This is a genomic window from Burkholderia sp. MSMB2157WGS (genome assembly GCF_001532755.1).
Classification (GTDB): domain Bacteria; phylum Pseudomonadota; class Gammaproteobacteria; order Burkholderiales; family Burkholderiaceae; genus Burkholderia.
In genome coordinates this window covers 687,486-745,156 of the sequence record NZ_LPJG01000030.1, presented here as the reverse complement: position 1 = coordinate 745,156, position 57,671 = coordinate 687,486, and the positions used below count along the sequence as shown (strand labels likewise).

General features: G+C 68.7%; 48 protein-coding genes (2 of these 48 cut by a window edge). 21 read left to right on the top strand and 27 right to left on the bottom strand.

The features are described 5' to 3' along the window. The 4 genes from WT53_RS21850 to WT53_RS21835 form a co-directional block, all read left to right on the top strand. Positions 1-106 carry the 3' end of a DUF2126 domain-containing protein gene (locus tag WT53_RS21850; RefSeq protein ID WP_034205052.1) on the top strand. 3,323 nt of this gene lie to the left of the window's left edge, so the window shows 106 of its 3,429 coding nt (coding positions 3,324-3,429); its start codon lies off the left edge, out of view; the stop codon is at positions 104-106. A 202-nt stretch (positions 107-308) separates the two neighbouring features. Further along, positions 309-2,915: a circularly permuted type 2 ATP-grasp protein gene (locus tag WT53_RS21845; protein ID WP_060261417.1), complete on the top strand. Its 2,607-nt coding sequence runs from the start codon at positions 309-311 to the stop codon at positions 2,913-2,915. Further along, entirely contained in the window at positions 2,909-3,997 is a 1,089-nt protein-coding gene (locus WT53_RS21840) for a transglutaminase family protein (RefSeq protein ID WP_034205050.1), read from the top strand. The genes WT53_RS21845 and WT53_RS21840 overlap by 7 nt, the downstream gene beginning before the upstream one ends. Before the next feature lie 177 nt (positions 3,998-4,174). Continuing rightward, entirely contained in the window at positions 4,175-4,447 is a 273-nt protein-coding gene (locus WT53_RS21835; protein ID WP_034206215.1) for a hypothetical protein, read from the top strand. Between the two features lie 60 nt (positions 4,448-4,507). Here WT53_RS21835 and pip read toward each other — a convergent pair whose 3' ends face one another. Then, complete coding sequence (gene pip / locus WT53_RS21830; protein WP_034205049.1) at positions 4,508-5,440, bottom strand: prolyl aminopeptidase; 933 nt, start codon at positions 5,438-5,440, stop codon at positions 4,508-4,510. Positions 5,441-5,760: 320 nt separating this feature from the next. On the opposite strand from pip, the gene WT53_RS21825 reads away from it, so the two are divergent. Then, on the top strand, positions 5,761-6,912 hold the full coding sequence (locus WT53_RS21825; protein ID WP_034205048.1) for an acyltransferase: 1,152 nt from the start codon (positions 5,761-5,763) through the stop codon (positions 6,910-6,912). Here WT53_RS21825 and WT53_RS21820 read toward each other — a convergent pair. The 10 genes from WT53_RS21820 to WT53_RS21775 form a co-directional block, all read right to left on the bottom strand. Continuing rightward, on the bottom strand, positions 6,822-7,760 hold the full coding sequence (locus WT53_RS21820) for a multidrug ABC transporter ATPase (protein ID WP_230624799.1): 939 nt from the start codon (positions 7,758-7,760) through the stop codon (positions 6,822-6,824). The two genes, WT53_RS21825 and WT53_RS21820, sit on opposite strands and share 91 nt — an antisense overlap. Before the next feature lie 192 nt (positions 7,761-7,952). Then, positions 7,953-8,888, bottom strand: coding sequence for an SDR family oxidoreductase (locus tag WT53_RS21815; RefSeq protein ID WP_034205047.1), 936 nt, complete (start codon positions 8,886-8,888; stop codon positions 7,953-7,955). Between the two features lie 149 nt (positions 8,889-9,037). Further along, a complete protein-coding gene (locus WT53_RS21810; protein WP_257127857.1) occupies positions 9,038-9,622 on the bottom strand; it encodes a Crp/Fnr family transcriptional regulator in 585 nt (194 codons plus the stop codon). A 252-nt stretch (positions 9,623-9,874) separates the two neighbouring features. After that, on the bottom strand, positions 9,875-10,939 hold the full coding sequence (locus WT53_RS21805) for a 2-aminoethylphosphonate aminotransferase (RefSeq protein ID WP_034205046.1): 1,065 nt from the start codon (positions 10,937-10,939) through the stop codon (positions 9,875-9,877). Beyond that, complete coding sequence (gene aepY, locus WT53_RS21800; RefSeq protein WP_034205045.1) at positions 10,939-12,120, bottom strand: phosphonopyruvate decarboxylase; 1,182 nt, start codon at positions 12,118-12,120, stop codon at positions 10,939-10,941. Before aepY ends, WT53_RS21805 begins: the two co-directional genes overlap by 1 nt. Then, positions 12,117-13,805 (bottom strand): phosphoenolpyruvate mutase, encoded by a 1,689-nt coding sequence (gene aepX, locus WT53_RS21795; RefSeq protein ID WP_034205044.1) that lies wholly within the window; start codon positions 13,803-13,805, stop codon positions 12,117-12,119. The genes aepY and aepX overlap by 4 nt, the downstream gene beginning before the upstream one ends. After that, a complete protein-coding gene (locus tag WT53_RS21790; RefSeq protein WP_034205043.1) occupies positions 13,802-14,569 on the bottom strand; it encodes an NTP transferase domain-containing protein in 768 nt (255 codons plus the stop codon). Before WT53_RS21790 ends, aepX begins: the two co-directional genes overlap by 4 nt. A gap of 35 nt (positions 14,570-14,604) precedes the next feature. Further along, a complete protein-coding gene (locus tag WT53_RS21785; protein WP_034205042.1) occupies positions 14,605-15,606 on the bottom strand; it encodes an HpnL family protein in 1,002 nt (333 codons plus the stop codon). Next, positions 15,603-16,418 carry a 2OG-Fe(II) oxygenase gene (locus tag WT53_RS21780; RefSeq protein WP_060261414.1) on the bottom strand — a complete coding sequence of 272 codons (816 nt, stop codon included), beginning with the start codon at positions 16,416-16,418 and terminating at the stop codon, positions 15,603-15,605. Before WT53_RS21780 ends, WT53_RS21785 begins: the two co-directional genes overlap by 4 nt. Further along, positions 16,415-17,110, bottom strand: a complete 696-nt coding sequence (locus WT53_RS21775) for a CDP-alcohol phosphatidyltransferase family protein (protein ID WP_060261411.1) — start codon at positions 17,108-17,110, stop codon at positions 16,415-16,417. The genes WT53_RS21780 and WT53_RS21775 overlap by 4 nt, the downstream gene beginning before the upstream one ends. Before the next feature lie 654 nt (positions 17,111-17,764). Between WT53_RS21775 and WT53_RS21770 the strand changes: the two genes are divergently transcribed. Continuing rightward, positions 17,765-19,279, top strand: a complete 1,515-nt coding sequence (locus WT53_RS21770; RefSeq protein ID WP_059822621.1) for an acetyl-CoA hydrolase/transferase family protein — start codon at positions 17,765-17,767, stop codon at positions 19,277-19,279. Between the two features lie 30 nt (positions 19,280-19,309). Here the strand turns inward: WT53_RS21770 and WT53_RS21765 are convergent, their stop codons facing one another. Then, positions 19,310-20,791 carry a DHA2 family efflux MFS transporter permease subunit gene (locus WT53_RS21765; protein ID WP_373557145.1) on the bottom strand — a complete coding sequence of 494 codons (1,482 nt, stop codon included), beginning with the start codon at positions 20,789-20,791 and terminating at the stop codon, positions 19,310-19,312. 183 nt (positions 20,792-20,974) lie between these two features. Between WT53_RS21765 and WT53_RS21760 the strand changes: the two genes are divergently transcribed. The 3 genes from WT53_RS21760 to WT53_RS21750 all read left to right on the top strand — a co-directional run bounded on the left by WT53_RS21760 (position 20,975) and on the right by WT53_RS21750 (position 23,036). After that, on the top strand, positions 20,975-21,415 hold the full coding sequence (locus WT53_RS21760; RefSeq protein WP_034205037.1) for a MarR family winged helix-turn-helix transcriptional regulator: 441 nt from the start codon (positions 20,975-20,977) through the stop codon (positions 21,413-21,415). Between the two features lie 74 nt (positions 21,416-21,489). Then, entirely contained in the window at positions 21,490-22,542 is a 1,053-nt protein-coding gene (locus WT53_RS34375; RefSeq protein ID WP_306453936.1) for a tetratricopeptide repeat protein, read from the top strand. Between the two features lie 68 nt (positions 22,543-22,610). Continuing rightward, positions 22,611-23,036: a helix-turn-helix domain-containing protein gene (locus WT53_RS21750; protein ID WP_060261406.1), complete on the top strand. Its 426-nt coding sequence runs from the start codon at positions 22,611-22,613 to the stop codon at positions 23,034-23,036. 149 nt (positions 23,037-23,185) lie between these two features. Here WT53_RS21750 and WT53_RS21745 read toward each other — a convergent pair whose 3' ends face one another. Together WT53_RS21745 and WT53_RS21740 are read right to left on the bottom strand one after the other, a co-directional pair. Continuing rightward, complete coding sequence (locus WT53_RS21745) at positions 23,186-24,067, bottom strand: helix-hairpin-helix domain-containing protein (protein ID WP_059783810.1); 882 nt, start codon at positions 24,065-24,067, stop codon at positions 23,186-23,188. A 181-nt stretch (positions 24,068-24,248) separates the two neighbouring features. Beyond that, a complete protein-coding gene (locus WT53_RS21740) occupies positions 24,249-25,784 on the bottom strand; it encodes a sigma-70 family RNA polymerase sigma factor (protein WP_060261404.1) in 1,536 nt (511 codons plus the stop codon). 297 nt (positions 25,785-26,081) lie between these two features. Here WT53_RS21740 and WT53_RS21735 point away from each other — a divergent pair, with 297 nt between their 5' ends. Both WT53_RS21735 and WT53_RS21730 read left to right on the top strand, forming a co-directional pair. Then, entirely contained in the window at positions 26,082-26,504 is a 423-nt protein-coding gene (locus tag WT53_RS21735) for a hypothetical protein (protein WP_034205033.1), read from the top strand. A 33-nt stretch (positions 26,505-26,537) separates the two neighbouring features. Next, positions 26,538-27,446: an SH3 domain-containing protein gene (locus tag WT53_RS21730; protein ID WP_060261401.1), complete on the top strand. Its 909-nt coding sequence runs from the start codon at positions 26,538-26,540 to the stop codon at positions 27,444-27,446. 126 nt (positions 27,447-27,572) lie between these two features. Here the strand turns inward: WT53_RS21730 and ilvD are convergent, their stop codons facing one another. The 5 genes from ilvD to WT53_RS21705 form a co-directional block, all read right to left on the bottom strand. Next, positions 27,573-29,432, bottom strand: a complete 1,860-nt coding sequence (gene ilvD / locus WT53_RS21725) for a dihydroxy-acid dehydratase (RefSeq protein ID WP_060261398.1) — start codon at positions 29,430-29,432, stop codon at positions 27,573-27,575. A 357-nt stretch (positions 29,433-29,789) separates the two neighbouring features. Further along, on the bottom strand, positions 29,790-30,836 hold the full coding sequence (locus WT53_RS21720) for an Ldh family oxidoreductase (protein WP_060261395.1): 1,047 nt from the start codon (positions 30,834-30,836) through the stop codon (positions 29,790-29,792). Further along, positions 30,829-32,421 (bottom strand): aldehyde dehydrogenase (NADP(+)), encoded by a 1,593-nt coding sequence (locus tag WT53_RS21715; protein ID WP_060261391.1) that lies wholly within the window; start codon positions 32,419-32,421, stop codon positions 30,829-30,831. Before WT53_RS21715 ends, WT53_RS21720 begins: the two co-directional genes overlap by 8 nt. 72 nt (positions 32,422-32,493) lie before the next feature. Further along, entirely contained in the window at positions 32,494-34,119 is a 1,626-nt protein-coding gene (locus WT53_RS21710; protein WP_060261387.1) for an APC family permease, read from the bottom strand. A gap of 225 nt (positions 34,120-34,344) precedes the next feature. After that, complete coding sequence (locus WT53_RS21705) at positions 34,345-35,265, bottom strand: dihydrodipicolinate synthase family protein (protein ID WP_034205027.1); 921 nt, start codon at positions 35,263-35,265, stop codon at positions 34,345-34,347. Positions 35,266-35,515: 250 nt separating this feature from the next. Here WT53_RS21705 and WT53_RS21700 point away from each other — a divergent pair, with 250 nt between their 5' ends. From WT53_RS21700 to WT53_RS21685, 4 genes are all read left to right on the top strand, one after another. Further along, positions 35,516-36,448, top strand: a complete 933-nt coding sequence (locus WT53_RS21700; RefSeq protein ID WP_059822814.1) for a 4-hydroxyproline epimerase — start codon at positions 35,516-35,518, stop codon at positions 36,446-36,448. Next, a complete protein-coding gene (locus WT53_RS21695) occupies positions 36,445-37,572 on the top strand; it encodes an FAD-binding oxidoreductase (protein ID WP_059822605.1) in 1,128 nt (375 codons plus the stop codon). Before WT53_RS21700 ends, WT53_RS21695 begins: the two co-directional genes overlap by 4 nt. A gap of 210 nt (positions 37,573-37,782) precedes the next feature. Next, positions 37,783-38,016, top strand: coding sequence for a 2Fe-2S iron-sulfur cluster-binding protein (locus tag WT53_RS21690; protein ID WP_012338331.1), 234 nt, complete (start codon positions 37,783-37,785; stop codon positions 38,014-38,016). Then, positions 38,013-39,281 carry an FAD/NAD(P)-binding oxidoreductase gene (locus WT53_RS21685; RefSeq protein ID WP_060261384.1) on the top strand — a complete coding sequence of 423 codons (1,269 nt, stop codon included), beginning with the start codon at positions 38,013-38,015 and terminating at the stop codon, positions 39,279-39,281. Before WT53_RS21690 ends, WT53_RS21685 begins: the two co-directional genes overlap by 4 nt. 70 nt (positions 39,282-39,351) lie before the next feature. Here WT53_RS21685 and WT53_RS21680 read toward each other — a convergent pair whose 3' ends face one another. The 3 genes from WT53_RS21680 to WT53_RS21670 form a co-directional block, all read right to left on the bottom strand. Beyond that, a complete protein-coding gene (locus WT53_RS21680; RefSeq protein ID WP_034205024.1) occupies positions 39,352-39,630 on the bottom strand; it encodes a hypothetical protein in 279 nt (92 codons plus the stop codon). Between the two features lie 96 nt (positions 39,631-39,726). After that, on the bottom strand, positions 39,727-41,055 hold the full coding sequence (locus WT53_RS21675) for a cytochrome-c peroxidase (RefSeq protein WP_080747713.1): 1,329 nt from the start codon (positions 41,053-41,055) through the stop codon (positions 39,727-39,729). A 53-nt stretch (positions 41,056-41,108) separates the two neighbouring features. Then, complete coding sequence (locus WT53_RS21670) at positions 41,109-42,572, bottom strand: metallophosphoesterase (protein ID WP_060261381.1); 1,464 nt, start codon at positions 42,570-42,572, stop codon at positions 41,109-41,111. Positions 42,573-42,734: 162 nt separating this feature from the next. Here WT53_RS21670 and WT53_RS21665 point away from each other — a divergent pair, with 162 nt between their 5' ends. Continuing rightward, positions 42,735-43,586 carry a class I SAM-dependent methyltransferase gene (locus tag WT53_RS21665; protein WP_034205021.1) on the top strand — a complete coding sequence of 284 codons (852 nt, stop codon included), beginning with the start codon at positions 42,735-42,737 and terminating at the stop codon, positions 43,584-43,586. Positions 43,587-43,685: 99 nt separating this feature from the next. On the opposite strand, the gene WT53_RS21660 is transcribed toward WT53_RS21665, so the two are convergent. The 5 genes from WT53_RS21660 to WT53_RS21640 form a co-directional block, all read right to left on the bottom strand. Continuing rightward, entirely contained in the window at positions 43,686-43,997 is a 312-nt protein-coding gene (locus WT53_RS21660; RefSeq protein ID WP_034205020.1) for a hypothetical protein, read from the bottom strand. Next, positions 43,994-46,015 (bottom strand): BCCT family transporter, encoded by a 2,022-nt coding sequence (locus tag WT53_RS21655; protein WP_034205019.1) that lies wholly within the window; start codon positions 46,013-46,015, stop codon positions 43,994-43,996. Before WT53_RS21655 ends, WT53_RS21660 begins: the two co-directional genes overlap by 4 nt. 307 nt (positions 46,016-46,322) lie before the next feature. Beyond that, a complete protein-coding gene (locus WT53_RS21650; protein WP_034205018.1) occupies positions 46,323-47,510 on the bottom strand; it encodes a porin in 1,188 nt (395 codons plus the stop codon). 125 nt (positions 47,511-47,635) lie between these two features. Continuing rightward, the gene (locus tag WT53_RS21645; RefSeq protein WP_034205017.1) at positions 47,636-50,056 is read right to left on the bottom strand and encodes a glycoside hydrolase family 31 protein; all 2,421 of its coding nucleotides are present in this window, start codon (positions 50,054-50,056) and stop codon (positions 47,636-47,638) included. Between the two features lie 28 nt (positions 50,057-50,084). Continuing rightward, on the bottom strand, positions 50,085-51,356 hold the full coding sequence (locus WT53_RS21640; RefSeq protein ID WP_034205016.1) for an MFS transporter: 1,272 nt from the start codon (positions 51,354-51,356) through the stop codon (positions 50,085-50,087). 469 nt (positions 51,357-51,825) lie between these two features. Between WT53_RS21640 and WT53_RS21635 the strand changes: the two genes are divergently transcribed. The 5 genes from WT53_RS21635 to gsiC form a co-directional block, all read left to right on the top strand. Next, on the top strand, positions 51,826-52,770 hold the full coding sequence (locus WT53_RS21635) for a MurR/RpiR family transcriptional regulator (protein WP_034205015.1): 945 nt from the start codon (positions 51,826-51,828) through the stop codon (positions 52,768-52,770). After that, the gene (locus tag WT53_RS21630) at positions 52,767-53,765 is read left to right on the top strand and encodes an isoaspartyl peptidase/L-asparaginase family protein (protein WP_034205014.1); all 999 of its coding nucleotides are present in this window, start codon (positions 52,767-52,769) and stop codon (positions 53,763-53,765) included. Before WT53_RS21635 ends, WT53_RS21630 begins: the two co-directional genes overlap by 4 nt. Positions 53,766-53,790: 25 nt before the next feature. Then, a complete protein-coding gene (locus WT53_RS21625) occupies positions 53,791-55,689 on the top strand; it encodes a dipeptide ABC transporter ATP-binding protein (RefSeq protein ID WP_034205013.1) in 1,899 nt (632 codons plus the stop codon). Between the two features lie 101 nt (positions 55,690-55,790). Next, complete coding sequence (gene gsiB / locus WT53_RS21620; protein ID WP_034205012.1) at positions 55,791-57,353, top strand: glutathione ABC transporter substrate-binding protein GsiB; 1,563 nt, start codon at positions 55,791-55,793, stop codon at positions 57,351-57,353. A gap of 67 nt (positions 57,354-57,420) precedes the next feature. Continuing rightward, positions 57,421-57,671: the 5' portion of a glutathione ABC transporter permease GsiC gene (gene gsiC, locus WT53_RS21615; RefSeq protein ID WP_034205011.1), read on the top strand. 670 nt of this gene lie beyond the right edge of the window; the window shows 251 of its 921 coding nt (coding positions 1-251); it begins with the start codon at positions 57,421-57,423; its stop codon lies off the right edge, out of view.

Here is a 57,671-nt window from a genome sequence, read left to right as displayed (position 1 = left end):
GCTCGCGCGCTTCGTCGAGATCGGGCACACGCCGGGGCGGATGGATGTCGCGGCGGCCGCGCCGAGCCGTGAATTCCCGTTCACGCTCGACTTGCGGCGGCCGTGATCGATCGATGACAGGGCGGACGACGATGCGGGGTTCGCGACCTCCCGGCGGCCGCGCCGGAATGCTAGGATGCGGGCAGATTGCGGCCGTGCGCCGCGGTAGCTTGCCGCCGGTGCGGCGGCGCGCATGTGCGGTCGCACCCTGACGACGGAACGACATCGTGCCGCCCATTGACCTTGATCATCTCGCCGCTCTCGACGCGATGCCCACGCTTTTCGATTCCGGCGCCCAGCCGGACGCCGCCGAACTGGCCGCCGCGCTCGCGGCGCCGGCGGCCGCCGGCCGTTACGACGAACTGCGCGGCAGCGCGGCCGGCCTGAACGCGCCCGCGCTGGCACCCGCGTGGCGCAATTTCTTCACGTCGATCGGCAGCGACGGCGTGGCCGACCTCGACCGCCGCGCCGACGCGCTGCACCGGCGCATGCGCGAGAACGGCCTGTTCTACCAGTTGCACGAGCAGCGCGCCGGCGACGGCGCGGTCGGCCCGTGGTCGCTCGACCTGCTGCCGCTGATCGTCACGCCCGAGGACTGGGTCGCGATCGAGCGCGGCGTGCTGCAGCGCGTGCGGCTGCTCAACGCGACGCTGGCCGACCTGTACGGGCCGCAGACGATCCTGCAGCGCGGGCTGTTGCCGCCCGCGCTCGTCACCGGCCACCCCGGCTACCTGCGTGCGATGCGCGGTGCGCACGTGCCGGGCGATACGTGGCTGCACGTCGTCGCGTTCGATCTCGCGCGCGGCCCCGACGGCCAGTGGCGGATCGTCGCGCAACACACGCAGGGGGCGGCCGGGCTCGGCTACCTGCTGGAGAATCGGCTGATCGTGTCGCGGCTCTTTCCGCGCGGGTTTCGCGGGCTGCGCGTGCAGCGGCTTGCATCCGCGTACCGTGCGCTGCTGCAGAGCATGCAGTCGCTCAGCCCCGCCGCGAAGAATTCGCGGATCGTGCTGCTGACGCCGGGGCCGCACAGCGCGACCTATTTCGAGCACGCGTATCTCGCGCGCTATCTCGGCCTCACGCTCGTCGAAGGCGGCGACCTGACCGCGCGCGACAACCGCGTGTTCCTGAAGACGCTGAGCGGCCTCGAGCCCGTGCACGGCATCCTGCGGCGCGTCGACGACGCGTGGCTCGATCCGCTCGAACTGCGGCCCGATTCGATGCTCGGCGTGCCGGGGCTGTTGCAGGCCGTGCGCGCGGGCAACGTGCTGCTCGCGAACGCACCGGGCTCGGGCTTCCTCGAATCGCCGGCGATGCTCGGCTTCATGCCGCGTCTCGCGGAAGGCTTGCTCGGCGAAACGCTGACGTTGCCGGCCGTGCATTCGTGGTGGTGCGGCGAGGCGGCCGCGTGCGACGACGCGCTGCCGCAGCTCGCGCGCGGTATCGTCAAGGCATCCTATCCACCCGACGTGCAGGAAGGCGGTGCGTTCGACCCGGTGATCGGCGCGCGGCTCACGCAGGCGCAACTGACGGAATGGCGCGCGCGGATTCTCGCGCGGCCCGAACATTACACGGTGCAGGCGGATCTGCCGCTGTCGCAGGCGCCGACCTGGCCGCGACCCGATGCGCCCGACGGCAACGGCAGCGCGCGCATCGTGCCGAAGCCGCTGCTGCTGCGCGTCTTCGCGCTCGCCGACGGCGCGCAGCGCTGGCGGCTGCTGCCGGGCGGGCTGTCGCGGGTCGGCACGCGCGACACGCTGTTCAACGCGCCGATGCCGCGCGGCGGCAGCACCGTCGATACGTGGGTGATGACCGAGGGCATCGTCGATTCGACGACGCTGCTGCAGACGCACCTCGGCCCCGACGATCTCGTCGAGCGGCCGCGCGCGATTGCAAGCCGTGCGGCCGAGAACCTGTTCTGGCTCGGCCGCTACACCGAGCGCGCGACCAACCTGATGCGCCTGGCGCGTGCCGCGCTCGAGCGGCTGCGCGGCGAAGACGCCGTCGACAGTCCCGCGCATCTGGAACTGCTCGACGCGCTGTGCCGCGATACCGGGCTGATCGCGGCCGACGCGCCGCAGGCCGTCGATGCGCCGCGCGCGTTCCAGCACGAGCTGGCGACGTCGCTGACGCGCGGCGCCGATCGCACGTCGGGGATCGCGTCGTGCCTGTTCGGCATGCGCGGTGCGGCTGCCGCGATCCGCGAACGGCTGTCGAGCGATCAGTGGCGGCTGATCGACGACGCGACGCAACTGTTCGCGGACAGCGCAGGGCAACCGGAGGCGGAGGAGCAGATCGGCAACGAGGCGCTGCAGTTGCTGGAACGTCTCGGCCTGCTGCTTGGCGCGATCACCGGCGCGCAGACCGACAACATGACGCGCGACGACGGCTGGCGATTGCTGTCGATCGGCCGGCAGATCGACCGGCTCGATTTCCTGTGCAGCGTGCTGAAGTTCGCGTTCGACGAAGGCGCCGTGCATCGGCAGGACGGCTTCGAACTCGTGCTGGAACTGTTCGACAGCACGATCACGTTCCGTTCGCGGTTCCAGCGCGGCTTCGACGTCGCGCCGCTGCTGTCGCTCGTCGTGCTCGATACCGACAACCCGCGCTCGCTCGGCTGGGTCGTGCAGGCACTGCGCGGCCGGCTGACGAAGGTCGAGCGCAGCGAAGGCTATGCGCTGTCCGAGTTGGCCGAGACGGTTCCGAACATACCCGCGTGGTCGTTGCACGAGCTGTGCGAGACCGCCGAAGGCGGTCGGCACGACAAGCTGCTCGCCGCGCTCGACACGACGGCGAAAGCGGTGTGGGAGTTGTCGAACCGGATCGGCGAGCGCTATTTCAGTCACGTGCGCGAGGCGGGCAGGACGCTATGGTGACGACGAAACACGCGGCGAAGACGCCGCCCATGCCCGGTTCCGAAGCCGCGAAGCAGGCAGCGGTCACGCCGCCGGCGCCGGCCAGATCGACCAAGCCGGGTTCGTCGAGCGCGCCGATCACGCCGGCTGCCGCTGCACCAGGCCGCCTGCTGCGCGTCACGCACGACACCGAATACCGCTACGCGGCACGCGTCGAATCCGCGCAGCACCAGGCGCGCCTGCAGCCGCTCGCGACGCCGCGCCAGCAGGTGCTGTCGTTCTCGCTCGACATCGAACCTTCACCGGAAACGGTCTGCACCGAGATCGATGCGTTCGGCAACGCGCGGGCGTCGTTCGCGCTGAATCAGCCGCACGACGCGCTGCTCGTGCGCAGCCGCAGCACCGTGCGCGTGACGCCGCCCGCATGGTCGCTCGGCGCGCGCGGCGAGCCGCCGCCTGCGATCGCGAACCCGGACGCCGCGCATGCCACCGCCTGGGAGGCCGTGCGCGACCGCTTGCGGTTCCGCGCGGGGCAACCGTACGATCCGGCGAGCGAGTTCGTGTTCGCGTCGCCGCACGTCGCGTGCGACCCCGAACTCGCCGCGTACGCGGCCGCGAGCTTCACGCCGCAACGGCCGCTCGTGCAGGCTGCGTGGGACCTGATGCGCCGCGTGCATGCCGATTTCGCGTACACGCCGAACAGCACCGACATCACGACGTCGGCGCTCGATGCGCTGCGGTTGCGCAAGGGCGTCTGCCAGGATTTCGCGCACGTGATGATCGGCGCACTGCGCTCGCTCGGGCTGGCCGCGCGGTACATCAGCGGCTACCTGCTGACGCAGCCGCCGCCCGGCCAGCCGCGGCTGATCGGCGCCGACGCGTCGCATGCATGGGTCGACGTGTACGATCCGGCGTGGCCCGAGGACGGAGGCTGGCTGCAACTCGATCCGACCAACGATCGTGCGCCGGGCGACGACTACGTGATGCTGTCGGTCGGCCGCGACTATGCGGACGTGACGCCGCTGCGCGGCGTGATCCGCGGCGGCGGCGCGGATCAGGAGCTGAGGGTCGGCGTGACGGTCGAGCCGCTCGATGCGGCTTGAAGGGCCGCCGGGCATGGCCCGCGCGCTTTAAGTCTTCGTTAATACTGCACGCCTAGCATGGTGATGCCGGCGAACGGCTCGGGCCCCGGTCCGGCGCGCCGGCGGCACGCGCGGGTGCGTCGACGTCATGGCGCCGCGCCGTCGCGCGGCGCCATTTTCATGCAACGGCGGCAGACCATGATCAAGCACTTCGACTACACGCTCGGCGGCGAGACGATCGAGCTTTGTGCGAGCTTCGGCGCGGGCCCGGCATTCCGCCGCGTGCTCGTGAGCCGCGCGGATTCGATGGAGACGCTGGTGGTGCTCGACGCGCGCGGGCTGTCGGGCCTGTTGAAAGTGGCGACCGAGGAACCGGAAGGGTTGCTCGACGACGCGATCCGCAAGGTCGGCGACGAACAGCTCGTCGAGCGGGCGATCAGCGGCAGGACGATCGTCGAAGCGGCGTTGTGATCGGGCAGCGCGGGTGCGTGCGGCACGCGCGGAAACACGCGCCGCGTTGCGTGACGTTACTCAGGCCGCGAACCGGTCCGTCGCCGCGACCAGCGCTTCCAGAATCCCCGGTTCGTTGTATGCATGCCCGGCGCCGGGCACGATCTCGAACGTCGCATCCGGCCACGCCTTCGACAACTCCCATGCGGTACGTGCCGGCGTCGCGACGTCGTAGCGGCCCTGCACGATCACGCCAGGAATGCCGGCGAGCCGATGCGCGTCGCGCAGCAACTGGCCTTCCTCGACGAAGCCCTTGTTCACGAAGTAGTGGTTTTCGATCCGCGCGAACGCGAGTGCGTAGTGGCCATCCGCGAAATGCGCGGCGAGCGCGGGATCGGGCAGCAGCGTGATCGTGCGGCCTTCCCAGACGCTCCACGCGCGTGCGGCTTCGAGCTTCGCGGCTTCGTCGTCGCCCGTGAGGCGGCGATGGTAGGCGGCCATCAGGTCGCCGCGCTCGGCCTCCGGAATCGGAGCGAGGAAGTCTTCCCAGTGATCGGGAAACAGCCACGATGCGCCTTCCTGGTAGTACCACAGCAACTCCGCGCGACGCATCGTGAAGATGCCGCGCACGATCAGCGCGCTCACGCGTTCGGGGTGGGTTTCCGCGTACGCGATCGCCAGCGCACTGCCCCACGAGCCGCCGAATACGAGCCATTGCTCGGCGCCGACCATCTCCCGCAGGCGTTCGATATCGGCGACCAGATCCCACGTCGTGTTGTTCTCGAGGCTCGCATGCGGCGTCGAGCGTCCGCAGCCGCGCTGGTCGAACAGCAGGATGTCGTAGCGCTCGGGATCGAACAGACGGCGATGGTCGGGGCCGCAGCCGGCGCCGGGGCCGCCGTGCAGGAACACGGCAGGCTTGCCGGCCGGGTTGCCGCAGCGTTCCCAGTAGATGCGGTGGCCGTCGCCGGTGTCGAGGTGGCCGTGGGCGTAAGGTTCGATCGGTGGATACACAGGCAGACTCCGGGTGAGGGTCGAGAGAACGCGGACGAGGCGCGGACCGGTGTGCGGACGCGTACGGCTGCGGAGATTGCTGCGCCGCAAAATTCGTTGCGTGGGCATCGGACCGGCCGCCGCCGGACAAGGCTTGTCATTATGCCCATTCGTCATGCCGGACGTTGGCGCGCCGTCGCCTCGCCGGCGGCATGTGTCACGCGGATTTTTGAAGCAATTTCATTCCGATATTTTTCATACAAAATCCCGGCGGCGGGTCGGCGGGCCAATCGGGCGCCGGCCGATTCCCGTTCCTTCACCGTGCCAACGGACTCCAGCCGATGAACCATCGCGTCACGCAGTTGACCGGGTTGCGCGCCGTCGCGGTCGCGATGGTCGTCGTCGGTCATGCCGAGCATGTGCTGCCCGGCGGCTATACGGGCTGGTACGCGCCGTTGCGGCTGATCGCCGACGGCCGGCTCGGCGTGCTGATCTTCTTCGTGCTGAGCGGTTTCCTGATCACCAACGTGTTGCGCGCCGAGTTCGCGCGCACGGGCGGCGTCGCGCTCACGTCGTTCTACGTGCGCCGCGCGTTGCGGATCTGGCCGGCCTGCTACGTGTATCTCGCGGCCGTTGCGATCGTGGCCTTCACCGGCTCGTTCGACGTCGATCGCCGGCAATGGCTCTATGCGGCGCTGCACCTGTGGAATTACTCGGCGTGGTTCGGGCTGACCGGAGACAACGCGTTGCATCCGGACGGTGCGTGGTACCTCGGCCACTTCTGGTCGCTCGCGCTCGAGGAGCAGTTCTACTGGTTCTGGCCGCTGCTGTTCGTGTTCGGCATCCGCCGCGCCGGCACGCGCTGGCTGGCCGCGCTGATCCTGATCGTGCCGCTGGTGCGCGCCGCCACGTATTTCCTGGCGCCCGCGCTGCGCGGACAACTCGGGATGATGCTGCATACGGGTATCGATCCGATCCTGATCGGCTGCTATGCGTCGCTCAACCGCGAACGGCTCGAAGCGTGGATCGGTTCGTGGCGCGGGGAGGCGCACATTGTGACGGCGCTCGTGTTCGTCGTGCTGCTCGGCATGCCGCTCGCCGAACACCGGCTCGGCGGTTTCTGGAATGCGACGTACGGCGTGACGCTCGAAGCCGCGCTGATCGCGATCGTGATCGTCGTGCTGAATTTCCGCAGCGAGTTCTGGTGCGCGCGCTGGTTGCGCGCCGGGCCGGTGGTGTTCGTCGGCACGATTTCGTTCAGTCTTTATCTGTGGCAGCAGCCGTTTGCGAATCCGCGATTGCCTGTGCCGCACGGGTTTCCGCTCGGCATCGTGTGGGCGCTGATTGCCGCGACCGCCAGCTACTTTCTCGTCGAGAAACCGTTCCTGCGGCTCAAGGATCGCTATTCGGCGCGCGAGGCGCGACGCGTGCGGGGCGATGCGTTGCGGATGCCGGCGGCGACCGATGCGATCGGGCCGAAGGTGGTGGAGTAGGCGGGCGGGGCAGTGTCGTGCCCACGGCGTAACTTGAAGCGTTTCATCGCGGCCGGCGAATACCAGAAGTTCCGGAACATGTCGATTCCATAGGACTTGCCGTCGTAGTGGACGATCGTGCGTGCCGTGCGCTTGCCCGTATCCGAGTAATCGCCGTTCTTGCGTTGCGTCTGCGCGATGTGCGCCGTGATCGACAGGTCGGCGAAGCCGTGGCTCGACGTTTTCTCGACGGCGATCGTCATCCGGGCCTCTTCGCTGCGCGCATCGCCTGCACCCGGGCCGCAGGCGTCGCCTTCGACGCTGACCCAGCCGTAGAGGTTGGTGCCGAACACCGGGCGGATACGGCTGCCTTCGCGCACCCACAGCGTCAATTCCTCACTGGTGTTGGCATCCGGGCAACTTGGCCCGCGCGCACTGCTGGTAAACACGACGCCGAACGCGCGTACGTCGGGCGTCAACCGGTAGGGCGCCGTGTCGATCCGATAGCTATTCTCACCGATCTCCGTCGCCGCATCCTCTTCGACTACCGACCGCTCGGCCGCCACGACCTTGTCGCCCTCGACGAGCGCGATCACCTGCAGCTTTCTGCTTTCGTCGGGATTCTTGCTCTTCGGCAGCGAATCGAATGCGACGGCCGCGATCGTCGTGCCCGGCGCGTTCGGCATCGCCTTGCACGACGACGCGACGACGAGCCGGTCCGCGTCGCGCGTGGCGATGCGTGCGCTCGCGATGCCGGCCCAGCGGGCGATGGTTGTCACGGTTTCGTCGCTGCAAGCCTGGCTGTCGGCGGCGTGAACGATGGGGGCGGCGGCGAGCACCAGCAGCGGGGCGAAGCGCAGGATTTTCATTGTCGTGATCGGAGATGTTGTTTTCATTGATATGCGTGGGAGGCGCTTACCGACCCATTGCAGCCACTCACCCGACTCCGGCGAATGCTTGCTTTACTGCCAACTTCGGTCGTTCTGCCTACAAGCGAACCATTGAGATGGAACTTACTGCCCCTTCTTTGGGCGTCAGAGCAGTCTTTCCGATTCCGTCGCTTACTCACTTCTCGCCAACTCGACCTCCCCCATTGCCAGTGCCTGTTTTAAAAGAAGTGCATTGCGGATCTCGCGTGGCAAGACCGCCAGGAACGCAGCCATCAGGCCATGGCGCCAGTGGCCATGGGACGTCAGCACGTGCCCCAGTTGGGACAGCGCAGCATGCGCGGCCTGTTGTGGAGGGATGGTGATGGCCGCTGGTTCGATGCCTGCAGCCATGGCCGTGGCCATTACGGTGGGCTGGAAGGACAGCACATCCAACTGATCGCGATACTCATAGGCCAATGGAATGCTCAGGTGGTCGATAAATGCCTTGCATGCCCCATAGAGCTGAGTGCCAGGCCAGTAAAATCGGCCGACGATGGAGCCCACGTTCAACAGCGCCGCACGCCGTCCCGTGGACGTGGCATGGCGCAACAGGAGCGGAAGCAGCGTGTATGTCACGATGGCCGTGGTGCTGACATTAACGGCCACCAGATGGCGCAGGGTCTTGAGCGGTACATCGCCATAGCGCCGATGTACCGTGGTGCCCACGCAATTGATGAGCACCGACAAATCAACATCCTGGGCGGCGGCGACCAGGGATTCGTAGGTTTGCGGGGCGGTGTTCGACAGGTCTGCTGCCACAGTGCGAACTTGAACGCCCAGCGCCTGCATTTCATCTTTTAATCGGTCGAGTTTGGACTGCGTGCGCGATACCAGAATCAGGTTGAAGCCGTAGCGCGCCAGATCCTGTGCGAAGGCTTTGCCCAGTCCATCGCTGGCCGCGGTGATGAGCGCCCAGCTTCCGGGGCCAAAACGCTCGGCCAGGTGCTCTCCATTCAACCGCTGTGGTAGCCAAAGATAGAGCCAAAGCCAGCGGGCCAGCCCGGCCAGTGCCCAGATCAAAAGTGCCGCGCCGCCCAATTGCAGTACAACAGACGCATCAATCGCCATCGAAGGTTCTCCGGAATATGTGGGAGTCGTTATGCCGTCGCTCTACTTCCGTCAGGGAGATATGCTCGATGAGGCCCAACGAAAGTCATGATGGGCCGATGGTGCGCGGTCGATGCAATGCTGTCATTTACAAATGTTCAGAACGCCTGTTATTCCGGGCCGGATTTCAGCCTTCGCCGAATGCGGCTCAAATGCACCGGGGTCACGCCCAGATAACCCGCCAGAATGTGCAGCGGAATCCGTGCGAGCTTGTCGGGCTGGGATACCAGCATGGCCTGGTAGCGCTGTGTCGGCGTTTGGGCGATGGCGGTCGTGTAAAGATTGATGTACTCGACGAGTCGCTGTTGCGTGAGCGCCAGCAGTTCGGATGGCATTGTTGCATGGGACTGAAACTTGGTCAGCACCGTATCCCGATCCAGCACGCGCAACTGGCATGCTTCCATAGTGATCAGTTCGAGTCCGCTAGGGCAACCGCTCAGCATGCTTTCCAGCGAGCAAACCATGTCATCTTCGAAGAAGAACTGAATTGTAGTTTCCGCACCTTCGGCATTGCGCACACAGAGACGCACTGCACCGAACTGAATGAGGTACAGGTATTTGGCTACCTCGCTCGCACGCAGCAGTGGCTTATTGGCATCGACATGGAGGTCTTCGCCGAATTCCAAAAAATAGTCGCGTAGAACAGTGTTTACGTGCATGAACCGCAATATGGCACGGGCCAGATCGAGACGCAAATGCCGTACTCATGACGGCGAGGGAGACATGTTAAGACGGATGGATCAGCCCTTTTGAATCCATTGCTGAGACCTGGAGTAGCGCTCGCGGGCCGAATACTTACGAACGTGATCAAATTGGACATTCAAACTGCCAGAGTAAAGGATCGCTCTTGGCCGAATGCCGACGACGTGTTCCACGCCTCAGGAATTTGCAAATGACAACAAAAAAGGCCCTCGCGGGCCTTTCCTGGACGAAGTCGCGGACGACGCTTACCGCGTCAACGCCGTAAACCCGTCCAGCAACCGCTCGACATCGGCCGCCTGAATCGCGCCCATCGTGGAGATGCGGAACAACTCCTTCGACAGCCCGCCTTGCCCCGCATAAATCACGAAACCACGCGCCTTCAGCCCATCATGCAGCGTCTCGTACGTGACGCCCTGCGGCAACCGATACGCACGCAGCACGACCGACGACGCACCTTCCGGCAGCACCAGCGGCATCCCGCGCGCAGCAAGCCCCGCCTGTGCCTGATCCGCAAGCGCCTTGTAATGCGCATGTCGCGCACGCCAGCCGCCGGCCTCATCGAACTCGCGCAGCGCCTCGACGAGCGCGTAATACGCATGCACGGACGGCGTAAACGGCGTATTGCGCTGATCCTGCAGCTTTGCAAGCCGACCGAGATCGAGATAGTAAGTCCGGCTCGCCGCCTTCGCGAGTGCACTACGGCGCACGATCACGAACGCCGCGCCGGGCACGCCGTGCAGGCACTTGTTCGCGGTGGCGGCAACCGCATCGATGTCGCCACCGGCGAAGTCGATCGCTTCCGCGCCGAAGCTGCTGACGCCATCCACGAGCATCTTCACACCGCGCGCACGGCACACGTCCGCAATCGCGCCGAGATCGTTCAGCCGGCCCGTCGTCGTTTCATGATGAATCACGGCGACATGCGAGTACCCGCCCGCGTCGAGCTTCGCACCGATCTGCGCGAGATCGGGCGCCTGCATCCACTCATGCTTCAACACGTCGTGCGCGATGCCGTACTGCGTGGCGATCTGCGTGATCCGCTCGCCGTACACGCCGTTCTCGATCACGAGCAGCTTGCCGTCCTGCGGCACGAGCGCGGCGATCATGCTCTCGACGGCGGCGGTGCCCGAACCCGTCATCAGCACGGCGGCCCATTCGGCCGGATCGAGTTCGTACGCGGCGACGAGGCGCGCGCGCGCTTCATCCTGCAGGTCGAAGAACTCGCTTTCGCGATGGCACAGATCGGGTTGCAGCAGGCTGCGGCGCACGCGTTCGGTGAGCGTGACCGGGCCGGGGTTCAGCAGCAGCATCAATGAGCTCCTTCAACGTGGGCGGCGGTCTGCGCGGCGCCGATGTGCCGCATCAGACGGGTCTTGACCTCGACCGGCGTGACGGTCGGGCGGGGCAGGCCGTCGGGCACGCCCGTGCGGATCGCCACGCGAACGAATTGCGCACCGTTCCCCGTTGCGGCCAGCGTCGCATCGAGCACGTCGAGCGTATCGCCTTCGACCGCCGACGCATACCCGCACGCGGCGGCAACGCCCGCGAACGACACATGTTGCGACACGGTCGCCTGGCCGCCGGTCGATTCGTGCGCGCCATTGTCGAGCAGCACGTGCGTGAGGTTGGCCGGGCCGTAGGCGCCGAGCGTCGCGAACACGCCCATGCGCATCAGCGCTGCGCCGTCGCCGTCGACGGCCACCACGCGCAGGTCGGGGCGCGCGAGCGCGAGGCCGAGCGCGAGCGGCGTCACGCAGCCCATCGAGCCGACCATGTACAACTGGTTCGGGCGATCGTCGAGCGCGTAGAGCTCGCGGCCGCAGAAGCCGGTCGACGCAAGCACGACGGTCGAATCGACCGGCGTATGCGCGATCACGCGCTGCAGCGCATCGTGGCGGGTCGGCCATGCATCGGCCGACCCGGCGCGCGACCACGATTGCGCGGCGACGTGCGCGCGCGGCTTCGCGGCCGGGTTCGCCTTCAGCTCATACGGCGCGACGCTGCCTTTCTGCATCACGAGCGCGTACGGGCGGCCCGTCGCGTCCATGTGCGCGATCGCGCGGTCGAGCGCCGGGCCGACCTGTTCGGGGTCGGTCGGGAACGTCTCCCACGGGATCTCCATCGTGTCGAGCATCGCGGGCGTGATCGGCCCCATCAGCGCGTGCTGCGGCTCGTCGGCCACACCCGGCTGGCCGCGCCACGTGACGATCAGCAACTGCGGCAGCCGGAACGTCCAGGTCAGCGACGTGAGCGGGCTCACCGCGTTGCCGAGCCCCGAGTTCTGCATCATCGCGATCCCGCGCTTGCCGCCGAGCGTCGCGCCTGCGATCAGCGCGACCGCGTCGCCTTCGTTCGCGGCCGACACGTAGTGCAGCGTCGGGTCCTGCAGCACGTAATTGATGAACGGCGTCAGGTACGAGCAGGGCACGCCCGCGTACCAGTCGAAGCCGCGCTCGCGCGCGGCCTCGACGAACTGTGCCGCTTCGATCATTGCGCGCCCCCGTTGCCGGCGCCCGGTTCGGACAGCGGCGTCTGGCCGTGCGCGAAGTCGCCCGCGCGGCGGAAGTCTTCCAGGTCGTTGACGCCGCGCCAGTGGCCGTGCACGTACTGCACCTCGATCTTCTCGCCGGCGGCGATCAGTTCGTTCAGCAGCGACGGAATGTCGAGCGTGTCGAAATCGGGACGCGCCTGCAGCGTCGCGAGCATCGCCTTCAGGCGGTCGACACCGGCGCCGCGCACGTTCAGCAGGCCGATCCAGCGGCCGTGCGGGGTGCCCGCGGCGACGTCGCTCGACACGCGTTGCAGGTAGGTCTTCTGGCCGAACAGGCCGCGATCGTCGGCTGCCGAGCAGAGGGCGAAGTCGCGCACGCTCTGGTTCGACGGCTCGGTCAGCGACGAATCGACCACCACGCTGAACTCGGCCTCGCTCTCGGCGAGGTCGCGCAGGATGTAGCTGCGGAACAGCAGGTCGCCGTACGAGATCACGGTGTCGCCGGTCAGGCGTTCGGCCGCGCAGGCGAGCGACGCGAGCTCGCCCGTCTGCGCATGGCGTTCGTTGACGACGAGCTTGATGCCCGACGTGTCGATCGCATCGGCGCGGTAGCCGCCGACCACGGTGATGTCGTTTACGCCTTGCTTCTTGAAGCCGTCGACGAGCCAGCGCAACAGCGGCTTGCCGGCGACCGGCAGCATGACCTTGGGCTTGTCTTCGGTGACGGCTTCGAGGCCCTTGCCGCGGCTCGCCGCGAGCACGACCGCCGCATTCGACGCGCGCGACGACGACGACAGGTAGATGCGCTCGGCCGCCGAATACTCGTCGGCGTCCTGCAGGCGGAAGATCTCGTTGACCGACGCGACGCGGTCTTCGACGTTGATCAGCGTTTCGTTCTCGTGGATCTCGCGCGCGACGGCCTGCATCGCCGACGCGGACGCGCGGATCAGGTGGTTCGCCCAGATCACGGTGCTGATGCCGGCCTGGCGGAACACGTCGGTCGGCGTGCTGTAGTACTTGGTCGGCACGATCACGAGCGGCGCCTTGCCGCTCCATTCGCGCGCGAACTGCAGGATCTCGTCCGGACGCGACAGCTTGCTGTGGATCAGGATCGCATCGGCGCCGGCTTCCGCATACGCGTTCGCGCGGCGCAGCGCCTCGTCCATCCCCCAGCCCGCGATCAGCGCCTCGACGCGCGCGACGATCGAGAAATCGGGATCGGTCTGCGAATCCTTGCCGGCCTTGATCTTGCCGCAGAACTCGTCGATCTCGGCGAGCGGCTGGCGCTCGCCGTCGATGAAGCTGTTCGTCTTCGGGAACTGCTTGTCCTCGATGCAGACGCCCGCGATGCCGCGCTGCTCGAGCTTCTTCACGAGGCGGCGCACGTTGTTGAAGTTGCCGTAGCCGGTGTCGCCGTCGAGCAGGATCGGCAGGTCGCTCGCGTCGGCCATGAACTCGAGCACGTCGACCACCTGGGTCCAGCTCGCCTCGTTGTTGTCGCGCACGCCGAATTGCGCGGAGATCGCGAGGCCCGACGCCCAGATCCCCTTGAAGCCGGCCTCGCGGACGATCCGCGCCGACAGGCCGTTGTGCGCTTCCATCAGGAATTCGAGGTCGCTGCTCACGAGCATGCGACGCAGGCGCGCGCTGCGCGATTCGGTGAAGTTGGGTTCGCGTGCGTTCATCGTGCGGCTCCGGCGGTGGTGCGTTGAATCAGGGGAAGAATGTCTTGCGTCGCGCGTGCGACGTCGTTCGGGAAGTCGATCTCGATCCACGGCGAGCCGGTGACGTCGGCGACGTCGAACGAATGGCCGCCTTCGAGCAGCAGGTCGCGCACGGCTTCCTCGTGCGGCATGTTCGCGCGGCCGCTGTCGACGTAGCCCGCGACGATCGTCGCGAGGCGGCGCGCGGTGCCTTCGGTGAAGCGGAAGAAGCCGACGGATTCGCCGATCGTGTCGTAGTCGAGGTCGACCGCGAGCTGCTTGCGCAGCTCGACCGGCACGCCGTTCTTCAGGCACAGCTTGACGGGTTCGTCGCCGGCCTCGAAGTCGCGATCGATCAGCAGGCGATCGACCGGCTTGTCGGCGTCGGCCACCAGCGCGTGCAGGATGTTCTCGTCGTACAGCACGTCCGCGTCCATCAGCAGCACGTCGCCGCCGCGCGTCATCGCATCGGCGACGGTATGCACGGTCAGCACGCTGCCGAGGTCGTAGCGGTCGTTGATCACGATCTCGGCCTGGCGGCCGAGGCGCTTCAGTTCCTGCTCGACTTTCTCGTGCTGAAAGCCGAGCCCGAGCACGATCTCGTCGACGCCCGCGGCATCGAGCACGCGCAGATGGCGCTCGAGCAGCGACACGTCGTCGAAGCGCAGCAGGCACTTCGGGAACTGCGCTTCGGGCGGTTGTTGCAGGCGCAAGCCGAGGCCTGCCGCAAGAATGATGGCTCGCATGGGTTCTCCAACCAAAAAGCCGGCGATCTGAACGATCAGTCGGCGAGCGGCTGCGGCGCATGGCGCCGCTGCCAGTTTCTTTCACTGAAATGCAGATAGAGCAGGCCGGGCAGGCCGAGCGCGAGTTCGCGCGCGCGCTTCGCGAGCGACAGCGCGAGCGCCGCGTCGGGCGGCAACCCGACCAGCGGCGCGAGCAGCAGGTAGCCGCCTTCCTGCGCGCCGAGCGAGCCCGGGATCGCGAAGGCTGCCCCGCGAATCGCCTGGCCGACGCTTTCGAGCAGCAGCGCGTCGAGCCAGCTCACCGGATGCCCGAGGAAGTGCAGCGCGAGCCACACTTCCGCGGTGCCGACGATCCAGCCGGCGAGACTCAATGCGAAGGTCTTCGCGACTTTCGCGCGATCGCGGTACAGCGCGCCGACCGCGTCGTCGATCGCGTCGGCGCGCGTGGCGAGCGACGACCAGTCGCGCGGGCCGAGCAGCTTCGACGCGAGGCGCAGCCCGCGGCCGAACAGCCCGCGCCGCTGCGCCAGATAGAACATCACCGCGAGCGCGCCGAGCACGCCGGTGGCGATCAGCGCGGGCGTGCGCAGGTGCGCGACCGACTCGTGCGTCGCATACAGGCTGAACGCGGCGATGCCGATCAGCGCGAAGGCCATTTGCGCGAGCGCCTGCATCGTCGTGCTGACGGTCACGGCGGCGGCCGCATCGGCCATCCGCGTGCCGCGCTGCGCGAGGTGGCGCACCATCAGCACCGGGCCGCCGATCTGCCCGGCGGGCAGCAGGCTGTTCACCGATTCGCCGACCCAGCGCGCGCGCAGCGCATTGCCGAGTTCGGCGGCGGGCTGCCCGCGGCGGAACATCACGGAGATCGCGACCGCGTCGATCGCGAGCGGCACGACGTGGAACGCCGCGACGAGCGCGAGGCCCCAGCCGGCCGCGAGGAACGTGGACGCTACCGCGCCGATGCCCTGCCAGGCCAGGAGTGCGATGAAGAGTGCGGTCCCGAGGGACAGCAGGATGAGGCCCGCGCGTGTCATGACCCGCTCGTGCGTCGCGTCGCCAGTTGCTTGAACACCTGGCGGAAACCGAAATACGCGATCGCGTCCTTCATGTTCGAGATGAAGCGCTTCCACGGCCGCATGCCGGGGTTCGTCACGTATTCGAACGTGAGCGACACGCGTATTTCGTTCTGGCCGAGCGGCGTGATGCGGTGGCGCAGCTTGTCGCCGTCGAACAGCACGATGCCGCCGTCGGCGATCTGCACGGAGCCCGGTTCGTCGGCGACGTCCGGGTTGCGCGTGTGCAGTTCGTAGTCGAGCCGGCACGACGATTCGTCGATCACGCCGATCAGCAGTGTATAGCGGCGGCCGTCGTAGTACGACGTGTCGTAGTGCCAGCCGATGTGGTCGCCGGGCTTCGTGTAGTAATACAGCGCGTACGCGTGCGGATCGTCGTCCGGCGACAGCATCAGCTTGTCGCCCGTGATTTTCTCGAGGAATCCGATCAGCGCCTTCGAGCGATACAGCTCGGCGATGTACGGCGCTTGCTCGTCGATCGTATGGCGGCTCACGCTGCCGCCCTGCTTGTGGCCGGGCAGGTAATTGCGGTTCAGGCCGGCCTGCATCGCGCGGGCGGCATGCGCCAGCTTCGCGTGCGCGTCGGCCGGCAGGAACGCGTCGAGGTAGAGGAACGAACCCTGGCGCGTGTAGTCGTCGCGCAGGCGGTCGAGGTCGAGCCGGCCGACGCAGTCGGCCACGGTGCGATCGGGATCGGCCGCGGCCGCGGCCGCGCGCACGGGCGCGGGGCGTGCCGGGCTCAGCACGGAATCGTCGCGCGTGCTAGGAGTCATTTGGAAGCCTGGATTTCAGTTGGGTTCTGCGCGGCCGGGTTCTGCGGGAGGGTGCCGCGCCGCACGATGCGCCACCAGTCGATCACGACCCAGGCGGCGAACAGCGGAGCGCCGATCGACGCCGCGAGCAGGAACGGCTCGACGCCGTCGACGAGCGTCACGATCGGCAGCAGGTACAGCACGTCTTCCGTCTCGAAGCCGCCGGCGAACGCCTGCTTGGTGCCGGCCTTGCCGGCGATCGATTCGATCCGCATGCGCAGGAAGAAGATCAGCGCGACGGCCGCGCCGGCCACCGCGCCGAGCAGCACCGGCGACGCGGCCATCTGGCCGCCCTGGGCGACGATGCCGACGCCCATGCTGACGAACAGCGCGACCGTGACGAGCGCATCGGCCGCCAGGTCGTAAAAATGACCGATCTTGCTGGACTTGCCGCTGATGCGCGCGAGCTCGCCGTCGGTGTGGTCGACGAAGTTCGACAGCACGATCAGGAACGCGCCTGCGTTGCTCCAGCCGAAGCCGCCGTGCGCGAGGCACCAGGCGCCGGCGAGGCCGATCAGCAGACGAACGGTGGTGAGGTGATTCGGGGTGACCGGCGTATCGACGAGCGGTCGGACGAGCGAGCGCGCGAGCCGCGCATCCCAGGTGCGTGGCGGGGGTGGCTCGGGGCGTGTGGCGGTTTTTCTTTGGTCCATCGGCGAAATATATACGGAATTGTAATTTGTTGCTTTTTATTCGATCAATGTCCTGACATACGGGAGTGTTACCGCGTCTTGACGGCATCGGCCGGGCCAAAAACGCATGGGTGAACGGGGCGGCCATCCGGTCGGCGAACCCGTCTTCCAGTGTGGTTCGCCTCACGCGGCTGTCAAGGCCGGACGGGCCTCGCAGGCGGATCTGGCCGGTTTTTCGCGCCGTGTGGCCGGCGTCGCGCAGCGCATGCGACCTTGATCTCCGTCAGGTCCGGAAAAGCCGCATCGGGCGACAATCGGCCGCGCCGGACGGGTATCGGCGATTACCGAGCCGGAGGCCGTCAATGTCGGCGAAATCGCATCGATTGATGCGCGACGGTCGATGGATCGCGAATCCATGATTCGCCCGATGCTTTCGCGCGCCTTTCGCATGCATTCGGCGGGAGGCGGGTCGCCTGTCACAGAACGCTCGTTCGATACCCGGCAAATCCGGCAAGGATCTTTTGCATCCAGCGGACATTTCGCGGCGATGGCCTCTGCGATACTCCGACCGTGCCCGTGGTGCCGGGCCGCCCCTCGCGGCCCCAAGGGCTTCGCGTCGCTCAGGAGACACCCCCCGCGACGTCAACGACAGACCAAAGCGTCAGATAACCAGCCATGTCTTCATCACGCATCCTCGCTCCCGCCCTGCGTTCGCTCGTCCGCACCGCCGACGAAGCCGCCGCGCTGATCCGCCCCGGCATGACCGTCGCCATGAGCGGCTTCACCGGGTCGGGCTATCCGAAGGCCGTGCCGGCCGCGCTTGCCGCCCACATCGACGCGGCGCACGCGCGCGGCGAGGACTTCCGGATCAACGTGCTGACGGGCGCGTCGACCGCACCGGAACTCGACGGGGCGCTCGCCCGCACGAACGGCATTTCGATGCGACTGCCGTATCAGTCCGACCCGACGTTGCGCGACAAGATCAACGGCGGCGAAGTCGATTACCAGGACGTCCACCTGAGCCACGTCGCGCAATACGCATGGTTCGGGCTGTACGGCGATCTCGACGTCGCGATCGTCGAAGTCGCGGGCATTCGCGAGGACGGCCTGCTGATTCCGTCCGCGTCGATCGGCAACAACAAGACGTGGCTCGAGCGCGCGAAGCACGTGATCCTCGAGGTCAATTCGCGCCAGCCGCTCGGCCTCGACGGGATGCACGACATCTACTACGGCACCGCGCTGCCGCCGCACCGCAAGCCGATTCCGCTCACGAAGAGCGACGACCGGATCGGCGAGCCGTACCTGCGCTGCCCGGCCGACAAGATCGTCGCGATCGTCGAGACCGACGCGCCCGATCGCAGCAATGCGTTCACCGCGCCCGATGCGACGTCCAAGCAGATCGCGCTGCAGCTGATCGACTTCCTGCGCCACGAAGTGAAGCGCGGCCGTCTACCGGAAAACCTGCTGCCGCTGCAGTCGGGCGTCGGCAACATCACGAACGCGGTGCTCGCGGAACTGAGCTCGGCCGGCTTCTCGAACCTGACCGCGTACACGGAAGTGATCCAGGACGGCATGCTCGACCTGCTCGACGACGGCACGCTGAGCTTCGCATCGGCCACCGCGCTGTCGCTGAGCCCGGCCGCCGTGCAGCGCTTCGCCGACGAAATCGCGACGTTCCGCGAGAAGATCGTGCTGCGCCCGCAGGAGATCAGCAACCATCCGGAACTCGTGCGCCGGCTCGGCTGCATCGCGATGAACGGGATGATCGAGGCCGACATCTACGGCAACGTGAACTCGACGCACGTGATGGGCACGAAGATCCAGAACGGCATCGGCGGCTCGGGCGACTTCGCGCGCAACGGCTACCTGTCGTGCTTCATGTCGGCCAGCACCGCGAAGGGCGGGGCGATCTCGCGGATCGTGCCGATGGCGAGCCACGTCGACCATACCGAGCACGACGTCGCGGTCGTCGTCACCGAGCAGGGGCTGGCCGACCTGCGCGGCCTGTCGCCGAAGCAGCGCGCGCGCAAGATCATCGCGAGCTGCGCGCACCCGGACTACCGGCCGATGCTCGAGGACTACTTCGAGCGCGCGTCGCGCGACAGCTTCGGCAAGCACACGCCGCATCTGCTCGCCGAGGCGCTGTCGTGGCACGAGCGCTACGTGCGAACCGGGACGATGAAGGCCTGACGCGGCCCCGGACGGGCGCATGCGCGCTCGTCAATCCATCGCCGCATGCGCGACGTCGACGCTCGCCGCCTTCTGCGGCGGGCGGATCAGCAGCAATAGCGGGATCATCAGCAGCGTCGCGACGAACATCAGTTTGAAATCGTTCAGGTACGCGATCATCGTCGCCTGCTGGTTGATCGTGCGGTCGAGCAGTGCGATGTCGACGCGGCTGCCGGCGATCGCCTGCACGGCCGGGTCGAACGGCGTGACGTGGGCCGCGAGATCGGCATGCGCGACCTGCGTATTGCGCGTCATCAGCGTCTGCACGATCGAGATGCCGATACTGCTGCCGATGTTGCGCATCAGGCTGTAGGTGGCCGTGCCGTCGGCGCGCAGGTCGGGCGGCAACGTCGAGAACGACAGCGCGCTCAGCGGCACGAACACGAGCCCGAGACCGAAGCCCTGGATCACGCCGGGCCACACGATGTCCGCTTCGGACAGCACGACCGTGTACTGCATCATCTGCCACAGCGCGAGCGCGGAAATCGACAGCCCCGCGAGCAGCAGCATCCGCGCATCCACGTATTTCAGCAGCCGCCCGACGAACAGCATCGCGATCATCGTGCCGGCGCCGCTCGGCGCGGTGACGAGGCCCGTCGTCGCGACCGGGTAGCCCATCAGGTTCTGCAGCATCGGCGGCAGCAGCGCGCGCGTCGCATACAGCACCGCGCCGACCACGAAGATGAACAGCGTGCCCGTTGCGAAATTCGGGTCGCGCAGCAGTTCCGACTTGAAGAACGACGCCTTGCCGACGCTCGCCGTATGCGCGAGGAAGAACGCGAAGCCGAGCGCCGCGACGAGCGCCTCGATGCGGATCTCGTACGAACCGAACCAGTCGAGCTGTTCGCCGCGGTCGAGCATCGCCTGGAACGCGCCGATCGCGAGCGCGAGCGTCGCGAAGCCGAACGCGTCGAATTTCACGTGCGGGCGCGGCGCGCGCGCCGGCAGGAAGGTCATTACGCCGGCGAGCGCGAATGCGCCGATCGGCACGTTGATGAAGAACACCCAGCGCCAGTTGTAGCTGTCGGTGAGCCAGCCGCCGAGCGTCGGGCCGAGGATCGGGCCGACCATCACGCCCATCCCCCAGATCGCCATCGCCTGGCCCTGCTTCTCGCGCGGGTTGATGTCGAGCAGGATCGATTGCGACAGCGGCACCAGCGCGGCGCCGAACACGCCTTGCAGCAGCCGCGCGCCGACGATCTGCACGAGCGTCTCCGACAGCCCGCACAGCGCCGACGCAACCGTGAAGCCGGCGATCGACACGATCAGCAGCCGCTTTACGCTCAGCCGGTCGGACAGCCAGCCGGTGAGCGGCGTCGCGATCGCTGCGGCGACGATGTAGGAGGTCAGCACCCACGTGATTTCGTCCTGCGACGCGGACAGCGTGCCCTGCATGTGGGGCAGCGCGACGTTCGCGATCGTGCTGTCGAGGGTCTGGATCAGCGTGGCGAGCATGATCGACAAGGTCAGCATCGGCCGGTTCAGGGCGGGCGAAGCGGGGACGTCGGCGGCGGGGTTCAAGCGGGTGTCTCCGTGGGGCGGTCGCCGTGGGCGGCGATCCGGTATGGCGCAAATTATAAGCATACTCATTATATAGCTGCTTATTGCCGAGTCGCCAGCCTCGGGTCGGTTTCGGCTTGACCCTATAATCGCCGCATGGACAAGACCTACGAGAACCGGATCGGTTACCTGATCGCCGACGTGGCTCGCCTGAACGGGCGCCTGTTCGATCGGCGCGCGAAGCGCATCGGGCTGACGCGGGCGCAAAGCCGCGTGCTCGCGTACCTGACGTGGAAGGGCGAGATGAACCAGGCGCGGCTCGCCGAATGGCTCGAGATCACGCCGATCTCGCTCACGCGGCTGCTCGACCGGATGGAAAGCTATGGGTGGATCGAGCGCGTCGCGAACGACGACGACCGCCGCGCGTTCGTGATCCGGCTGACCGACAAGTCGCGCGAGATCTTTCCGCAGATGCTGGAGGTGGGCGACACCGTCGCCGACGACGGGCTGCGCGGCTTCACGCCCGACGAGCGCGAGACGCTGGTGCGGCTGCTCGGGCGCGTGCGCCGCAACCTGATCGACTGCGGCGGCGAGTGACGCGGGTGCGCGGTCGGGCGTACCGGTTGCAACTACAAAAAAGAGAACACTGAGAGATGACCGAGGCACGACGAATGGGCCGGAAAGCCCGCATTGCGATCCTCATCGCGCTCGCGCTGGTATTGATCGTCGGGGGCGGCACCGCCTGGCTCGGGCACGACGATGCGCCCGGGGCGTTCGACGCGGCGATGGCGAAGGCGAAGCGCGGCGATCTGGACGGCGAATTCAGCGTCGCGCTGATGTACGAGCACGGCGACGGCGTCGAACGGAATCCCGCCGAAGCCGCGAAATGGTACCGGCGGGCCGCCGATCAGGGCGACGCGGCGTCGCAGAACAATCTCGGCACGCTGTACGAAACCGGCATCGGCGTCGAGCAAAGCCGTGCGGAGGCCGTGAGCTGGTATCGACGCGCGGCCGCGCAGGGCAATGGGGATGCGTTGTGCAATCTCGGCCGCGCATACGAGGACGGCGAAGGCGCGCCGCAGGATAGCGCGGAAGCGGTGCGGCTCTACCGGCGCGCGGCCGAACAGGGCCTGCCGAGAGGGCAGCTGTATCTGGGGCTGATGTACGACGCCGGGACCGGCGTGCCGCAGGATGCCGCGGAAGCCGCCAAATGGTATCGGCGCGCGGCCGATCAGGGCGAGCCGCAAGCACAGAACGCCCTCGGTTACCTGTACGACAGCGGGCGCGGCGTGACGCAGAGCGACACCGAGGCATTCAAGTGGTACCGACTCGCCGCGGAACAGGGTGACGCGAACGCGCAGAACAATCTCGGCCTGATGTACGAAAACGGGCAGGGCGTGCGCAAGGACGACGCCGAAGCGGCGAGATGGTATCGGCTCGCTGCGGCCCAAGGGGCCGCGACCTCGCTGTTCCGGCTGGGCGTGCAGTACTACGCTGGCAGCGGTGTCGCATCCGATCCGATCGCCGCGAATGCGTTGTTGAGGCTGGCGGCCGCCGCAGGCGAGACGCGCGCGCAACAGTACCTCGATCAGGGCGCGAAGCTCACCGCGCCGGCCGATATCGAGAAAGCCGCCAGGCTGAGGGCCGCGATGAGCCGGCCGGGCAACCTGCTCGACGCGCTCGATCGCCACGAGGAAACGGCGCAGCGCGGCGACGGCGGCTGATTCCACCGGGCTTGTCTTCGTGAAGTCGAGCGACTATCTTGCAACTTCAAGTTCACTTGAGGTCAAGCATGAGCCGACTGGACATCGCGGACGTGGCGCGGCGCTCGGGATTGCCCGCGTCGACGCTGCGTTACTACGAGGAAAAGGGGCTGATCGTGCCGATCGGCCGGCACGGGCTGCGGCGGCAATACGACGCGTCGGTGCTGGAGCGCCTGGCGTTGATCGCGCTCAGCCGGGAGGCCGGTTTCTCGCTCGACGACATGCTCGCGATGGTCGGCGGCGACGGTCGGCCCGCGATCGATCGCGCGAAGCTCGATGGCAAGGCCGACGAGCTCGACCGCACGATCCGCCGTCTCGGCGCGGTGCGCGATGCGCTGCGGCATGCGGCCGTGTGCCCGGCGGCGAACCATCTCGAGTGCCCGTCGTTCCAGAAGCTGTTGCGCATTGCCGCGCATCGTCGTCCGGCACGCCGCGCGAAGGCGGAAAGCGCGTAGGCGGCGAGCCTGCGCGAGGGCGAGCGTAGCGGTAGCGATTCGACGGGAGGGTGGTGACGTGGCGACGTAACGGGTTCGACATGCCCGAATCGTCAAGAGGGACGCCGCTCGAGCCGCCCTCGACGTCGGCAAAACCGTCGACGCATGACTCATCCCGCGTAATACACGCGGCATTCCATCTCGCGCCCGCGCACGATCCGCTTGCCGACGAGCGCGCCGTACGTTTCGGTGAAGACGGTGCGCTGGTGCTCGCACTGCACGGCGTCGTAGAAGTAGAGCGAGACCCAGTCGGTCGGGCGCCCGGCTTCCGGCGTGCGCATCGCGGCATGCTGGCTCAGCACCGTGAAGTGCCAGCCGCCCTTGGTCATGTGCATCACGGGCGGCGGCACGTAACCGTCCGCGTTCAGGCGCCGGTGCGTGAGCCTCGGCAGCACGCCGGCGGCCGCCTTGTTGCGGTATTGGCGGTCGATGTAAAGCAGCAGTTCGACGGGCGGTTCCGTGCCGGGATCGGCGTTCTGCATGTGACCTTGCCAGCGCCGGCGGCGACTCAGCACGTCGTCGAGTGCGGCGCGGATGCCGGCCGCTCGGCGCGGGCCGACGCCCGCGATCGTTTCGAGCTGGCCGTTGCGGGCCGCGCGTTCGAGCTCTTCCAGCGTGTCGATGTGCAGTGCGTCATGAATGCGCAGCGCGAGCGCGTGGCCGATGCCCGGCACCGCGTCGAAGGCCGATGCGCGTTCCGCATCGCCGCGCAAGCGATCGAGCTGGCGCCAGCGTCCCGTCACCAGCAGCTCGGCGATCGCCTGCGCGACGCCCGCGCCGATGTCGGGCAGCGCGCCGAGCGCCTCGACGCCGCCGGTTTCGAACACGCCGCGGATGTCGCGCTCGAGCGCGTCGACGGTATCGGCCGCCGCGCGGTACGCGGCGACCCGGTACGGGTTCGCGCCCTGGTCGACGAGCCACTGCGCGGCCTCGCGCAGGCAGGCCGCGATGGACCGGTTTTCCTCGTACGTCTGGCTAACGGTCGACTGCATGGCGAGGGGCCCGGAAAGCACAAACGGAATGGACGCGGCGAGCGACGCGCCGGTCGGCTGTCAACCATTGTGGCGACGCGCAACGAAGAAAGTTTGATGCGCGTCAATGACAAACGTAGCACAGGCGCGCAGCGCACGGTCGTGCCGGAACGCGGCACGATCGGCGCTGCGCTCGATGCGGTCAAGCGTCGAGAAACGACTGCGCGTTCTCGGCCTCGGCGGCCGTACGCAGCGCGGCGAGCGCCCGTTTCTCGATCTGCCGCACGCGCTCCCGCGACATCCCCGCGTCCTGCGCGATCGCGTCGTAGGTGTCGGGCTCGGCGCCGCCGAGGCCGAACCGCCGGCGCAGCACGTCGGCCTCGGTCGGCGTGACCGACCGCAGCAGCGACCGCACGCAGTCGCGCATGCGCGTGTCGGCCAGTTGCTCGAACGGGCTGGCCGAGGCCTGATCCTCGATCAATTCGACGAGGCCGGTGTCCGCGTCGGGCAGCGGCGTGTCGAGCGAGACCGGCTCGGCGGGCAGCGCGAGCACCGCGCGCAGCTTGTCTTCGTCGATGCCGGTTTCGGCCGCGAGCTCGGCCGGCGTAGCCCGCCGGCCCGTGCGCTGGCGAAAGCGCAGCGCATGCCGCTGTACGCGCTGGTACTGATCGCCGACGTGCACCGGCACGCGAATCGTGCGCGAGCGATCCGCGACCGCGCGCGCGATCGCCTGGCGAATCCACCACGTCGCATAGGTCGAGAACTTGAATCCGCGCCGGTATTCGAATTTCTCGATCGCGCGCATCAGGCCGAGACAGCCGTCCTGCACGAGGTCGGACAGGTCGACGCCGCGGTTCAGGTACTTGCGCGCGATCGACAGCACGAGCCGCAGGTTCGCCTCGAGCATCGCACGCGTCGCGTCGCGCACCTTCTGCTGGCCGTCGCTCAGTGCGGCTGCGAGCGCGCGCCGGGCGACTGCGTCGAAGCACGCCGCGTCGGCCGCCGACGGATCGTGAGGGGCGGCCGCGAGCGCGCGGACCGCACGGCTCGCGTCGTCGACAGCCGGCGCGACCCACGGGAGCGAACCGAGAAGGGCGGCCACGTGGTTGCGCGCGTCGCGGTATTCGGCCGAACGGCTGCCATGCGCATGCAATGCGCCGCGCAGTGCCGACACTGCTGCGTGCACCGCATCGTAGCGGGCGGGCGCGGATGCACCGGCGTCGTCGTCATCGGGCGAGCCGGTCGAGCCGGCGCTGCCCGTCGCGCGATGACGCTCGAGCAGCGCGTCGACCGCGGGCGGATAGCCGGCAATCGCGTGCAGTACTTGATGGCGGCCCGTTTCGATCTCGCGGGCGAGGACGATTTCGCCTTCGCGCGTGAGCAGCGGCACCGCGTGCATGCGCCGCATGTAGAGCGCGAGCGGATCGGTCGACGCGCTCGTGCCGCGCGCGAGGTCGCCGAGCATGGCCCGGCCTTCGTCGAGCGCGTCGCGATCGACTTCGACCGGCGCCGCGCCGGCGAACGGCGCAGGCACGGCCGGCTCGTCGAATACCGCGATGCCGATGTCGGCAAGCGCGGCGCGCACGACGTCGAGCGCGTCGGGGCTGTCGCTTTCGGGCGGCAGCGCGTCGACGAGGTCGGCGTGCGTCAGATAACCTTGCTCGCCGGCGAGCGCCAGCAACTGAATGATCGGATCGAGCGGTGTGTCCGCCCGGGAAGTGGGGCGTGGCGTAGTCATGTCGATGGCGGCGCGAGCCGCGTTCCTGTCTGGGCGGGCCGAAGCTCGCCGGTTTGCGGGGGCCGGTGGATCGCGGACGCCCGTCCGCGCCGGTCAGCCCGACATCGTTCAAGTTGAGGGCATTTGCGCCAACTTCAACGTCGGCGCCGCCGACGGCCCAGCACGCGGCGTGCCTGCTTCGCCGGTCAGGGCAGGAAACAAAAAGTAACCGATCATACGCGCGGAAATCTGCAGGGGACGTAAGCTAGAGTCAGGCGCGCGCCCGGCGGCGGCGCGCGGATTCTGCCGGAGTACGAGATGAACCCCATTTCCGCCGCGAGGCCCGCCGCCGTCGCGCTGGCCGCACTGGCGCTTGGCGGCTGCTACTACACGAGCCCGTACGGTTATGCACCTTATTACGCGCCGGTGCCTGCCGCGGTGACGCAGCGCGACACGCCAGTCGCAACGGCCGCACCGGCGCCGGCCCCGTCGACCGTGCCGCAGGCGCAGGTCGACGCCGACACGGCGGTGCCGGTGTATGTCGCCCCGGCCTATGTGCCGCCACCGTATCCGTATTACTACCCGGCGTACTACTCCGGCTGGTACGGGCCGCCCGTGACGATCGGCTTCTGGGGCCGCTGGGGCGGCGGATACTGGGGCGGGCGAGGCGGGTACTGGCATCGTCCGTGGGGCGGCGGTCATTGGGGTGGCGGTCACTGGGGCGGCGGCCATCGCCACTGACCGGCGCGCGTCGGCGCGACGCGGGAGAGCATCATGAGGAACACGATCGTCCGAAGTCTGTGCGTCGTCCTGGCCGGCCTCGCGGCCGCACCGGGCGTCGCCGACGCGCAGAGCAGCGCTTACACGAATTCGCCGGCCGAGTTGTATGCCGGGCCTGCGCCCGATTATCCGGTGGTCGCGCAGATTCCGCCCGGCACCGCGCTGGACGTATTCGGTTGCCTGAGCGACTACACGTGGTGCGACGTCGCATTGCCGGGCGTGCGCGGCTGGATCGATGCGCAGTTGCTCGACTATCCCTACCAGGGCAGCTACGTGCCGTTGCTCGAATATGGCGCGATCATCGGCGTGCCGGTGACCGGGTTCGCGATCGGCGCGTACTGGGATCGCTATTACCGGCACCGCCCGTGGTATCCCGACCGCGATCGCTGGGCGCATCGTCCGGAGCCGAGGCTCGGCCCCGGCGGCGTGCCGCCGGCGCAAGGGCGTCCGCAACCGGGCGTGCCGATGCAGGTCGCGCCGGGCGGCCCGCCGCCCGTGCACGACACGCGGCCGTCGGCGACGCGCGGCGGCTGGAACGGCGCGAACCGCGTGCCGGCGCCGGCGGCACCGGCACCGACGCCGATGCCGGGTGGGGTGGGTAATGCGCGTCCGGCCAGCCCGCCGGCGCAGACGCCGATGCCGGGTGGGATGGGTAATGCGCGTCCGGCCAGCCCGTCGGCGCCGACGCCGATGCCGGGTGGGGCGGGTAATACGCGTCCGGCCAGCCCGCCGCCGGCGGTGCTGCGCCCGCCGCCTGCACCGGGCGGAGAGGGTCGCGCGATGCCGCCGCCGGTACGCCAGGGAGGCGGGGGCGGCGGTTATGCACGGCCGCAAGGCGGCGGAAACGGTGGCGGCAACCACGGCGGCGGCGGGGGTGGCGGCCCCGACGAACTCCGTCACTGACGGGGCCGCACCGCGGGTGCTCCGGGCGCCGGACGAAAAAAAGCCGCTCCGAAGAGCGGCTTTTGGATCGGGCAAGCGCGGCGAGGTAAGGTGCTACCGGTCGCCGGTCGCCGGTCGCTCGCGGCATCAGTCGTCGAGCAGCGACAGATCGCGCACGGCGCCCTTGTCGGCCGACATGACGAGCTTCGCGTACGCCTTCAGCGCCGCGGACACCTTGCGCGGGCGCGGCTGCGCGGGCTTCCAGCCCTTCGCGTTCTGTTCTTCGCGGCGGCGCGCCAGCTCCTCGTCCGACACCAGCACGTCGATCGTGCGATTCGGAATGTCGATGCGGATCCGGTCGCCGTCGCGCACGAGGCCGATCGCGCCACCCGCTGCCGCTTCCGGCGAGCAATGGCCGATCGACAGACCCGACGTGCCGCCCGAGAACCGGCCGTCCGTCAGCAGCGCGCACACCTTGCCGAGCCCCTTCGACTTGATGTAGCTGGTCGGGTAGAGCATTTCCTGCATGCCCGGGCCGCCCTTCGGGCCTTCGTAGCGCACGATCACCACGTCGCCGGCCTTGACCTTGTCGTTCAGAATGTTCTCGACCGCTTCGTCCTGCGATTCGGTCACGTGCGCCGAGCCTTCGAACACGAGGATGCTCTCGTCGACGCCGGCCGTCTTCACCACGCAGCCGTCGAGCGCGATGTTGCCCGTCAGCACGGCAAGGCCGCCTTCCTTCGAGAATGCGTGCTCGTACGAGCGGATGCAGCCTTCGGCGCGATCGAGGTCGAGGCTCGGCCAGCGCGTGTCCTGGCTGAACGCGACCTGCGTCGGGATGCCGGCCGGGCCGGCCAGGTAGAACGTACGCACGGCTTCGTCCTGCGTGCGGACGATGTCCCACTGGTCGAGCGCATCCTTCAGCGTCGGCGCGTGCACGGTCGGCACGTCGGTGTGCAGCTTGCCGGCGCGGTCGAGTTCGCCGAGGATCGCCATGATGCCGCCTGCGCGGTGCACGTCCTCGATGTGGTACTTGTTCGTGTTCGGCGCGACCTTGCACAGCTGCGGCACGCTGCGCGACAGGCGATCGATGTCCTTCATCGTGAAGTCGATGCCGGCTTCCTGCGCGATCGCCAGCAGGTGCAGGATCGTGTTGGTCGAACCGCCCATCGCGATGTCGAGCGTCATCGCGTTCTCGAACGCCTTGAAGCCGACCGAGCGCGGCAGCACGCGTTCGTCGTCCTGCTCGTAGTGCTGGCGCGTCAGTTCGACGATGCGGCGGCCGGCGCGCTTGAACAGTTGTTCGCGATCGGCGTGCGTGGCGACCACCGTGCCGTTGCCGGGCAGCGACAGGCCGAGCGCTTCGGTCAGGCAGTTCATCGAGTTCGCGGTGAACATGCCCGAGCACGAACCGCAGGTCGGGCACGCCGAGCGTTCGACTTCGGCGACGTCGGCATCCGAATACGACTGGTCGGCCGCGATCACCATCGCGTCGACGAGGTCGAGCTTCTTCAGTTCGACGGTCTTGGTGACCGGGTTCGCGAGACGCGTCTTGCCGGCTTCCATCGGGCCGCCCGACACGAAGATCACCGGAATGTTCAGGCGCATCGCGGCCATCAGCATCCCCGGCGTGATCTTGTCGCAGTTCGAGATGCACACCATCGCGTCCGCGCAGTGCGCGTTCACCATGTATTCGACCGAGTCGGCGATGATGTCGCGGCTCGGCAGCGAATACAGCATGCCGTCATGGCCCATCGCGATGCCGTCGTCGACCGCGATCGTGTTGAATTCCTTCGCGACGCCGCCCGCGGCTTCGATCTCGCGCGCGACGAGCTGGCCGAGATCCTTCAGGTGCACGTGCCCGGGCACGAACTGGGTGAACGAGTTGACGACCGCGATGATCGGCTTCGAGAAATCGTCGTCTTTCATGCCGGTGGCGCGCCACAGCGAGCGCGCACCTGCCATGTTGCGGCCGGCGGTAGAGGTTTTGGAACGGTATGTGGGCATGGTGATGGCTGAAGAAATATCGCGGAAAAGGGTGGAGGCACGGGAATAAAGGCCTCTCGCGCGCCCGTGCGAACAACCTCTTGAGCTGCGCCCTGGGCAAACTCGACGATTATCCCACAGCCGCCGGGCCGGCGGCGCCGGCGGGCGCGGGCGAGCGGGGCGGGGCTGGGCGCCGGGGGCGGCTGAATGCACGAAGGCCACGAAGGCCACGAAGGCCACCAAGCCTCCCAAGCCCACCAAGCCCACCAAGCCCACCAAGCACGACGCCCGATGCAAACCATTGCCGGCGCAACCGGGCGGCGGCTTCATCGCCCGTCCCGCCGACGATGCAGCCGCACCGTGCCGCTCGATCGCGCATCAGTCGAGCAGCGTCAGGATCTCGTCGTACAGCGCCTTCGGAATCCGCACGCCGTTCGCGATGCTGCGCGCACGGGCGTCGAAGCGCCGTTGCGACGGCAGCCGCGCGCCCTGCGCGACGATCGATTCGAACATCCGCTCGGCGCGCGCGAGCCCCGCTTCGAGATCGTCGCCGAGAAACACCTTCGGATCGAACGCGATCACGAGTTCGCCGTGGCAGGGCGTCGCGCCGACGCCTTCGTCGAAGTCCATCGATTCCCGGCTCGTCATGTCGCCGATCAGCGCGCCGCCGAGCAGTTCGACCATCGCCGCCAGCGCCGAGCCCTTGTGGCCGCCGAACGTGCGCATCGCGCCTTGCAGCGCGGCCTTCGGGTCGGTAGTCGGCTGGCCGTCCGCGTCGATCGCCCAGTGCGACGGAATCGCCTTGCCCTGTTTCGCGTGCAGTTCGATGTCGCCGCGCGCGATCGCGCTCGTCGCGAAATCGAACACGAACGGCTCGCCGAAGGGCTCGCCGAATGGCTCGCCGCCCGGGCGCGGCCACGCGAACGCGATCGGGTTGGTGCCGAATACGGGCTCGCGGCCGCCTTCCGGCGCGACCCAGCTATGGCTCGGGTTCATCGCGATGCCGACCAGCCCTTCGGCGGCGATCGCCTCGACCTCGGGCCACAGCGCGGAGAAGTGATAGCAGTGGTTGATCGCCATCGCGGCGATGCCGTGCTGCTTCGCCATCTCGACGAGCACCGGCAGCCCGGTCTCGAAGCTCAGCAGCGAGAAGCCGCGATTCGCGTCGACCGCGACGATCGACGACGACAGCCGGCGCAGCGTCGGCACGGCCTGCGGATCGACCTTGCCCTTCTTCAGCGAGCGCACGCACACGAGCAGCCGGTACACGCCGTGCGAGTGGCACTCGTCGCGCTGGCCCTGCGCGATCACGTTGGCGATGGCCCGTGCATGCGCGTCGGACATCCCGTTGTGCGTCAGCACGCGCAGCGCGAGCGCGTGGACTTCATCGAGCGACAGGACGACTTCGGCGGTGCGCTCAGACATGGTTCACCTCGCGCGGGGCGGGCACGCCGTCGATGCGTTGCGGCACGTGCAGCGGATTGCTGCTGCGGATCGCGTCGGGCAGCAGCGCGTCCGGCACGTCCTGGTACGACACGGGGCGCAGGAAGCGCTCGATCGCGCGTGCGCCGACCGACGTCGTACGCGTGTCGGACGTCGCCGGGAACGGGCCGCCGTGCACCATCGCGTGGCCGACCTCGACACCTGTGCCGAAACCGTTGACGAGGATGCGACCGGCCTTGCGTTCGAGCGTCGGGCGCAACGCGGCGAACAGCGCCGCGTCGCCGTCGGCGAGATGCGCGGCGATCGTCAACTGGCCTTCGAGCGATTTCAGCACGCGATGCAGCGTGTCGGCGTCCGGGCAGCGCACGATCAGCGACGCAGGGTCGAACACTTCGTCGCGCAATTCGCGATGCGCGACGAATGCGTCGGCGGACGTCGCGAACAGCGCCGCGCGGGCCTGGTGACGGCCGCCTTCCGCGCCTTCGGCGAGCAGCTCGACCGCATCGTGAGCGCGCAGCGCCGCGACGCCTTGCGCATAGCTCGCGTGGATGTGGGGTGTCAGCATCGTTTGTGCGGCTGCCGCGCGCAGCGCATCGGCCGCCGCGGCTTCGAATGCGCGCAGCGCGGCGCCGTCGATCGCGAGTACGAGGCTCGGGTTCGTGCAGAACTGGCCGGCGCCGAGCGTGAGCGACGCGACGAACTGCGGTGCGATGGTGTCGTGACGGGCCTCGAGCGCGGCGGGACACAGCACCACCGGATTGATCGAGCTCATTTCCGCGTAGACGGGGATCGGCTCGGCTCGCGCGGCCGCGATATGCATCAGCGCCACGCCGCCGCGGCGCGAGCCGGTGAAGCCGACGGCCTGGATGCGCGGATCGGCGACCAGCGCCTGGCCGATCTCGCGCGACGCGTCGAACAGCAGCGAGAACACGCCGGCCGGCATCCCGCATTCGCGCGCGGCCTGCTGGATCGCGCGGCCTACGAGCTCCGACGTGCCCGGATGCGCGGAATGCGCCTTGACGATCACCGGGCAGCCGGCCGCCAGCGCCGACGCCGTGTCGCCGCCGGCCACCGAGAACGCGAGCGGGAAGTTCGACGCGCCGAATACGGCCACGGGCCCGACCGCGACGTTGCGCAGGCGCAGGTCGACGCGCGGCAGCGGCTTGCGCTCCGGGCGCGCCGGGTCGATGCGTGCGTCGAGAAATCCACCGTCGCGCACGAGCGACGCGAACAGCGCGAGCTGGCCGACCGTGCGGCCGCGTTCGCCTTCGATGCGCGCGCGCGGCAATCCCGTTTCGACGACGCAGCGCTCGATCAGGTCGTCGCCGAGCGCCATGATGTGGCGGCCGATCGCGTCGAGGAACGCGGCGCGCGCGTCGAGCGACGTTTCGCGATACGTGTCGAACGCATCGTCGGCGAGCGCGCACGCCGTTTCCAGGTCGTGCAGGCTCGCGCCGCCGAACGCCGGTTCGAGCGGTTCGCCGGTGGCGGCGGCGAGCGCGTGGAAGGAGCCGTTCTGTCCGGCGACGGCCGATGGGCCGATCAGGAGCTGACCTGTGAGTTGCATGGTTTTCCTCGGGAAAAAGCGGGGCCGGGCGTGCTGCGCCCGGCCGATGGAAGGGGAAAGGGCGCGGGCGCGTCAGTCCTCGTCGTCGTCGAGTTGCAGCTTGTCGGCGCGCACGCCGGTGCGAGCGCCCCAGTAGTAGATGACGAGCGCGACGGCCGCGACGACGGCCGTGTCGTACGGATGCGCGAGCCGGCCCGTGCCGCCGAAGCCGCCGAGATACGACAGCACGATCATCGCCGCATAGAACGCGATCAGCCACGCGGACGAGCGCACCTGCTCGGCGAGGCTCAGGTGCGCGGTCGGCACCCAGCGGCGGCACGCGAGATAAATCGCGAACATCGCGATCTGCAGGCCGAGCAGCCAGGACACCGTGCTCCAGCCGGACCAGTAGACGATCAGCGCGGCGATCACGAACGACGCGGGGCCGGTGATGCCGAACGCGCTGGCGCGGAACGGCCGCGGCAGGTCGGGCGCGGTGCGGCGCAGCGCGGCGACCGACACGGGCGCGACCGCATAGCTGAGCACCAGCGCGGCCGACACGATGTTGATCAGCGCTTCCCACGACGGGAACGGCAGCGTCCAGAAGATCGCGAGCCCGAACGTGAGCCACAGGCCCGCGCGCGGGATGCCCGACGCTTCGTCGACGCGCGTGAACACCTTGAAGAACGTGCCGGTCTTCGCCCAGCCGTAGACGACGCGCGGCGTCGCGTTCATGTAGATGTTGCCGCAGCCGCTCGGCGAGATCATCGCGTCGGCGACGACCATCACCGCGAGCCAGCCGACGCCGAGCGCGAGGGCGATGTCGCGGTACGGCAGCGAGAATGCCTTGCTCACGTCGTGCCAGCCGGCGGCGAGCATCGCCGTCGGGATGCTGCCGATGAACGCGAGTTGCAGCAGCACGTAGATCAGCGTCGACAGCAGGATCGACAGGATCAGCGCGATCGGGATCGTGCGCTGCGGATTGCGCACCTCGCTCGCGACCGACACGATCGGCGTGAGCCCGAGATACGCGAAGATGATGCCGCCGGCCGACACGGCCATCTCGATGCCCGGCATGCCGAACGGCGCGAAGCCGTGCACGGTCAGGTTCGCGGGCTTGAAGAACGCGAACAGCACCGCGATCACCGACAGCGGCACGATGAACTTGAAGAGGCTGATGATGTTGTTCGCCTTCGCGAACGTTTTCACGCTCGAATAGTTCAGGTAAAAGAAGAAGCACAGCAGCGCAGCCTGCACGAGCCAGCCGAGCGTGGTCGGGTCGCTCGACCCGACGGCCGTCAGGCCCGGAAACCACGCGGCCGCGTACTGGCGTGCGGCGACGACTTCGATCGCGATCAGGCTCGAGAAGGCGATCAGCGTGATGAAGCCCATCAGGTAGCCGAGCAGCGGGCCGTGCGAGAACACCGGGTAGCGCACCACGCCGCCGGCGCGCGGCAGCGCGGCGCCGAGTTCGCAGTAGACGATGCCGAGCAGCAGCACCGCGAAGCCGCCGAGCAGCCACGAGAAGATGCCGGCCGGCCCCGCGATCGTCGACACGTGACTCGCGGCGAACAGCCACCCCGAGCCGAAAATGGCGCCGAGACCGATGAACGTGAGATCGGTCAGCGACAACTGTTTCTTGAACTTGCCGTGACCCGCGCCGGGATGCGCGGAACGGGAAAGCGGGACGGACGGATGGGCATTGCCTTGGCCTGGCATGAGCGTGTCTCCTGGGAATGTCGGTGCAGGCGCGCGTGGCGCGCGCTCCGACGGAGCAGCGCACACGCCTGCCGGCCGGCGTCGCCCGGTTCGAACGACCGGGGCGGGCCGCGGCCCGTTCACGCGCGGCGCGGGCGGGCGCCGGGGCGTGCGGACCCGCGGGCCATGCCGGACCGCGGACGGCGACGCACCGGGCAAACCCGCGCGCCGCCGCAGAGGCGTCGATCAGAGACCGACGTCGGGCAGCGCAGGGCGCGTGTCGAGCGCCTTCGCGACGATGGCCTTCACTTCCGCGAGCGTATCGCCTTGCAGCGCGAGGCGCGGCGGACGCGTGACCGCGCTGCCGCGGCCGACCAGTTCCTCGCACAGCTTGATGCACTGCACGAGATCCGGGCGCGCGTCGAGGTGCAGCAGCGGCATGAACCAGCGATACAGCGCGAGCGCTTCGTCGAAGCGCTTTTGCTTCGCGAGGCGGAACAGCGTCTCGCCTTCCTTCGGGAACGCATTCGACATGCCCGACACCCAGCCTTCGGCGCCGACCGCGATGCTCTCGACCACGACGTCGTCGAGGCCCGCGAACAGCACGAAGCGATCGCCGACCGCATTGCGCAGGTCGATGAAGCGGCGCGTATCGCCCGACGAATCCTTGAAGCAGACGATGTTCTCGCAATCCTGCAGCGCGATCAGCACGTCGGGCGTGACGTCGTTCTTGTAGATCGGCGGGTTGTTGTAGACCATCACCGGCAGGTCGGTGCTCGTCGCGACCGCCCGGAAGTGCGCGGCGGTTTCGTGCGGCTTCGCCGAGTACACGAGCGCGGGCATCACCATCACGCCGTCGACGCCGACGCGCTGCGCTTCGCGCACCGTGTTGCGCGCGAATTCGGTCGTGAATTCGGCGATGCCGGCGATCACCGGAATCTTGCCGCCGGCCGCGTCGCGTGCGGCTTCGATGACCTGGAGCTTCTCGCTCGTCGACAGCGACGTGTTCTCGCCGACCGTGCCGCAGACCACGAGGCCCGACACGCCGTCGTTCACCAGGTTCTTGACCACGCGGTGCGTGGCGTCGATGTCGAGGGAAAAGTCCGGCTTGAACTGGGTGCTGACGGCCGGGAAAACCCCGGTCCACTGAATGGCTTTGCGGCTCACTGAAATCTCCTACGTTCGTATCGGTCGGCCGACGGTGTGTCGGTGTGGCAACCAGTATCGCCGCGCAAACGCCCATCACGCTTGAGTCGTATCGCGGAGCAAAATGACGAAATCGGCACAGCGGCCGGCGAGGGCGCGAAGGGCGTTTCGCACTATGCCGATTTCGTCGTCGTCCTCATCGAAAAGCCACAAGCGGACGGACGCGCGACGGAGGAAGCTATGCTCCTTTCCCCACTTCGGACAGCTCATGATGAAGCGCATCCAGATCATCGATTCGCACACGGGCGGCGAACCCACTCGGCTCGTCGTGTCCGGTTTTCCGTCGCTCGGCAACGGCACGATGGCTGAGCGACGCGACGTGCTCGCGCGCGAGCACGACCGTTACCGCACCGCGTGCATTCTCGAGCCGCGCGGCAGCGACGTGCTGGTCGGCGCGCTGCTGTGCGAGCCGGTAGCGGCCGACGCGGCGGCCGGCGTGATCTTCTTCAACAATAGCGGCTATCTCGGGATGTGCGGGCACGGCACGATCGGCGTCGTGCGCACGCTGCATCACATGGGACGCATCGCGCCCGGCGTGCACCGGATCGAGACGCCGGTCGGCACCGTCGAGGCGACGCTGCACGACGACCTGTCGGTCAGCGTGCGCAACGTGCCCGCGTATCGCCACGCGCAGGGCGTCGAAGTCGACGTGCCGGGATACGGCCCCGTGAAGGGCGACGTCGCGTGGGGCGGCAACTGGTTCTTCCTGATCAGCGACCACGGGCAGCGCGTCGCCGGCGACAACGTCGCGGCGCTCACCGCGTATGCGTCGGCCGTGCGCGAAGGGCTCGAACGCGCGGACATCACCGGCGCGAACGGCGGCGAGATCGATCACATCGAGTTGTTCGCCGACGATCCCCGGCACGACAGCCGCAGCTTCGTGCTGTGCCCGGGCCTCGCCTACGACCGTTCGCCGTGCGGCACCGGCACGAGCGCGAAGCTCGCGTGCCTCGCGGCCGACGGCAAACTCGCGCCGGGCGCCGTGTGGCGGCAGGCGAGCGTGATCGGCAGCGTGTTCCACGCGAGCTACGAGCTGGCCGACGGCGGCATCGTGCCGACGATTCGCGGCAGCGCGCACCTGAGTGCGGAAGCGACGCTGCTGATCGACGAAGACGATCCGTTCGGCTGGGGCATCGGGTCGTGAGCGAAACGAAGACCGACGTCGTCGTGATCGGCGCCGGCATCGTCGGCGCGGCGTGCGCGCACGAGCTCGCGCAGCGCGGGTTGCGCGTGCTCGTCGTCGACGACGCGAGCGGCGGCGCGACCGGCGCGGGCATGGGGCACCTCGTCGCGATGGACGACAATGCGGCCGAGCTCGCGCTGAGCCATTACTCGATCGAACTGTGGCGCGCGTTGAGCGGCGAGATGCCCGACGGCTGCGCATACCGCAACTGCGGCACGCTGTGGCTCGCGGCCGATGCGCACGAGATGGATCTCGCGCGCGCGAAGCAGGCGACGCTCGCCGCGCACGGCGTGGCCGGCGCGCTGATCGACGCGGCGGCGCTCGCGGAACTGGAGCCGATGCTGCGCGCGGGCCTCGGCGGCGCGCTGAAGATTCCGGGCGACGCGATCCTTTATGCGCCCGTCACCGCGAACTGGCTGCTGCAGCGCGCGCCGCGCGTCACGCTGCGCCGCGAGCGGGCCGTCGCGGTCGATGGCCCGAGCGTGACGCTCGCGAGCGGCGACGTGCTGCGCGCGGAGCGTGTGGTCGTCGCGAACGGCGTGGCGGCGCGCACGCTGCTGCCCGAATTGCCGCTGCGCCCGAAAAAGGGCCATCTGCTGATTACCGACCGCTATCCGGGCAAGGTATCGCACCAACTCGTCGAGCTGGGCTATGCGGCGAGCGCGCATGCGAGCGACGGCACGTCGGTCGCATTCAACGTGCAGCCGCGGCCGACCGGGCAGTTGCTGATCGGCTCGTCGCGCCAGTTCGACACCGAGGATGCGCAGGTCGAGCCGCCCGTGCTCGCGCGCATGCTGCGCCGCGCGGCCGGCTACCTTCCGGATCTGGCCGACCTGAACGGCATCCGCGCATGGACGGGTTTTCGCTCCGCGAGCCCCGACGGCCTGCCGCTGCTCGGCGAGCACCCGGCGCGGCCGGGCGTATGGCTCGCGGTCGGGCACGAAGGGCTCGGCGTGACGACCGCGCCGGGCAGTGCGCGGCTCGTCGCCGCGCTGATGGCCGGCGAGCGGCCGCCCATCGATATCGAACCGTATTTGCCGGGACGCTTCCTGACCGCGTCCCCCGTAGCCGGAGCGCTGACATGAAACGACCCCCACGCGCACTTCGTTCGCCGTTGGCCGGAGTTGGCGCTTCGGCGCTTACTCCGGTCCCATGCAAGGCGACCCCCACGGAGGCGGTCCGCCTCGTTGGAACGGTCCGGCGGAGGTTGGCATGAAACGACCCCCACGCGCACTTCGTTCGCTGCCCCCCAAGGGGGCGGTCAGCCTCCTTGGAACGGCCCGGCGGAGGCTGACATGATCATTCATCTGGACGGCCGCGCGCTGACGGTGGCCGACGGTGCGACCGTCGCGGCCGCCGTCGCGGCGAGCGGCGACGACACGACGCGTGTGTCGTGCACGGGCGCGGCGCGAGCGCCGTTTTGCGGGATGGGCATTTGCCAGGAATGCCGGATGACGATCGACGGCCGGCGCCGGCTGGCGTGCCAGACGCTGTGCCGTGACGGCATGCAGGTGGAGCGCACGCGATGAAACAGGAACGATTGAGCGTCGACGTCGCGATCGTCGGCGCGGGGCCGGCCGGGCTGTCGGCCGCGCGGGCCGCCGCGCGCAGCGGCGCGACCGTCGCGATCGTCGACGACAACCCGCGGGCGGGCGGGCAGATCTGGCGGCAGCCGGCCGCGGCCGCACCGACGCGTGCCGCGGCCGAACGCCTCGCCATCCTGAGGCAGCCGAACGTCACGCATCTCGCGGCGACGCGCATCGTCGCCGAAACGCAGCCGGGTACGCTGCTGCTCGAGGACGACGAGCGCGGGCTGCTACTCGATTTCCGGACGCTGATTCTCTGCTGCGGCGCCCGCGAGCTGCTGCTGCCGTTCCCGGGCTGGACGCTGCCCGGCGTGACCGGCGCAGGCGGCTTGCAGGCGCTGATCAAGTACGGGCTTGACGTGCGCGGGCAGCGCACGGTGATCGCGGGCAGCGGGCCGCTGCTGCTGGCGAGCGCGGCGACGGCCCGGCAGGCCGGCGCACGCGTATCGCACGTGCTCGAACAGGCCGCATGGAGCGACGTGGCCGGCTTCGGCGCGGGGCTGTGGCGCTGGCCGTCGAAGCTCGCGCAGGCCGCGAAGCTCGTCACGTCGGCGTATCGGCCCGCTGCGCACGTCGTCGAAGCCTTCGGCGACGTGCGGCTCGAACGCGTGCGGATCCGACACGGCCATCGCGAATTCGACGTCGACTGCGACCGGCTCGCGTGCGGCTTCGGCCTCGTGCCGAACACCGTGCTGCCGCGCCATCTCGGCTGCCAGATCGAGAACGGCGCCGTGGCGGTCGACGCGCATCAGCGTACGAGCCGCGACGGGTATTTCGCGGCGGGCGAATGCACGGGCGTCGGCGGCAGCGAACTGGCAATGGTCGAAGGCGAAATCGCGGGCTACGCGGCGACCGGGCAGACCGCACAACTGGCCGAGCTCGTCGCACGGCGCGCGCACTGGCAGGCGTTCGCGGATGCCGTCCGCGAGCGCTTCGCGATCCGGGAGCCGATCCGCCGGCTCGCACGGCCCGACACGCTGCTGTGTCGTTGCGAGGACGTGCGGTTCGACGCGGTCGCACGGGAGCCGGGCTGGACGGCCGCCAAACTGCAGTCGCGTTGCGGGATGGGCGCGTGCCAGGGCCGCGTGTGCGGCGCGGCCGCGCAGGCGCTGTTCGGCTGGGCGCCGCCGGCGCCGCGCACACCGCTCGTGCCCGCGCGGGTCGGTACGCTGATGCTCGACGGCACGGGATCCTGCGACGGCGCATGACGCGTGCGGGCTTGCGAATACGCGAGTGCGCCGGCCGGACACGGTACCGAAGCGGCAAGCCGCCGCCATTTCATCGGCCGACCGCGTGTGTGGCGAGGTGCTGGCGGATCAGCGACAGGTAACGATCGCCGACCGAGAAATCGCGGGCCGCACGCGGCCGGGCCGGGGCCGGCCGCAGCGTGGCCGGCGCGCTCATGCCCAGATACCGGCACACGGCGGACGGAAAGGGCTTGCGCGTATGCCCGAGCTGACGCGCCGCGCGCTCGACGCGGGCATCGCCGACCTGGGCACGAAGCCACGCCAGCACTTGGCGATCGGTCTCGTTGACGATACGGACCAGATGTTCCATCGCGCACCTCACTGTTCATAAATACAGTACTGTAAATATAACCAGTAGTTGCGGTAACCGCAAGCGGTGGCGCGTCGACTGGCCGTTCGGCCAGGGTCAGCGCGCCGGTGCGGCGGTGCGCGCGATCCGCGCGTCGGGCGCGGCCGACGCGGCGCGGCCGGTATAGCGCGCGTCGGTCAGCGTGCCGAGGAACGCGACGATGTCGTCGATTTCCGCGTCGGTCAGCGCGGGCGGCGTGCCGGGCCGGCGGTTCATCGGCGTCGAGTTGACGTTGATGTTGCCGCGATAGGCGGCCGGCACGTCGTCGAACGTCTTGGCGCCGTGATACCAGAAGCCGGGATCGGTCGAGCGCGTGTTGTAGAACGCGACCGCGTCGCGCAGCGTCGTGAACACGCCGTTGTGCATGAACGTCTGCTTGACCGCGACGTTGCGCAGCCCGGGCGTGCGCAGGTAGCCGCACCATTGCGTCGGTTCGGGCCAGCGCAGCCGCCGCGCGGTATCGCACAGCCCGTTGTCGAAATGGCGCGGATCGCGGTTCGCCGGCAGCGTGCGGTTGCGCGGCACCGCGATCGCGTCGTAACCGAAATCGGTGAAGAGCGAGCGTTCCGGGCGGCTCGACGTGTCCGATAGCGTGTGGCAGGTCATGCAATTGCCCTTGTCCGGATTCCGGAACAGCGCGAGGCCCCGCATCTCGGCCGGCGCGAGCGGCGTGCGCGTGCGCAGGAACGCGTCGAAGCGCGACGTGAACGGCGCCATTTCGTCGCTCTGCAGATAGGCTTCGACGGCCGAGCCCAGCGCGCGCACCAGTTGCTCGGGATCGCGCCGCACCGGCGCGCCGAAGCGCGCGGCGAGATCGGGCGCGAGTTCGGTTGCATCGACCTTGCGCAGCAGCGCGGCCGGCGACCGGTTGTTCATCTCGTTCGGATCGAACAGCGGCCCGCGGATCTGCTCGGCGAGCGTATCCGCGCGACCGTCGCTGAACAGGCCGCCGAACGGCGACGGGGCCGGCGCATCGTCGTCCTGGTAGAAGTGGCGGCGCGGCACGTAGCGCACGTACAGCAGCGACGGCGCATTGCGTCGGCTGAAGCGCCCGGGCCGGCTGCCTTCCGGCACGCCGGGCCCCGCGAGCGATGCGGCCGACAGCGTCGGCGCGAACGCGCGGCCCGGATCGTGGCAGCCCGCGCACGACATGCCGCGCGGCTCGGACAGCCGCGGATCGAAGAAGATCCGGCGGCCGAGCGCGACGAGCGTCGGGTCGGGCGCGAAGCGGGCGGTGGCCGCGTCGATCTTGCTCGTCACCTGCGGCGTGCCGTTGCCGATCGTGTCGACGACGCGCGAAGGCGGCGCGCCAGGAAGCAGGACCGTTTCGGCCGGCGCGGCGTGGGCCGCGAGCGTCAGGCCGGCGAGCACGGTCGCGGCAAGCATGTGCAGCGTCTGCCGGCCGCGCCAGCCATGGCCGTCGCATCGAACTGCTTCCGTCACGGCGCGATGAACCCCGTCTTGTCGCAGGCGAGCGTCGTGCCCGACTGGTTGCACGACGCGAGCCGCTTGCCGGCCGCCGAATACGCATGGAACACCCAGCCCGTCGCCGGTGCCGGGTTGCGCTCCATGATCAGGAAACCGAAGCTGTTGTTGTGCGAAAGCCGCTCGATCACGGCGCCCGGCGCGGGCGTCAGGCCGGCCGGGAATGGGTCGGGCAGCGCGACGTCGAGGTTGTCGCCGCCGTTGCCGGAGACGATCGTCGCCGGGTGCCCGGACGAGAAGTTGATCGCCTGGAAATCGTGCACGTGGCCGTGCAGCGCGACGTGCACGCCCGGCGGGTAGTACGCCTGCGCGTTGAGGCTCGACATCACCGACTGCAGCGCGAGGTTGCCCGGCGCCGGCGTGCTGCCGGCGATCGGCGCGAACGCGAGGATCGGGTGATGGTTCGTGAAGATCGTCGTCGTCATGCCGGGCTTCGACGCGAGCGAGGCGACCGTCTGGAACTGCTTCTGGTAGATGCCGAACTGCGCGTCCGTCGTCTTCAGCGGGCTGCGGCCGACCTTCGCGGTGTCGAACACGATCACCTGCGAGCCGCCGCCGAGCGAAACCGCGTAGGGTTCCGAATAGTTCGCGCTGTTGTCGTTGGCCGGATCGTCGCACGAACGTGCGGCCGAATACGGGCGCGGGTCGAGGAAACGGAACCAGCCCTGGCCCGCGCGCGCGCATTCCTCGTGATTGCCGCGCACGACCACCCACGGCGCCTTCGCGAGCAACGGCGCGGCCGGGCGGAACAGGTCGGCCTGCCACGTATCCCAGCCATAGCCCCACGGGCTGTCCTTGCAGCCGGCGATGTCCGGCGGGCACGCGTTCTCGCGATAGTGGTAGTCGCCGACGTGCAGCACGAGATCGGGCGCCAGCTTCGCGACGCTGGCCGCGATCGTGTCGAACGGCCAGACCGCGGCGTCGTTGCACGCTTGCCATGCGTTGTCGGCCTTCTTCATCCGGCAGCCCGTGTCGGCGATGATCGCGATGCGCTGCGGCTGCGCTTTCGGCAGCGGCAGCGTGCGGCCCGCGACGCTGGCCGCCTGCGCGCCCGCCGGCAACGTCGCCTCGCAGACGGACACCGGGAAGCTCGACGGTTTCGAATCGGCCGGGTCGCTGGCGGTCGGCCGCTGGGCGACGGTCGCGGCGCCCGCGCGCAGCGCCATGCGCGACAGCTTGCCGTCGACGGTCAGTTGCGGGCACGGCGAATCGCCGGCCGACGCGGGCGTGTAGTTCGTGACGACGCGCGCGATCGCCTGGTTCGCATCGCCGATCTCGACCCATGCGGCCTGGACGTTGACCGACGCGCTGGCCGGATCGTCCGGCGTATCGATGTGATTCGAGCACGCGGACAACGCGGCGAGGGCAACAAGAGGAGCGCAGCGCACGAGCAGCGCGCGCGTGATGAATCGTCGCATGGGAGGGGCGGCACCGTAGGAAAGTCGTCAACGATACGCAGCGCGAATGTAAGAAATATGAAAAACGGGGGGTGACGAGGCGCACGCTGGCGGCCTTGACTTCAAGCCGGCTTGAAGTAGCACAGTCCGGTCCGTCATCAATGAATCGGGAGGGGATCGACGATGGAAGCCAACCGGCCCAACGAAGCGCAATCGGCGCTATGGAACGGTCCGTCGGGGCGCGCATGGGTCGATGCGCAGGCGTCGCTGGACCGGATGTTCGCGCCGTTCGAAACGCTGCTGGCGGATGCCGCGGCGGCGGCGGCGTCTGCAAGCAGCGTACTCGATGTCGGCTGCGGCACGGGGGCGGTCACGCTCGCGATCGCGCGGCGGCTCGGCGCGAACGCGCAGTGCACGGGCATCGATATTTCGGCGCGGATGATCGACGCCGCCCGGGCGCGCGCCGAACGCTGCGGCCTGCGCGCCCGCTTCGTGTGCGCGGACGGGCAGACGCATGCGTTCGAGCCGGCGAGCGTCGACCTGATCGTGTCGCGCCTCGGCGTGATGTTCTTCGACGATCCGGTGCGGGCGTTCGCGAACCTGCGGCGGGCGGCGCGCCCGGGTGCGCAGATGCGGTTCGTCGCGTGGCGTGGCGCGGCCGACAATCCGTTCATGACGACGGCCGAGCGGGCGGCCGCGCCGCTGCTGCCGAACCTGCCCGTGCGGCAGCCCGGCGCACTGGGGCAGTTCGCGTTCGGCGACCGGCAGCGGATCGCATCGGTGCTGTCGGACAGCGGCTGGGCCGACGTCGCGATCGAGCCGGTCGACCGGGCGTGCGTGCTGCCGGAGCCTGCGCTGGACGACTACATTGCCCGGCTGGGCCCGGTAGGCCTCGCATTGCTGGAGACGGACGAAGCGACGCGGCGGTGCGTGATCGACACGATGCGCGCGGCGTTCGAGCCGTACGTGCATGGCGCCGAGGTGCGTTTCGATGCGGCGTGCTGGCTCGTGACGGCGCGCGCGCCGAGCGCATGATGTGTCGCATGAAAGGAGCGGATCAGGGAGTGGTCGGCCATCCGCTGGCCCCGCGCGTGACCGTGCCCGCGTGACGCAGCGGATGGCGCGGCGCGGCCGTCAGCGTTTCCGCGCGCGCAGCATCAGCCACGCGCAGCCACCGGCGACCAACGCGAGTCCGAGCAGGACGGCCTCGGCGCCGAGCGCGAAACCCGGGGGCATTTCGCCGCTGTTCGGTACCGGCGACAGGTTGCCGCCCATCGCGACGGCGCCGCCGGCGAGCAGCGCCGCGCAGACGAGCCAGTAGACCTTGCCGAGCGGCGCCGCGGCGCGGATCCGCCACAGCGCGATGCCGGCGCCGCCGAGGTACAGCACGGCGAGCGTGCCGAGTGCGATGACGTCGACGGCGCGGCTTTGCAGCAACCCGCTCACTCGGCCTCCGTCGCGTGCCCCGGCGCGCGGCTCAGCAGGTGCGTGCGTGTGTCCGCGGCGAGCGACACGTAGCGTTCGTACTGGCGCAGCACGTCGGCGATCACTTCGTCGCCGCGCAGGTATTCGACGTCGTAGCCGAGCCGGCCATCCTCGAAGAACGTGACGATCCCGTACACGTGCGCCCGCGCGGCTTCCGGCTCGGCCGCCTCGCGCATCAGGAACGCGGCCGCGGATTTCGCGGTGACGCGCACGCCATACACGAAATCGCGGTGTTCGGCGGTCGGCACGGTGAGCCGCACCGCATCGTCGCCGTCGCGCTGCACGTGCGCATCGACGCCGCTTGCGCGCAGCTCGTCGGCGACCTTGCGCAGCGCGGGCTCGACCGTCTCGGCGACGAACTGGCGCGCCTCGGCCTCGGTCGTCTGCCGCAGGATGTGCGTCAGGCGATGGCGCCAGTGCTGGCCGGTCCAGAAGCTCGCCGCGGGCGCGATGTCCTGCGAATAGTGCGCACGGTCGGCCGCGAGCCCGCGCCATAGCCCGTAGCACAGCGCGAGCATGATGAGAGCGACCGGCAGCGCCGCGATCAGCGTCATCGCCTGCAACGCGCCGAGCCCGCCCGCGACGAGCAGCACCGCGGCCGTCACGCCGAGCAGCGCGGCCCAGAACAGCCGCTGCCAGACCGGCGAATGCGCGTTGCCGCGCGTCGCGATCTGGTCGATCACGAACGCGCCCGAATCGGCGGACGTGACGAAGAACACCGCGATCAGCACGATCGCGACGATCGACAGCAGTTGCGGAAACGGCAGGAAATCGAAGAAGCGGAACAGCAGCGCATCGACGTTGGTCGCCGTCTGCGCGAGCGCGCCGGCCGCGCCGTGCGTGTCGAGCCAGATCGCGCTGTTGCCGAACACGGTCATCCACACGAGGTTGAACGCGGTCGGCACGAGCAGCACGCCGATCACGAACTGGCGGATCGTACGGCCGCGCGAGATGCGCGCGATGAACATGCCGACGAACGGCGACCACGACACCCACCACGCCCAGTAGAGAATCGTCCAGCCGCCGAACCAGCCTTCCTCGCGCGGCGGCGCGTAGGCGTACGTGCGGAACGACAGGTCGACGAGGCTCGACAGGTACTGGCCGATGTTGTCGCCGAGCGCGCGCAGCAGGAATGCGGTCGGGCCCGCGACCACCACGAAGGCGAGCAGCAGGAACGCGAGCAGCAGGTTCAGCTCGGACAGCCGGCGCACGCCCTTGTCGAGGCCGGTCGCGGCCGACACGCCCGCGAGGATCACGACCACCGCGACGAGCCCGATGCGGAACAGGTTGCCGCCCGTGTCCCACCCGGCGGCCGTATGCAGGCCCGCGCTCAGCTGCATCACACCGTAGCCGAGGGTCGTCGCGATCCCGGCGACCGTGCCGACGAGCGCGAACGCGTCGACCGTGTGACCGACCCAGCCGTCGATGCGCTCGCGCAGCACCGGATACAGCCCCGAGCGCAGCGTGAGCGGCAGGTTGTAGCGGAAGCCGAAGTACGCGAGCACGAGCCCCATCAGCCCGTAGATCGCCCACGCGTGGAAGCCCCAGTGGAAGAACGTCATCAGCATCGCCTCGCGCGCGGCGGCGGGCGTGCCGGCGTCGACGGTCGGCGGCTTCAGGAAATGCTGCATCGGCTCGCCGACACCGAAATACATCAGCCCGATGCCCATGCCGGCCGCGAACAGCATCGCCGTCCACGACACGAAGCTGAATTCGGGTTCGGCGTCGTCGGGGCCGAGCCGGATATTGCCGAAGTCGCTGGCGGCGATCAGCACGAGAAACACGAGGAAGCCGGTGACGGCGAGCACGTAGAACCAGTCGAATCGTGCGATGACCCATTGCTGGCCGGCGGAGAACAGTGCACCGGCTTCGCTCGGGTGCAGTGCGCACACGACGAGTAGCGCGCCGATGACGGCGAGCGCGGGCAGGACGACCTGCGGCTTGAATGTCGTGCGGGGCGAGGGGCGGGAATCCGGCATGGCGGGCATCCAGTTGTGGGCGCAACGAAGCGCGACGCCGCCCGGCGCGCACGTCGCGCGTCGGACCCTGATACGGCGTGCGTCGAGTGTACCGCGGTGTCAGGACTGCAAGAAGGGGTATGCAGAAGGATGAACCTGACGGATTGTAAGGTATCGCGGCCATCGAGAAAACCCGCGCGATGCGCGCGGCGGGCCGGCGAGGCGGGGAACGCGCCGCGACGAACGCGTATCGGGCGCCCGGACGGCGCGCGCGGCAAGCGCATCGTCCTGGCCGGAGACGGCGCGCGGAAGGCGCCGCCGGACGGGCTCAGAACGTGACGGCGATCCCGGCCATGCCGACGAACTGGCCGTGCGTCGTCGACGGCGTGAGCTGCTGCGAATCGCCGACGATCGGCGCCGCGTCGACGATGTGGCCGGCGCCTTGCGCGCCGAGCGTCCGCCCGCTCGAATGCGTGTACGCCTGCAGCGCGTAGAGCGTCGTGCGTTTCGACAGGCTGTACGACTCCTTCAGCGAATACTGCTGATAGCGGGCCGCGTTCGCGACGCCGTTCGCCTTCGACGCGAGCGTATACGCGAATGCGCCGGCCACCGAGAACGTCGGCGTGAAGCGGTACGCGGCAAGCGCGCCGTAGGTGTTGAACACGGCCGTGTCGGTGAAGGTCGAGCCGTTGCCGGGCAGATACTTCACATTCGAATAGTTGAGCCCCATCGTCAGGTCGCCGAGCGTGTAGTTGCCGGCCGCCGCGACCTGCTCGACGGCTTTCGCGGTGAGGTAGCCCTGATTCAGCACGGATACCGCGAAGCTGCCCGACGATGCGGTGGCCGGATTCAGGAAGCCCGCCGACGAGCCCGAGCTGTTGATCCGCAGGTAGCCGGCCGCGATCCCGACCGGCCCGTTCGCATAGCGCAGCGCGGCGCTGAACGTGTTGCCCTTGCCGGTCGCGCCGGCAATGCCGCCGAATGCGTACATCGCGCTCGCGCTCAGCCCGGCGAAGGTCGGCGACGTATAGGTGACCGAGTTGTTCACGCGAATCGTCGTGTCGAGGCCGTCGATGTCGCCCGGATGCGCGCCGGTGGCGCCCGTCAGCCAGCTGCTCGACGCGTACGGGCCGACGAACAGAAAGTAGGGCGTGTACTGGCGGCCGGCCGTGACCGTGCCGTAGCGAACGTTGCGCAGGCCGACGAACGCCTGGCGATTGAACAGCGTGCCGGCGGCGGCCTGCGCGCCCGTATTCAGGTTGAAGCCGGCCTGCAGGTCGAAGATCGCGTGCGTGCCGCCGCCGAGATCCTCGTCGCCGCGCAGCCCGAACTTCGACGCATACAGGTTGCCGTCGCGCATGTAGACGTTCGAGTGTCCCTGCTGGTTGTTCACGTACGCGAGCGAATCGTCGACGACGCCGTACAGCGTGACGCTGCTCTGCGCGTGGGCGGCGGTCGTGCCGAGCGACGCGGCCGATAAAATCAGGATTGCATAACGGTTAGCGGATGCTTTCATTGTCGATCTCCGGGTCTCTTCATCTTTTCAAGGGGCGGGAGGTTGAATGCCTCCTCTGTGGCAGGGGGCGGGCCGCGCGAACGGCCCGCCCGATCGGGTTTGCTTCGGCTTTCGTGTTCGGTGGTTCAGTGGTCGAACGCGACGACGAGGCGGCGCCACGCACCGTCCCGCGCATCCTGCTCGACCCGCGCACCGCGCACGGCAACCGGGCCTTGCAGCGACGCGGGCAGCAGGATCTCGACGCGATCGGCCGGGCGCGCCGGGCGGCCGTCCCAGCGGACCGACACGCCGAGCACGCCCGACGCCTCGCGGCCGGTCTCGATGCGCCACAGGCCGTATTCGCCGTCTCGCCATGCTTCCGTCTCGCCGTCGTCCTCGACGCATTCGCCGTACGCGACGCCGTCCTCGATCCGCGGTGCGACGAGGAAGCCGCGCGTATCGGCGCGCGCACCGAAATGCTGTTCCGCGACGTTCAGCGGCAGCACGCGGCCTTCGCGCAGCAGCGTCACCGGCATGTCGAGCGGCGCGGGCAGCGTCACGCTCGCGCCGCCGTCGAACGACTGCGCGCTCGCACAGCACGTCCAGCGTGCGCCCGCCGGCAGGTAAACCGTGCGCTCGGTCTGGCCGGGATCGACGACCGGCGCGACCAGCAGCGCGTCGCCGAGCATCATGTCGTCGCATGCGTCGTAGCAGCGCGCATCGCCGGGGAAATCGGCGAAGGTCGGCCGCAACACGGGCTCGTAGCGCGTGGTCGACAGCCACAACAGGTGATAGAGGTACGGCAGCAGCCGGTAGCGCTGCTTGATCAGCGACGCGATCTGCGCGGTGATCTCCGGGTACATCCACGGTTCGTTGACGGTGCCGTCGTCGTTCCACGAATGAATGCTGAAGCGCGGCATGAAGATGCCGAACTGCACCCAGCGCAGCAGCAATTCGGGCGACGGCGCGGGGCCGGAGAAGCCGCCGATGTCGTGGCCGATGTTCGACACGCCCGACAGCGCGAGCCCGAGGCCCATCTTCAGGTTGTAGCGCAGCGTTTCCCAGGACGTGAAGTTGTCGCCGGACCACGTCTGCACGTAACGCTGCATGCCGGCGCCGCCGGAGCGCGACACGAGGAACGGCCGGCGCGCCGGCGCATGCGCGCGCTGCGCATCGCGCGACGCACGCATCATCAGCATCGTCTGGAGCACCTTGGCTTCGCGCGCCGGAAACGGCTGGCCGAAGCCGTGCGCGATCGCGTCGGGCGACCAGATCTCGTATTCGTTGTTGTCGTTCCAGGTCGACTCGATCCCGTATTCCAGCAGCGCCGACGTGACCTGCTCGCACCACCATCGGTAGGTGTCCGGCTGCGTGAAGTCGAGATACGCGCCGACTTCGTCCCAGAACTGCACCCATGCGGGTTCGCCGGATGCCGAGCGGATCAGCAGCCCGCGCTGCGCGGCTTCTTCGAACGCGGGATGGTCGCGCAGCAGGCACGGCTTGATGTTCGCGCACAGGCGGATGCCGTGGTCGCGATAGTGCTGCACGAAGCCCTTCGCGTCGGGAAACTTGTCGCGGTTCCAGTTGAACACGTAGCGCTTCGCGCCGATCGACGTATAGCCCGACGACAGGTGGAACGAATCGCACAGGATGTCGTGCGCGTCGCACTGCTCGACGAACTGGTTCATCTGCTGCTGGGCGTCCGGCGCGTCGGTGTAGCTCATCGTCGAGCCCGAATAGCCGAGCCCCCATTTCGGCGTGCGCGCGGGGCGCCCGGTCAGCCACGTGAAGCGCCGCGCGGCCGCGAGCGGCGTATCGGGCGACGCGATGAAGTAGTAGTCGAGATCGCCGTGCTCGGCGACGAAATAGCGATAGGGCCCGTGATAGTTGTCGAGCTCGCGGCCCATGTCGAACGAGCAGTCGGACAGCGTGTCGTAGAACAGCCCGAAACCCTGGCACGCATCGGGCGACCACGTGATGTAGAACGGGATGTGCTTGTACAGCGGGTCGGTGTGCTTCGCGCTGTAGCCCATCGCGTCGATGTTGCGCATCTCGAAGCGTGCGCCCGTGCGGTCGAGTTCGCCTGCGCGTTCGCCGAGGCCGAATACCTTGTCGCCGCGCGCGCGGGCGACGTAGTGATACGCGCGGTCGTCCCACCAGCCGAAGTTGTACGCCTGCGTCGGGCGGTCGGCGAGTGCGACGCGCCATGCGCCGTCCGCGCCGCGCATCGACCACGTGCAATGGCCGCCTTGCCGGCGCACCGTGAGCCGGACCTGCGCGGTTTCGATGCGCACGCCGTCGTCGTCTTCCACGAAGTCGTAGTGGGGCAGCGCGAAGCCGCTCAGGTCGAGGCGGTCGCGCCCGTCGAGCGGCACGTCGTCGAGACCGGGCGCGATCGTCCACGTGCGCGGGTTGCGCGCCGTCGCGTCGGGGAGCACGCGCACGCGCACGATATCGTCCTCGAGCACGAAGATTTCGAGAGTCGCGCCCGTATCGGAGGCGAGCAGCACGCGGTTCGCGTGGTGACTGGCGACGCGGAACACGGGCGGATGAAGAAGCGAAGTCATGAATGCGATTTCCTGGTGAAAACGGATGTCACGCGTGCTGCGCGAGCAGGCGTTCCTGCTTCGACTGCCCGCGGATCAGCACCGCGAGCAGCGTGACGCCGACGATGTCGAACAGGCCGAGGCACGCGAACAGGGGCGCATAGCCGATCTTGTCCGCGAGCGCGCCGACCAGCAGCGAGAAGCCGAGGCCGCCGATCCACGCGGCCATCCCGGCGAAGCCGCTCGCGGTGCCGACTTCCTCGGGATCGAACACGTCGGCCGACAGCGTGTTGACGAGCGCCGAGATCATCTGGTGCGCGAAGCCGCCGACGCAGAACAGCGCAATCGCCGTGTACGGCGACGACACGAGACCGATCATCGCGGGCCCGAGCATCAGCACCGCGCCGAGCGCGACGCCGGCGACGCGCGACCACACGAGCGGCAGCCTGAAGCGACTGGCGAGATACGGCGACAGATAGCCGCCCGCGATGCCGCCTGCGTCGGCCGCGAGAAACGGCATCCACGCGAACACCGCGATCTGCGTGAGCGGCATGTGGCGCTCGGTCGCGAGGTACAGCGGAATCCAGAAGCTGAAGGTCTGCCATGCGGGTTCCGCGAAGAAGCGCGGCAGCGCGATCGCCCAGAAGCGGCGCGCGGTGACGACGTCGCGGATGCGGCGCTTCGACACGGGCGGCATCGTGGCCTGGCCGTCGCGGATCAGCGTGCGCTCCTGCGGCGTGATGCGCGGATGATCGGCCGGTGACCGGTACTGCGTGTACCAGAGCGCGGCCCACACGAATCCGAGCGCGCCGGTGACCATGAACGCGGCCTGCCAGCCGAACCGCATCGACAGGAACACGACGAGCGGCGGCGCGATCGCGGCGCCGAGCGACGTGCCCGCGTTGAAGTAGCCGACCGCGACCGATTTCTCGCGATCGGGAAACCATTCGGCGACGGCCTTCATCCCGGACGGAATCGCGGCGGCCTCGAACAGGCCCAGAAAGCCGCGCAGGATGCCGAGCGACAGCCAGCCGGACGCGAAGCCGTGCGCGACGCCGACCACCGACCACAGCATCGCGAACAGCGCGAAACCGAGCCGCAGCCCGATCAGGTCGACGATGAACCCGCATACCGGTTGCATGATCGTGTAACCGATCTGGAAGGCGCCGACGATGTACGAGTACTGCTGCGTCGAGATCGCGAACACCTGCTTGAGCTCGGGCGCGAGCACCGCGAGGGAATTCCGTGCGAGGTAGTTGAGGATCGTGCCGAGACACACGAGCACGATGATCCACCAGCGCAACGCCTTGACTGTCTTCACTGCTGTCTCCTGTCAGGGAGGGCGGGCGCGCGGCGCCTGCCCGGTCCGTGAGGGCCATCCGTCCGGATGGCTTGTTTCGTTTTGTTCGTACGATGTCCGATCTTGATGCGCGCCGGTTTTACCGGTTTATATCGAAATCACGGTGTTCGAGCGAACATTCGGTCGTCTTCGAGCTGCAATGTTATCTGACGACTGATCATTTTCGAACATCCTATGTTCGAATGCGAATCCGGTCAACGTGAATCTGCATTCGAACGAACGTACTCGGGGTTTTCCCGATGAGCGGTGGCGACCGGGCGAGCGGCAGCGCAGGCGGTTGCCCGTCGAAGGCCCGTGCGGCGGCCCGGACGATCGTCCGGACGGTCGACGCACGCCGGGTGGGGCGTGACAACCCTGATGAAAATTTATTTCTTTTCGGAAGACGGATTGTGTAAATTGATTTTCATCGAACCTTGCAACAACCCTTCGCATGACGCCTCTCATTCCGCCCGATGTCAGTCACGACGAACCCGCGATCGCCGAGCGGATCGCGTCGGCGATGCCGTTGATGACGCCGATTCACCGGCGCATGGGCGAATTCGTGCTCGCGAACCCGTTTCGCGCGGCGACGATGCGGATCGACGAGCTCGCGCAGGCGGTGAATGCGTCGATCGCGACCGCGAACCGCTTCGCGAAGGCGCTCGGCTTCGACGGCTATCCGGCGATGCGCGCGGCGCTCGTACGCGGCTTCGAGGCCACGCTCGGGCCGGTCGAACGGCTGCGTTCCGCGCAGGAGCAGGAGTCCGGCGTGCGCGGCGCGGTCTGGATCGACGCGGTGTTCGACCAGGCTGCCGCCAACATCGAGAACACGCGTGCGCAACTGGACGCGGCCGATGTCGAGGCGGCGGTCGAGGCGATCGTCGGCGCGCGGCGCGTGCTGATTCTCGGCGCCGGGTCGAGCGCGTTTCTGGCCGGATTGATGGAGCACGGACTGTCCGTCTGTCATGACAGCGTGCAATCGCTCGCGCTGCTCGGCGGGCCGTCGCATGCGGCGCGACGCCTGTACACGGCCGATTCTCGCGATCTCGTGATTGCGCTCGCGTTTCCGCGCTACGTGAAGGACACGATCGAGCTGGCCCGTCGTGCGGCGGCGCGCGGCGCGCGCGTGCTCGGCATCTCCGACGGCCCGCAATCGCCGCTCGCGCCGCTCGCGTCGCTGAACCTGTACGTCAAGGCCGAGCGGCGTTTCGCGGCCACGTCGGAAGCCGCCGTGCTGACGATGATCGAGGCGCTGATCGACGCGGTCGCGCTGCGCACGCACCGGTCCGCGAAATCCGCCGCCGAGATGACCGAATTCCTGCTGCCGTGGCTCGTGCAGCCGCAAGCGGCGTTGCCGGCCGCCAACCCTTCTTTCCCCCGTCCGAAAAAATCATGACTTCATCCGCGATCGTCGCGATTCACGGCGGCGCAGGCACGATCCTGCGCGAAGCGATGGATACCGACACCGAACGTCGGTACCGCGCCGAACTCACCGCGATCCTGCAGGCCGCGCAACAGGTACTGGCCGACGGCGGCAGCGCGCTCGACGCCGTCACCGTCGCGGTGCGGATGCTCGAGGATTGCCCGCTGTTCAACGCCGGGCGCGGCGCCGTCTATACGGCGGAAGGCAAGCACGAACTCGATGCGGCGGTCATGGACGGCGCGACGCTCGGCGCCGGCGCGATCTGCTGCGCGACCCGCGTGCGCAATCCGGTGCTCGCCGCGCGGCGCGTGATGGAGGCGAGCGAGCACGTGCTGTTCGCCGGCGCGGGCGCCGATGCGTTCGCGGCCGCGCAGGGGCTCGAACTCGCCGAGCCCGGCTACTTCGACACCGAATCGCGGCATGCGCAGTGGGTGAAGGCGCGCGCGGCGGCCGGCGCGATGCTCGACCACGATGCGGCGACGTTCGTGTTCGGCCAGTCGCAGCAACAGACGCAGCCGGCCGAGCCGCTCGATCCGGACCGCAAGCACGGCACGGTCGGCGCGGTCGCGTGCGACCTGAACGGCCACATCGCGGCGGCGACGTCGACGGGCGGCATCACGAACAAGCAGCCGGGGCGTGTCGGCGATTCGCCGATCATCGGCGCCGGCTGCTATGCGGACGACGCGACCTGCGCGGTATCGTCGACGGGCACCGGCGAGATGTTCATGCGGCTCGCGACGGCCTACGACGTCGCCGCGCAGATCGCGTATCGCGGCGCGTCGCTCGCCGATGCCGCGCACGACGTCGTGATGAACAAGCTGCCGCGCCTCGCGGGCCGCGGCGGGATCATCGCGGTCGACGCACGGGGCAACGTCGCGATGCCGTTCAACACCGAAGGGATGTACCGCGGCTACGCGCGCGTCGGTGAAGCGCCGGTCGTCGGCATCTACCGCGACGACGCGGCGTGATCGCGGATCGCACGAGGAGAGACGCATGACTTCGAGCCGTAACCCGTCGGTCCTGACGCTGCCCGAGCAGCGCGTGGTGGCCGTCGACGATCTGTCGGTGACGTTCCGCCGCGAAGGCGCGACGTTCGACGCGGTGCGCAACGTGTCGTTTCACGTCGATCGCGGCGAGACGCTCGCGATCGTCGGCGAATCGGGCTCGGGCAAGTCGGTCACGTCGCTCGCGCTGATGCGCCTCGTCGAGCACGGCGGCGGCGAAATCACGAGCGGCCGGATCGCGTTCCGGCGCCGCGGCGGCGCGCTGGTCGATCTCGCGCAGGCGCGTGCCGCGACGATGCGCGGCATCCGCGGCGCGGACATCGCGATGATCTTCCAGGAGCCGATGACGTCGCTGAATCCGGTATTTACGGTCGGCGACCAGATCAGCGAGGCGATCGCGCTGCACCAGTCGAAGGGCGCCGCCGAAGCACGCGCGGAAGCGCTGCGGCTGCTCGATCTGGTGCGCATCCCCGAAGCGCGCCGCGTGTTCGCACGTCATCCGCATCAGTTGTCCGGCGGGATGCGGCAGCGTGTGATGATCGCGATGGCGCTGTCGTGCCGGCCCGCGCTGCTGATCGCCGACGAGCCGACGACCGCGCTCGACGTGACGATCCAGGCGCAGATCCTGCAACTGATCCGCGGGCTGCAGGACGAAATGAACATGGGCGTGATCTTCATCACGCACGACATGGGGGTGGTGGCCGAAGTCGCCGACCGCGTGCTCGTGATGTATCGCGGCGAGAAGGTCGAGGAGGGCGAGTCCGAGCGGATATTCACGACGCCCGCGCATCGCTACACGCGGGCGCTGCTCGCGGCGGTGCCGCGGCTCGGCTCGATGCAGGGCACCGACGTCCCCGAGAAATTCCCGCTGCTCAAGGTGGACGGCGCGAGCGCGACGGCGCCGACCACGGCGTGCGCGGCGAACGACGCGCAGCCGCCCGTCGATCACGCCGCGCCGCCGATCCTGCGCGTGCGCGATCTCGTCACGCGCTTTCCGGTGAAGAGCGGCGTGTTCGGCCGCGTGTCGCAATACGTGCATGCGGTCGAGCGCGTGAGCTTCGAGCTGCGCGCGGGCGAGACGCTCGCGCTCGTCGGCGAATCGGGCTGCGGCAAGTCGACCACCGGCCGTTCGCTGTTGCGCCTCGTCGAATCGCAAAGCGGCTCGATCGAATTCGACGGCCGCGACATCAGCGCGCTGAAGGGCCCGGACCTGCAGGCGTTGCGCCGCAACATCCAGTTCATCTTCCAGGACCCGTTCGCGTCGCTGAACCCGCGTCTGACCGTCGGCTTCTCGATCATGGAGCCGCTGCTGGTGCACGGCGTCGCGAGCGGCGGCGAAGCGCAGGCGCGGGTCGACTGGCTGCTCGACAAGGTCGGCCTGCCGCCGGAGGCCGCGCGCCGCTATCCGCACGAATTCTCGGGCGGTCAGCGCCAGCGGATCGCGATCGCGCGTGCGCTCGCGCTGAACCCGAAGGTCGTGATCGCCGACGAGTCGGTGTCGGCGCTCGACGTGTCGGTGCAGGCGCAGATCGTCAACCTGATGCTCGACCTGCAGCGCGAGCTGGGCGTCGCGTACCTGTTCATCTCGCACGACATGGCGGTGGTCGAGCGCGTCAGCCATCGCGTCGCGGTGATGTATCTCGGCCAGATCGTCGAGATCGGCCCGCGCCGCGCGGTGTTCGAGGCGCCGCAGCATCCGTACACGAAGAAGCTGATGAGCGCGGTGCCGGTGGCCGACCCCGCGCGCCGGCATGCGCCGCGCCAGCTCGCGGCGGACGAGATTCCGAGCCCGATCCGCGCGGTCGGCGACGAGCCGCTCGTCGCGCCGCTCGTCGCGGTCGGCCCCGATCATTACGTCGCGACGCATCGTGTCGGCGGCGCGTATTGAGTGGGGGAGCGTGCGCGGCGACGACGGCGCACGCACCCGCAGGCAGTCGAAACCGAAACGCCCGTGAGGCGTCACCGATTCACCGATAGGAGCCCAGCAAAATGACCCAGCAGCATCCGTTTTCGATGTTCCGTCCGCGCGCATGCTTCGTCGCGCTTGCCGGCGCGTTTGCGCTGTCGGCCGCGCTGCCCGCGTACGCGCAGCAGACCGCGGTGATGGCGGTGGACTCGACCTTCACGACGATGGACCCGTACGACGCGAACGACACGGTGTCGCAGGCCGTCGTCAAGTCGTTCTACCAGGGCCTGTTCGGCTTCGACAAGGACATGAAGCTCGTCGACGTGCTCGCGACGGGCTATGAAGCCAGCCCCGATGCGAAGACGTACACGATCAAGCTGCGCTCGGGCGTGAAGTTCCACGACGGCACCGATTTCAACGCGGCGGCCGTGAAGGCGAACTTCGACCGCGTGACCGATCCCGCGAACCACCTGAAGCGCTACAACATGTTCCGCGTGATCGAGAAGACCGAGGTCGTCGATCCGACCACGGTGAAGGTCACGCTGCGCGAGCCGTTCTCGGCGTTCATCAACACGCTCGCGCACCCGTCGGCCGTGATGATCTCGCCGGCCGCGCTGAAGAAGTGGGGCCGCGACATCGCGCTGCATCCGGTCGGCACCGGGCCGTTCGAGTTCGTCGAGTGGAAACAGACCGACGACCTGAAGGTGAAGAAGTTCGCGGGCTACTGGAAGAAGGGCTATCCGAAGATCGACGCGATCGACTGGAAGCCGGTGGTCGACAACAACACGCGCGCGGCGCTGATGAAGACGGGCGAAGCCGATTTCGCGTTCCGCATTCCGTTCGAGCAGGCGACCGAGCTGAAAGGCAACCCGAAGGTCGACGTCGTCGAGCGGCCGTCGATCGTGCAGCGCTACGTGTCGCTGAACATGCTGCAGAAGCCGTTCGACAACCCGAAGGTGCGCCAGGCGCTGAACTACGCGGTGAACAAGGAAGCGCTCGCGAAGGTCGCGTTTTCCGGTTTCGCGACGCCGTCGACCGGCGTGGTGCCGCAGGGCGTCGATTACGCGACGAAGCTGGGCCCGTGGCCGTACGACCCGGTGAAGGCGCGTGCGCTGCTGAAGGAAGCCGGCTATCCGAACGGCTTCGAGACGACGCTGTGGTCCGCGTATAACAACTCGACGTCGCAGAAGGCGATCCAGTTCGTGCAGCAGCAGCTCGCGCAGGTCGGCGTGAAGGTGCAGGTGCAGGCGCTGGAAGCCGGCGAGCGCGTCGCGAAGGTCGAGAGCGCGCCGGATCCGGCGAAGGCGCCGGTGCGGATGTACTACATCGGCTGGTCGTCGTCGACGGGCGAAGCGAACTGGGCGATCACGCCGCTGCTGGCGGCCGCGTCCGCGCCGCCGAAGCTCGTCAATACCGCGTACTACAAGAACGACGCGGTCGACGGCGATCTGACGAAGGCGCTCGAGACCACCGATCGCGCGAAGAAGGCCGAGTTCTACGCCGATGCGCAGAAGCAGATCTGGGCCGATGCGCCGTGGATCTTCCTCGTGCAGGAGAAGATCGTGTACGCGCGCAGCAAGCGGCTGCAGGGCGCGTACGTGATGCCGGACGGCTCGTTCAACTTCGACGAGATCTCGCTGAAATGACGGCGGTTCGTCCGCCATGCCGTGCCGGCGGCGCGAGCCGCCGGTGCGCTGATTCGATCGGTGCCCCATGCTGAATTTCCTCGTCAAACGCCTGTTCGGTCTGCTGCCCACGCTCGCGATCGTCGCGGTGCTGGTGTTCCTGTTCGTGCACCTGCTGCCGGGCGATCCCGCGCGACTCGCGGCCGGCCCCGAAGCCGACGACGCGACGATCGCGCTCGTGCGCGCCGATCTCGGGCTCGACAAGCCGATGCCCACGCAGTTCGCGAACTTCTTCGTGAAGATCGCGCACGGCGATTTCGGCGTCTCGACGCGCAGCAA

Excerpts from the sequence above, each read along its gene's own strand:
- WT53_RS21845 (WP_060261417.1), top strand. The coding sequence starts at position 309 with ATGCCCACGCTTTTCGATTCCGGCGCCCAGCCGGACGCCGCCGAACTG.
- WT53_RS21840 (WP_034205050.1), top strand. The coding sequence starts at position 2,909 with ATGGTGACGACGAAACACGCGGCGAAGACGCCGCCCATGCCCGGTTCC.
- WT53_RS21835 (WP_034206215.1), top strand. The coding sequence starts at position 4,175 with ATGATCAAGCACTTCGACTACACGCTCGGCGGCGAGACGATCGAGCTT.
- WT53_RS21825 (WP_034205048.1), top strand. The coding sequence starts at position 5,761 with ATGAACCATCGCGTCACGCAGTTGACCGGGTTGCGCGCCGTCGCGGTC.
- WT53_RS21820 (WP_230624799.1), bottom strand. The coding sequence starts at position 7,760 with ATGAAAATCCTGCGCTTCGCCCCGCTGCTGGTGCTCGCCGCCGCCCCC.
- WT53_RS21815 (WP_034205047.1), bottom strand. The coding sequence starts at position 8,888 with ATGGCGATTGATGCGTCTGTTGTACTGCAATTGGGCGGCGCGGCACTT.
- WT53_RS21805 (WP_034205046.1), bottom strand. The coding sequence starts at position 10,939 with ATGCTGCTGCTGAACCCCGGCCCGGTCACGCTCACCGAACGCGTGCGC.
- aepY (WP_034205045.1), bottom strand. The coding sequence starts at position 12,120 with ATGATCGAAGCGGCACAGTTCGTCGAGGCCGCGCGCGAGCGCGGCTTC.
- aepX (WP_034205044.1), bottom strand. The coding sequence starts at position 13,805 with ATGAACGCACGCGAACCCAACTTCACCGAATCGCGCAGCGCGCGCCTG.
- WT53_RS21790 (WP_034205043.1), bottom strand. The coding sequence starts at position 14,569 with ATGCGAGCCATCATTCTTGCGGCAGGCCTCGGCTTGCGCCTGCAACAA.
- WT53_RS21785 (WP_034205042.1), bottom strand. The coding sequence starts at position 15,606 with ATGACACGCGCGGGCCTCATCCTGCTGTCCCTCGGGACCGCACTCTTC.
- WT53_RS21780 (WP_060261414.1), bottom strand. The coding sequence starts at position 16,418 with ATGACTCCTAGCACGCGCGACGATTCCGTGCTGAGCCCGGCACGCCCC.
- WT53_RS21775 (WP_060261411.1), bottom strand. The coding sequence starts at position 17,110 with ATGGACCAAAGAAAAACCGCCACACGCCCCGAGCCACCCCCGCCACGC.
- WT53_RS21770 (WP_059822621.1), top strand. The coding sequence starts at position 17,765 with ATGTCTTCATCACGCATCCTCGCTCCCGCCCTGCGTTCGCTCGTCCGC.
- WT53_RS21765 (WP_373557145.1), bottom strand. The coding sequence starts at position 20,791 with ATGCTGACCTTGTCGATCATGCTCGCCACGCTGATCCAGACCCTCGAC.
- WT53_RS21760 (WP_034205037.1), top strand. The coding sequence starts at position 20,975 with ATGGACAAGACCTACGAGAACCGGATCGGTTACCTGATCGCCGACGTG.
- WT53_RS34375 (WP_306453936.1), top strand. The coding sequence starts at position 21,490 with ATGGGCCGGAAAGCCCGCATTGCGATCCTCATCGCGCTCGCGCTGGTA.
- WT53_RS21750 (WP_060261406.1), top strand. The coding sequence starts at position 22,611 with ATGAGCCGACTGGACATCGCGGACGTGGCGCGGCGCTCGGGATTGCCC.
- WT53_RS21745 (WP_059783810.1), bottom strand. The coding sequence starts at position 24,067 with ATGCAGTCGACCGTTAGCCAGACGTACGAGGAAAACCGGTCCATCGCG.
- WT53_RS21740 (WP_060261404.1), bottom strand. The coding sequence starts at position 25,784 with ATGACTACGCCACGCCCCACTTCCCGGGCGGACACACCGCTCGATCCG.
- WT53_RS21735 (WP_034205033.1), top strand. The coding sequence starts at position 26,082 with ATGAACCCCATTTCCGCCGCGAGGCCCGCCGCCGTCGCGCTGGCCGCA.
- WT53_RS21730 (WP_060261401.1), top strand. The coding sequence starts at position 26,538 with ATGAGGAACACGATCGTCCGAAGTCTGTGCGTCGTCCTGGCCGGCCTC.
- ilvD (WP_060261398.1), bottom strand. The coding sequence starts at position 29,432 with ATGCCCACATACCGTTCCAAAACCTCTACCGCCGGCCGCAACATGGCA.
- WT53_RS21720 (WP_060261395.1), bottom strand. The coding sequence starts at position 30,836 with ATGTCTGAGCGCACCGCCGAAGTCGTCCTGTCGCTCGATGAAGTCCAC.
- WT53_RS21715 (WP_060261391.1), bottom strand. The coding sequence starts at position 32,421 with ATGCAACTCACAGGTCAGCTCCTGATCGGCCCATCGGCCGTCGCCGGA.
- WT53_RS21710 (WP_060261387.1), bottom strand. The coding sequence starts at position 34,119 with ATGCCAGGCCAAGGCAATGCCCATCCGTCCGTCCCGCTTTCCCGTTCC.
- WT53_RS21700 (WP_059822814.1), top strand. The coding sequence starts at position 35,516 with ATGAAGCGCATCCAGATCATCGATTCGCACACGGGCGGCGAACCCACT.
- WT53_RS21690 (WP_012338331.1), top strand. The coding sequence starts at position 37,783 with ATGATCATTCATCTGGACGGCCGCGCGCTGACGGTGGCCGACGGTGCG.
- WT53_RS21685 (WP_060261384.1), top strand. The coding sequence starts at position 38,013 with ATGAAACAGGAACGATTGAGCGTCGACGTCGCGATCGTCGGCGCGGGG.
- WT53_RS21680 (WP_034205024.1), bottom strand. The coding sequence starts at position 39,630 with ATGGAACATCTGGTCCGTATCGTCAACGAGACCGATCGCCAAGTGCTG.
- WT53_RS21675 (WP_080747713.1), bottom strand. The coding sequence starts at position 41,055 with ATGCTTGCCGCGACCGTGCTCGCCGGCCTGACGCTCGCGGCCCACGCC.
- WT53_RS21670 (WP_060261381.1), bottom strand. The coding sequence starts at position 42,572 with ATGCGACGATTCATCACGCGCGCGCTGCTCGTGCGCTGCGCTCCTCTT.
- WT53_RS21665 (WP_034205021.1), top strand. The coding sequence starts at position 42,735 with ATGGAAGCCAACCGGCCCAACGAAGCGCAATCGGCGCTATGGAACGGT.
- WT53_RS21655 (WP_034205019.1), bottom strand. The coding sequence starts at position 46,015 with ATGCCGGATTCCCGCCCCTCGCCCCGCACGACATTCAAGCCGCAGGTC.
- WT53_RS21650 (WP_034205018.1), bottom strand. The coding sequence starts at position 47,510 with ATGAAAGCATCCGCTAACCGTTATGCAATCCTGATTTTATCGGCCGCG.
- WT53_RS21645 (WP_034205017.1), bottom strand. The coding sequence starts at position 50,056 with ATGACTTCGCTTCTTCATCCGCCCGTGTTCCGCGTCGCCAGTCACCAC.
- WT53_RS21635 (WP_034205015.1), top strand. The coding sequence starts at position 51,826 with ATGACGCCTCTCATTCCGCCCGATGTCAGTCACGACGAACCCGCGATC.
- WT53_RS21630 (WP_034205014.1), top strand. The coding sequence starts at position 52,767 with ATGACTTCATCCGCGATCGTCGCGATTCACGGCGGCGCAGGCACGATC.
- WT53_RS21625 (WP_034205013.1), top strand. The coding sequence starts at position 53,791 with ATGACTTCGAGCCGTAACCCGTCGGTCCTGACGCTGCCCGAGCAGCGC.
- gsiB (WP_034205012.1), top strand. The coding sequence starts at position 55,791 with ATGACCCAGCAGCATCCGTTTTCGATGTTCCGTCCGCGCGCATGCTTC.